Source organism: Arthrobacter sp. NQ7 (assembly GCF_029581595.2).
GTDB lineage: Bacteria > Actinomycetota > Actinomycetes > Actinomycetales > Micrococcaceae > Arthrobacter > Arthrobacter phenanthrenivorans_B.
Map to the genome: position 1 here is coordinate 56,988 of NZ_JARFXU020000015.1, position 50,183 is coordinate 107,170.

At 61.5% G+C, this 50,183-nt stretch carries 35 protein-coding genes and 1 pseudogene (1 of these 36 only partly in view); 16 read left to right on the forward strand and 20 right to left on the reverse strand.

The features are described 5' to 3' along the window. On the reverse strand, window positions 1-665 hold the start of the coding sequence (locus PUN71_RS15565; protein ID WP_277799142.1) for an MFS transporter. The gene continues 691 nt to the left of window position 1, outside the view; 665 of the gene's 1,356 nt are visible here — the first part of the coding sequence; it begins with the start codon at window positions 663-665; the stop codon falls past the left edge of the window. Window positions 666-1,366: 701 nt separating this feature from the next. After that, window positions 1,367-3,364: a hypothetical protein gene (locus PUN71_RS15570; RefSeq protein ID WP_277799143.1), complete on the reverse strand. Its 1,998-nt coding sequence runs from the start codon at window positions 3,362-3,364 to the stop codon at window positions 1,367-1,369. A 776-nt stretch (window positions 3,365-4,140) separates the two neighbouring features. On the opposite strand from PUN71_RS15570, the gene PUN71_RS15575 reads away from it, so the two are divergent. From PUN71_RS15575 to uidA, 4 genes are all read left to right on the forward strand, one after another. Continuing rightward, entirely contained in the window at window positions 4,141-4,764 is a 624-nt protein-coding gene (locus tag PUN71_RS15575) for a TetR/AcrR family transcriptional regulator (RefSeq protein WP_277799144.1), read from the forward strand. Window positions 4,765-5,295: 531 nt separating this feature from the next. Beyond that, on the forward strand, window positions 5,296-6,585 hold the full coding sequence (locus tag PUN71_RS15580) for an MFS transporter (protein WP_277799145.1): 1,290 nt from the start codon (window positions 5,296-5,298) through the stop codon (window positions 6,583-6,585). A 77-nt stretch (window positions 6,586-6,662) separates the two neighbouring features. Further along, window positions 6,663-6,797 carry a hypothetical protein gene (locus PUN71_RS15585; protein WP_277799146.1) on the forward strand — a complete coding sequence of 45 codons (135 nt, stop codon included), beginning with the start codon at window positions 6,663-6,665 and terminating at the stop codon, window positions 6,795-6,797. Between the two features lie 259 nt (window positions 6,798-7,056). Next, window positions 7,057-8,832, forward strand: a complete 1,776-nt coding sequence (gene uidA / locus PUN71_RS15590) for a beta-glucuronidase (protein ID WP_277799148.1) — start codon at window positions 7,057-7,059, stop codon at window positions 8,830-8,832. 720 nt (window positions 8,833-9,552) lie between these two features. Here uidA and PUN71_RS15595 read toward each other — a convergent pair. The 7 genes from PUN71_RS15595 to PUN71_RS15625 form a co-directional block, all read right to left on the reverse strand. Continuing rightward, window positions 9,553-9,756 carry a ferredoxin gene (locus PUN71_RS15595; RefSeq protein WP_277799149.1) on the reverse strand — a complete coding sequence of 68 codons (204 nt, stop codon included), beginning with the start codon at window positions 9,754-9,756 and terminating at the stop codon, window positions 9,553-9,555. Between the two features lie 42 nt (window positions 9,757-9,798). Further along, window positions 9,799-10,971 carry a cytochrome P450 gene (locus tag PUN71_RS15600; RefSeq protein ID WP_277799150.1) on the reverse strand — a complete coding sequence of 391 codons (1,173 nt, stop codon included), beginning with the start codon at window positions 10,969-10,971 and terminating at the stop codon, window positions 9,799-9,801. Between the two features lie 89 nt (window positions 10,972-11,060). Next, on the reverse strand, window positions 11,061-12,242 hold the full coding sequence (locus PUN71_RS15605; protein WP_277799151.1) for an NAD(P)/FAD-dependent oxidoreductase: 1,182 nt from the start codon (window positions 12,240-12,242) through the stop codon (window positions 11,061-11,063). 46 nt (window positions 12,243-12,288) lie between these two features. After that, window positions 12,289-13,338, reverse strand: a complete 1,050-nt coding sequence (locus tag PUN71_RS15610; RefSeq protein ID WP_277799152.1) for an SMP-30/gluconolactonase/LRE family protein — start codon at window positions 13,336-13,338, stop codon at window positions 12,289-12,291. After that, window positions 13,335-15,182 (reverse strand): flavin-containing monooxygenase, encoded by a 1,848-nt coding sequence (locus PUN71_RS15615; RefSeq protein WP_277799153.1) that lies wholly within the window; start codon window positions 15,180-15,182, stop codon window positions 13,335-13,337. Before PUN71_RS15615 ends, PUN71_RS15610 begins: the two co-directional genes overlap by 4 nt. A gap of 61 nt (window positions 15,183-15,243) precedes the next feature. Next, window positions 15,244-16,248, reverse strand: coding sequence for an SDR family NAD(P)-dependent oxidoreductase (locus tag PUN71_RS15620; RefSeq protein WP_277799154.1), 1,005 nt, complete (start codon window positions 16,246-16,248; stop codon window positions 15,244-15,246). 107 nt (window positions 16,249-16,355) lie between these two features. Next, a complete protein-coding gene (locus tag PUN71_RS15625) occupies window positions 16,356-17,813 on the reverse strand; it encodes an MFS transporter (RefSeq protein WP_277799155.1) in 1,458 nt (485 codons plus the stop codon). Window positions 17,814-17,897: 84 nt separating this feature from the next. Between PUN71_RS15625 and PUN71_RS15630 the strand changes: the two genes are divergently transcribed. Continuing rightward, window positions 17,898-18,485 (forward strand): TetR family transcriptional regulator, encoded by a 588-nt coding sequence (locus PUN71_RS15630; RefSeq protein ID WP_277799173.1) that lies wholly within the window; start codon window positions 17,898-17,900, stop codon window positions 18,483-18,485. Here PUN71_RS15630 and PUN71_RS15635 read toward each other — a convergent pair. From PUN71_RS15635 to PUN71_RS15650, 4 genes are all read right to left on the reverse strand, one after another. Beyond that, window positions 18,482-19,597: a diacylglycerol/lipid kinase family protein gene (locus tag PUN71_RS15635; RefSeq protein WP_349361815.1), complete on the reverse strand. Its 1,116-nt coding sequence runs from the start codon at window positions 19,595-19,597 to the stop codon at window positions 18,482-18,484. The two genes, PUN71_RS15630 and PUN71_RS15635, sit on opposite strands and share 4 nt — an antisense overlap. A gap of 60 nt (window positions 19,598-19,657) precedes the next feature. Further along, complete coding sequence (locus PUN71_RS15640; protein ID WP_277799156.1) at window positions 19,658-20,326, reverse strand: response regulator transcription factor; 669 nt, start codon at window positions 20,324-20,326, stop codon at window positions 19,658-19,660. Further along, window positions 20,323-21,600: a sensor histidine kinase gene (locus PUN71_RS15645; protein ID WP_277799157.1), complete on the reverse strand. Its 1,278-nt coding sequence runs from the start codon at window positions 21,598-21,600 to the stop codon at window positions 20,323-20,325. The genes PUN71_RS15640 and PUN71_RS15645 overlap by 4 nt, the downstream gene beginning before the upstream one ends. A gap of 170 nt (window positions 21,601-21,770) precedes the next feature. Continuing rightward, on the reverse strand, window positions 21,771-23,978 hold the full coding sequence (locus tag PUN71_RS15650; RefSeq protein WP_277799158.1) for an MMPL family transporter: 2,208 nt from the start codon (window positions 23,976-23,978) through the stop codon (window positions 21,771-21,773). Window positions 23,979-24,196: 218 nt separating this feature from the next. On the opposite strand from PUN71_RS15650, the pseudogene PUN71_RS23210 reads away from it, so the two are divergent. The 5 genes and pseudogenes from PUN71_RS23210 to PUN71_RS23105 all read left to right on the forward strand — a co-directional run. Then, window positions 24,197-24,319, forward strand: a pseudogene (locus PUN71_RS23210) (IS21-like element helper ATPase IstB); the annotation flags it as partial. A gap of 807 nt (window positions 24,320-25,126) precedes the next feature. Continuing rightward, entirely contained in the window at window positions 25,127-25,348 is a 222-nt protein-coding gene (locus PUN71_RS15655; RefSeq protein ID WP_277799159.1) for a hypothetical protein, read from the forward strand. 410 nt (window positions 25,349-25,758) lie between these two features. Further along, window positions 25,759-27,333 (forward strand): glycoside hydrolase family 1 protein, encoded by a 1,575-nt coding sequence (locus tag PUN71_RS15660; RefSeq protein ID WP_349361816.1) that lies wholly within the window; start codon window positions 25,759-25,761, stop codon window positions 27,331-27,333. Then, window positions 27,330-28,367, forward strand: a complete 1,038-nt coding sequence (locus tag PUN71_RS15665; protein WP_277799160.1) for a Gfo/Idh/MocA family protein — start codon at window positions 27,330-27,332, stop codon at window positions 28,365-28,367. The genes PUN71_RS15660 and PUN71_RS15665 overlap by 4 nt, the downstream gene beginning before the upstream one ends. A gap of 516 nt (window positions 28,368-28,883) precedes the next feature. Next, the gene (locus PUN71_RS23105; protein WP_349361817.1) at window positions 28,884-29,438 is read left to right on the forward strand and encodes a ParB family protein; all 555 of its coding nucleotides are present in this window, start codon (window positions 28,884-28,886) and stop codon (window positions 29,436-29,438) included. Window positions 29,439-30,077: 639 nt separating this feature from the next. Here the strand turns inward: PUN71_RS23105 and PUN71_RS15680 are convergent. The 7 genes from PUN71_RS15680 to PUN71_RS15710 all read right to left on the reverse strand — a co-directional run bounded on the left by PUN71_RS15680 (window position 30,078) and on the right by PUN71_RS15710 (window position 41,867). Next, window positions 30,078-31,067 carry a LacI family DNA-binding transcriptional regulator gene (locus PUN71_RS15680; RefSeq protein WP_277799161.1) on the reverse strand — a complete coding sequence of 330 codons (990 nt, stop codon included), beginning with the start codon at window positions 31,065-31,067 and terminating at the stop codon, window positions 30,078-30,080. Window positions 31,068-31,492: 425 nt separating this feature from the next. After that, window positions 31,493-33,928, reverse strand: coding sequence for a glycoside hydrolase family 2 TIM barrel-domain containing protein (locus tag PUN71_RS15685; protein ID WP_277799162.1), 2,436 nt, complete (start codon window positions 33,926-33,928; stop codon window positions 31,493-31,495). A 199-nt stretch (window positions 33,929-34,127) separates the two neighbouring features. Further along, window positions 34,128-34,982: an ATP-binding cassette domain-containing protein gene (locus tag PUN71_RS15690; protein WP_277799163.1), complete on the reverse strand. Its 855-nt coding sequence runs from the start codon at window positions 34,980-34,982 to the stop codon at window positions 34,128-34,130. Continuing rightward, a complete protein-coding gene (locus PUN71_RS15695; protein WP_277799164.1) occupies window positions 34,979-36,787 on the reverse strand; it encodes a dipeptide/oligopeptide/nickel ABC transporter permease/ATP-binding protein in 1,809 nt (602 codons plus the stop codon). The genes PUN71_RS15690 and PUN71_RS15695 overlap by 4 nt, the downstream gene beginning before the upstream one ends. Beyond that, window positions 36,784-37,725, reverse strand: a complete 942-nt coding sequence (locus PUN71_RS15700; protein ID WP_277799165.1) for an ABC transporter permease — start codon at window positions 37,723-37,725, stop codon at window positions 36,784-36,786. The genes PUN71_RS15695 and PUN71_RS15700 overlap by 4 nt, the downstream gene beginning before the upstream one ends. 59 nt (window positions 37,726-37,784) lie before the next feature. Further along, the gene (locus tag PUN71_RS15705) at window positions 37,785-39,314 is read right to left on the reverse strand and encodes an ABC transporter substrate-binding protein (RefSeq protein WP_283532413.1); all 1,530 of its coding nucleotides are present in this window, start codon (window positions 39,312-39,314) and stop codon (window positions 37,785-37,787) included. Between the two features lie 357 nt (window positions 39,315-39,671). Further along, complete coding sequence (locus PUN71_RS15710; RefSeq protein WP_277799167.1) at window positions 39,672-41,867, reverse strand: hypothetical protein; 2,196 nt, start codon at window positions 41,865-41,867, stop codon at window positions 39,672-39,674. 1,233 nt (window positions 41,868-43,100) lie between these two features. Here PUN71_RS15710 and PUN71_RS15715 point away from each other — a divergent pair. From PUN71_RS15715 to PUN71_RS15740, 6 genes are all read left to right on the forward strand, one after another. Next, complete coding sequence (locus tag PUN71_RS15715; RefSeq protein ID WP_277799168.1) at window positions 43,101-44,465, forward strand: MFS transporter; 1,365 nt, start codon at window positions 43,101-43,103, stop codon at window positions 44,463-44,465. A gap of 219 nt (window positions 44,466-44,684) precedes the next feature. Further along, entirely contained in the window at window positions 44,685-46,979 is a 2,295-nt protein-coding gene (locus PUN71_RS15720; RefSeq protein WP_283532414.1) for a glycoside hydrolase family 3 N-terminal domain-containing protein, read from the forward strand. Between the two features lie 34 nt (window positions 46,980-47,013). After that, the gene (locus PUN71_RS15725; protein WP_277799170.1) at window positions 47,014-48,726 is read left to right on the forward strand and encodes a glycoside hydrolase family 43 protein; all 1,713 of its coding nucleotides are present in this window, start codon (window positions 47,014-47,016) and stop codon (window positions 48,724-48,726) included. Window positions 48,727-48,770: 44 nt separating this feature from the next. Beyond that, window positions 48,771-49,076: a family 1 glycosylhydrolase gene (locus PUN71_RS15730; protein ID WP_277799171.1), complete on the forward strand. Its 306-nt coding sequence runs from the start codon at window positions 48,771-48,773 to the stop codon at window positions 49,074-49,076. Between the two features lie 387 nt (window positions 49,077-49,463). Continuing rightward, complete coding sequence (locus tag PUN71_RS15735) at window positions 49,464-49,718, forward strand: family 1 glycosylhydrolase (RefSeq protein WP_277799176.1); 255 nt, start codon at window positions 49,464-49,466, stop codon at window positions 49,716-49,718. Window positions 49,719-49,899: 181 nt separating this feature from the next. Further along, window positions 49,900-50,183 (forward strand): Gfo/Idh/MocA family oxidoreductase (locus tag PUN71_RS15740; RefSeq protein WP_277799172.1); only part of this gene is annotated, 284 nt, incomplete at its 3' end.

Sequence of the window (50,183 nt, forward strand, 5' to 3'; positions counted from 1 at the left end):
AATGCCAGCAGGACAAGGCCCGCGATTCCTGGAACCAAGAAGATCAGGAGCATGCTTCCCCCGACTGCGTAGGCCATACCGATGCCGACGATGGGTGCGATTTGACCGGTCAAACCCACCAAACCGCTGACTTTTCCACGTTGTTCTTCGGGCAAGCGATCTGCGAGGACATTATAGATGGCCGCAAGCGCAGTTCCCCAGCCCAAGTTGGCTACGACCCAGCCAGCGCAGACCACGACGACGTTAGGTGCCAGCGCGATAACCGCAAGGGCCAGCATGCCCACGAGAGCACCCCCGAGCATGAAGGGACGCCGCCGGCCCAGCCGGCTTTTGGTTCGGTCACTCCAAACCCCCAACAGGGGCCCTGTGAGCACTACGACGGTGGATGCGATACCTGTTGCATACCCCAGGACTTCCTCATGCCCGGGTGCCAGCTGGTTGATGCGGAGAGCCAAGGAATAACTGAGAGGCACGATGAACGCCATCGATATTCCGAAGTTCGCCAAGAGGATGAGAAAAATGTGCAACCGCCGAAGCGGCACAGCGGGCTCCTTGCCCGCAGACCTACCCGCTGTCCCGTCGCCCGGGACGTCGCTGACAGCAGCTGGCTGCGTCAGCACAGCCCCTGCCGCGTCGACAGGTCCCTTATCCGCTTTATCCTGCATTGTTGTTTTCCTTTGAAGTCCGAGGCACACGATGCAGGAACCTCTGTGTCCCCGCTCACATCATGCCGTACGAGAAGTGAACCATAGTGGTAACTTAAAGGCAAGGGCTTTCCCGTCTGTGCGACTACCTTCTTGTACGGCCCTGCCAGTGGGCACCAAGAATGGATTCCACTGCCCGGGGCCGCTTCGGCCTGCATGTCTTGGCGAGGGGCGTTGCCGCCAGACTTTGTGATGCTGCAATTTCTCCCGCTTTCCGTAGCGGGCGCCGCTCGGGCTGATGCCTTTGCTCGTCGTGGGCTTAGCCAGCGTGCCTGCGGCTCCAGCTGATTTCCCTAGATGGCAGGCAGTCAACACGCCCTGGAAGATCCCTTCCCCATCCTCAGCGCCGCTGGCCTCGCTGCGGTCAATCGCTGTCTGGGAGGACCGGGCGCCGCAGAAGGAGGCCTATTTCCGTGCGTTTATGCATGACATTTTCATAGCCTTGAAGCTGCAGTAGAAGGACTGCAAACTCGTCGCTTTGCCTGCTTCCGGAGCCTCCTGAATTCCGGTCCTTCATGCTTCCCCGCTGGGCGGCGGATGCACATCTCCCGTTGCCAAGCTTCAACCGGTAATGACTGACTGACTGGCCTGGATCGAATGTCGCGCCAAGGTGACCCCGAGTCAGGTGCTGGGACTGCGGATGTGGTGAGATGAGTCCCGGATCAGGTGACGACGATGCGGGTTCGTGCGAGGTTCTCGACCCTGGCCCAGAGGCTGTCGGGATTTCCCTTGCCCTGGGCTGTGACACGGGCGGTGACGAAGTAGGTTCCAGGTTCGTTGAAGCGGACTGTGCGGGTGAGGCCGAACTGTTCCGCTGGTGGGACGGTGTCTTCTGCGTCGAAGGTGCCGTCGCCGTCAAGATCCCACTCAATGGCGACGATTTCTCCTGCTCGGGGAGGGGTGTCGGCGGTCAGCCGCAGGATCACTGCATCACCCGGGGATACCTCCGCACGGATCCGGCTGTTCGCGGTGAGTATCGCGACAGGTTGGACGCCGCAGCGTTCGGCAGCCGTGTCCGGCACAATTACTTGTCCGTCTGCGACCTGATAGGAGGTGCTGGCCGCTGGTGCTTCACCGTTTTCGACCCAGGCGACGAGCTGACGAAGCGCTTCGTGGAGGGCACCAATGTAAGGGACGGAGCGGGTTGGGTGTTCTTCTTCCTTTCCACTGTCTCCATGGAGGCCATGGTCGATGTACCAGAGCCGGAACCGGTCATCGATCTGGTCACCCAGGTGTTCGCGGACTTTGGTGGCGTACCAGTCGGCCTGCCAAGGAAAGGCTTCCCGGTCCAGGAGGCAGGCCACGACGATCATCTTGCCCTCGAACTTCCCTGTCTGGAGCACGCCCGATGCGCCCCGCGTGAGAATCGGTCCGACGAGGTACGGGCGCTGAGGGAACTTGGGGGAACCGTCCGGGTTCCGGTACTGGTCCCACACCACGTATTCGGCGGCCGGGACCTGGTGGCGGTGGTAGGTCTGTGCTGCGAGGAAATTGCTGTTGTCGATGGTGACGGTGTCGCCGGCTTGAAGGGCCTCCAGCGGCCGCCCTGCCTCGGGAGTGTCGATGGTTGCTAGGTCGCCCGTCACGTTGCTGAGGGCGATCCGGACACCTGCCGCCGCGCCGGAGGTAACGGACAGTTCGGCATTTTCGCTATTGATGGGGGCGCTGAAGGACAGGCGCACTGCAATAATTTGATCCAGGCGTCCCGCCGCACCCCGGAAAGCCTGGTCGACGCCGCCTCGGGGTCCATGGGTTGTTTGATCCGCCGCCCCCCGGATCAGTTCGGCGACTTCGACATTCCACTGCAGCCGGTCCCGGTGGATCGATGCATCCGGGTCGGCACCAAGGTAGCCCGCCTCGGTCCAGAATTTGTTGAAATAGTCCGGATCGATGGCTGCCAGGCCGCCGTACAGGGCGCTGAAGGCGTGCGAGCCCATGGTGCGGTAGCCAAACCATGACCGCGGGGGGAATCCCATCCTTGTGGCCTCGATAAGAGCATTCTGTTCCTCAGGGCTCAAGTGGGGGAAGGGGTCACCGCCGCCCCCCGCGTCGTAGGCATCGTCAATGATGTCGAACTTTTCACGAAGGACGCGTTGGGCGTGCATCCGGACGGCGAACACGTTGGGGATGGCCATGGGGCTGCCGATGACGTAGGGGACGAAACCGTCCCAGACGCCGGTGGTGTTTTCCGCGCCGCCGATCGTGCGGAACCCGCCGCCGCTGCCGCCGTAGGCATAACCGAATGGCCGGTGGTCGCCGTAGATTCCTACGGCAACCTCCCGGGAGTAGTCGGCCGCAGCGGCGTTTGCCCGGAAAGCATAGATTGTCGGGTCAGCGCCCGGAGCGGCGAAGCCCGGGCCGCCACCGTTGGTCTCGACAAAGTAGGCACCGCTGGCGAAGGAAAAACCAATCTTGTCCTCCCGGCCTGCCGAAGATTGACCCAGATGCTCGCTGTCGGGAACCGGGGTGATGTGCTGGAAAAAGCGGCCTTCATAGTCCTCTGCAGGCGGGAAGTAGACCGAAAATCTCGTTTCTGTTCCCTCGAAGCCGCCGTGGACGTAGCGGTGCCGGACCGGGACGTCGCGCCACTCGTCGATATCCACATAAGGGGAATCAAAATTCAATGACGTGAGTGGCGCCTCAGCTTGGGTTTGCTCCATTGCCATTAATTCCTTCGTATATGGGCCAGCTCAGCCTGCCACCGGTACAGTGCTTTCCGCGGGTCACCCCCGCTCAACTTCGACGTCTGGGAGCGGCGCAGAAAGCCTAAATTAGTAATGCGTTGCGATTTTGATGTTAGCATTTTCTGGCTGCAATCGCTTTCCTGTCCCACGGGCACCGTTATACATGCGACGTCGGCCGACACTGCCCGCCATAAGCGGGAAGTTGTCGAAGGCCGCGCCCGAATTGCCCGGACGCCGTATCTCGAAGAACTTCCGATGCGACTTCTTCCCCCGGCACCTGTTCGTCAACGCCCGGCGAATTCTCTCAAGAAGTCGCTGGACACGACATGGGCGCGTGATGACACGGGAAGCGCTCCTGGCGGAACTGTCGTTCAGTCTCGACACGCGATTTTCGTTTGACATGGGACACCTAAATTGGCGACACCGCGGGTCTCAGGTAGATGTTCAGATCCTTCACAATCATGCGCCGGGTCTGTGCCCCCTCCATGGCGAGCCAGAGGACCGCTCCGTCCTCCGACACGCACTCCACAAGGCCGTGGTCTACCAGCAGGTTTCGACGATAAACGGCCACGAGCTGGCCGCGCAGCCGGGTCCAATCATCAGCGGGGCGCCAGCCGGAAGAGCCCTCCTCCCGGACCGGTGGCTGGCCGGGATGTGTGCTACCGACTCCATACGCAGGGTAGATTTTGAACTTCCAATCGCGATGCTAGTTTGGTGGATGCGAAACTGACGAATCTACGTGAGGACCCTTGATGGCGACCACATCGACGAAGCGACGCGGACCGTACGCCAAGACCGCCGCGCTGCAGGTTAAGATCCTTGAGACATGCTTGGAACTCTTCGGAGAGACCGGATTTCACAACCTGACGATGGCTGATGTGGCGCAGCGGGCGGGGATCAGCCACACCGGGCTGCTTCACCACTTCCCGAGCAAAGAGGTCCTGCTGTCGAGAGTCCTGCAGTTGAAGGACGAGCGAACACGGCAATTCTTTCGGGACCGCGGCGTTGACGTACTGACTTTGCCTGAAGACAGCAGGGAAATTAGGGCACTTCTCCAGGCGGTGGTCGCCAATGACCTCCAGCCGGGGTTGATCGAGTTGAACAGCACCTTGGCCGCAGAGGCAAGCTCGACGGATCACCCGGCGCACGAGTATTACCAGATTCGATACTCGACGGTGATTGGCCTCTACTCTCAAGCGTTTGCCGCTTTGGCGAAACGCGGTGAGCTGAAGACTGATACCGAACCGGGAGACCTGGCAGCCATGTTCGTTGCATTGACCGATGGCCTCCAGATTCAATGGCTGTACGACAGGGACACGGCCAAGCTTGAAAAGCGAGCCAGCCAATTCCTTAGTTCTGTCATATCCGACTTCTAGTCCTTTACAACAGCTTGGAGAAGCCCCCGCGCTGCCGCCCGCCGGCGACATGATCCGCGCCGGACGGCCCAGCGGCTGCCGGGCAGTTAGGGAAGTCAGCACCGTCATAAGGAGCTGGGGACGGATGTCGACCGCGAGCTCCCGGGGCGCCAAGGGCAATAAACGCGCGGGCGGAAAACGACGCGCAACTTGGTGCGAGATCCTGATGTGGGCATGAACTGGTTGCTGCGCACGGAGCTTCCCGCGGGTGTTTTGTTCGGACACAGGAGATGCTCGACCCTGGGACGCTTCCCACGGCGGCGGTACCGGCGCTCCAAGATTCCGGGGTGGCAGATCCCGGCATGGAAGCCAATGTCCGCCGTGGTGACATCACGAAAGCCGGCCTAACCCAGATCTTCATCTCAGGCTGTCAGAACGCTTTCGCGCACAGCTTTGGATAGCGGCCTCGGCTCAGGGATCTCGTCCTGATGCTCCTCTCCGAGCACATCAAAATTAGTGGGTGCTTGCTATTTTCAATGCTAGTCTATCGTTATGCCAAACACCTCCCCAACGGCCGAACCGGCGTCGATCGCACCTGCGGTAGCGGCCGCTGCCCCGGCTCCTGTCGGGCGTGGCACCATCGTGCTGCTCATGACCGCCATTTTCGGAGGCTCCGTGGCCACCATCGTTCCCATGGCCTTCACGCTGGCCCTCCGCCTTGATCAGCTGGCACCGGGAGGAGAAGAACTGCTCGGATATGTTCTTGCCGCAAACGCCATCTCGCAGCTGATCGCCACGCCTTTGACCGGCATCTTGAGCGACCGGACGCGCACTCGGTGGGGCCGACGACGGCCGTACACGGTTGGAGGTTTGGTTTTGGGGATCGCTTCTGTCCCGATCATGATCTACGCCACGACGGTGCCGGCCCTGGCCGCAGGATGGGTTCTCACTTCGCTGGGATTCGGTACGGCGCTGGGATCAGTGGGCAGCTTCCAAGCCGACAGACTGCCTCAACATCAGAGGGGCAAGGTTTCCGGGCTAGCGGGGATGACCATGCAGACAGCGCCTGTTGCTGGTGTACTACTAGCCGGAGCGGTGTCGCAGGATCAGGTGCTTGTCTTCCTTCTGCCGGCCCTCGCGGGTGTGCTTGGACTACTCGCCTTCGTCGTGTTCATCCCGGAGATGGACTCGCGCCATCTGCGACCCCCCAGTCCGCTTTCCACGGGTGCCCTGCTTCGGAGTTTCGGATTCAACCCCCGAAGGTTTCCTGACTTTGCATGGAACTGGCTGGGCCGCTTCATTTTCTTCATCGGAATCTCTTTCACCACCTCGTACACCTCCTTCTTCTACGCCCAGCGCCTGGGCCTTCCGGTGGCCCAGGTAGTGACAGTGGTGGCGACCGTTTCAGGCCTGAGCGTGCTTGGTGCAATGGGCGGTTCCATGACCGGCGGTTGGCTTTCGGACCGGTTCCAACGCCGGCGCCCGTTCATCTTCCTTGGCGCGGCTGTGTACGCTGCAGCCGCTGTAGTGCTCGCCCTGTCGTGGGGCATGCCGATGCTCCTCGTTGGCGGCTTCCTCAATACGTGCGGCATAGCGATGTTCTCAGCAGTGAACCAAGCAATGGTTCTGGACATACTGCCGGACCGTGAGAATCAGGCCGGACGGTTCATGGCCATCACTACGTTTTCCCAGAAAATCCCGAGCGCCCTCGGTCCGGTCGCCGCGCCACTGATCCTGGCCGCAGGTCAACAGGCAAACTACACTTCTCTGTACCTTTCCGCCGCAGGACTTGCACTGGCAGGCGGATTGCTCATCGCGACAAAGGTCCGGGGAGTGCGGTGAAGCTCGCGGAACTGTCCCCCAGCCAGAGCCTGGGCGCGCGGGAACGCCGTGCCAGGATTCCGCACAGGCGGTCAGAAATGGGAGATCAACTCGTCAAGCCTCTCCTTGGCCTCCATACAGCGCTGACCACTCAAGCGGCGGAAGGCTTCCGAAACCTCATCGACGAGGTCGAAGGACGGCTCAACGAGCCACTGCCCCTGCCCGCTGCGTAGCGCGAACCATCGACGCCCTACGGACCTTGGATCGACCTCGGGGCGGGCCAGCCCCGTTGCTTGCCTACGCCCGCTTCGAGCACAAGGTGCTCCCCGAGGCGCGGGAACGGGTTCGAGTCCTGCGGGAAAAGCAGGGCGTCCCCTCGCACGCCACGGGTCCGCCCCTCCGCACCGAGCGGCCTGCGGACAAGGGCCTTGGCATGGAGTGACCCGTCCAATCCCTGTTTACCTTCATCCCTTTTCGAGAAAGTACACACGCATGCTACGCCCCCAAGACACCACAACCCGAGAACGCAAGAACCTTGATGGCGTGTGGGACTTCAAGATCGATCACGACGGAGTCGGCTACACCGATGCATGGTTCGCCGGAGCGCTGCCGGGAGCGCGCCAGATGGCCGTTCCCGGGTCCTTCAACGAGCTGGTAACTACCGCTAAGGAGCGCGAGTTTTTCGGGGACCTCTGGTACAGCACCATGGTCCGCATTCCCCGTGGCTGGGACGGTCAGCGGATCACCCTGTACGTGGAATCAGCCACCCACCGGGCAACCGCATGGGTGGACGGGACAAAGGTCGGTTCCCATGAGGGAGGCTACCTGCCCTTTGAGCTGGACCTGACTGATCACGTCTTGGCAGGGCAGGAGGTCAGGCTGACGCTGGCCGTCAACAACACGCTTTCGTTCCAGTCAATTCCGCCGGGCGTGATTGAAGACAACTGGAAGGGCCGCCAACAGCGATATTTTCACGATTTCTACAACTACTCCGGGATCCACCGCTCCGTTTGGCTGGTCGCCAGTCCCGTGGAGCGGATCGAGGACGTCACCGTCGTTACCGGCCTCGACGGTGACAAGGGCATCGTAACTGTCCGGACTGAAGCGCCTGCCGGTGTCGTGGTCCGTCACCTGCTCGCCGACGCGGAGGGCCAGGAAGTTGGGCGCGCGGACGGGGCTAAAGCCACCCTCTTCGTTCCGGACGTGCACCCCTGGGGCCCTGGTGACGGATATTTGTACCGGCTCACTGTGCAACTTGTCCTCGAGGGCAGTGTGGTCGACGAGTACGTGGTCAAAGTTGGGATCCGGACTGTCGAAGTGCGCGGAACCGAATTCCTTATCAATGGCAAGCCGTTTTACTTCACCGGCTACGGCATGCACGAGGACCACGCCATTGTGGGCAAGCAGCACAACAACGCCCTCATGATGCGCGACGTGGCATGCCTGGAGTGGTCGGGCGCGAACTCGATGCGCAGCTCGCACTACCCCTACAGCGAAGACTTCATGGACTACGCAGACAGCGTCGGCTTGGTGGTCATCGACGAGACGCCAGCCGTTGGACTGAACATGAGCATCGGCGGAGGCATCTTCGGAACCCAGGGCTACACGACCTACTCGCCCGAGACGGTCAACGATGTAACCCAGGCGAACCACGCCGCCGTTATCCGGGACATGATCGCCCGGGACAAGAACCATCCAAGCGTCGTCCTCTGGTCCATTGCCAACGAGCCGGAGTCAGAGACCGAAGCCGGGGAGCGCTATTTCGAGCCGCTGTTCGCCGAGGCACGCGGCGCGGACCCGACGCGCCCGGTCGGCTTCGTCAACATGATGGTCGCAACCCACGGCAAGTGCAGAGTCTCGCAGTTTGCCGACGTGATCATGCTTAACCGCTACTACGGCTGGTACGTCTTCGCCGGCGATCTTGAAATGGCAGAAAAAGCGTGGCGCAAGGAACTGAACGACTGGGCCACCGACGGCAAGCCGATCATCATCACCGAATACGGCACTGACTCGGTCCCCGGCATGCACCAGATGGTGTCGCAGCCGTGGAGCGAGGAATACCAGATCGAGTTCCTTCAAATGACCAGCAAGGTGTTTGACGGCATTGACGCCGTAGTAGGGGAGCAGGTCTGGAACCTGGCCGATTTTGCCACTACCAGCGGCATCACCCGTGTGGGAGGAAACAGGAAGGGGGCCTTCACACGTGACCGCGAACCGAAAGCTGCAGCTCATTGGCTGCGTAGCCGGTGGAAGCGGCTCCGCGAATAGCAGAAGGCCAAAAGCATCTTTCAGCCGGCCCTTTCGTTGACTGGCACAGTCCCTTAAGAGAGGCTGCTTGCAGAGATGCAGCATCGGAGCGGGAACCACTTCGACCGCATGTCATGAACCTGAACTGTGAGGTGGTTCCTGCGGAGCCAGAAGCACTGTGGTCTTGCGTCAGAACTCCAACACCAGCCCGAGAATAGGGAGCAACCCGCATGGTTGGGCCGCGACGGCCAAGACTGCCATTTGCGATAATTCCAGCCGCGCAGGCGTCAGTCTGTCCACCGGGTCACGGGCATTGGCAAGCTCGGGAGGGTGACCAACAAACGCTGAAGTTGGTGGACGATCCCCCGCAGGATCGGCCCAATCCCTTCGCCCAGGCGCTACGTCCCTCCGGTGGGGCCTAAAGGCGAAATGACTGCCCAGGTTGAGCGCAGCCACTAGCATATGGGCTCGCCCCAGGACGGTGAACTGTGGTCATCGCCGCCGATTCCCCTCCAGGCACTCCCGGCTCCACCAACTCTCTGAAAAGCGCACAAGGTGGGCGATCTCGCCAGCTCCACTCCCGCTGGAGAACCCGGAAGCGACCGCGAAAAGCTCGGCCCCGGGATGAGAAGAAGAGAAAGGGCAAACGTTAGCAGGGCCGTCTCCTAACGCTTTAAACTGCGGACGCCCCGGTCAGCCCTACAGGGCTGACCGGGGCGTCCGCAGTTTAAGGTGTGTGGTTCAGTTGTCGGTTGTGACCTGGATGGCCAGCACTGGGCAGACGGCTGCTGCCTGGCGGACTTCGGCTTCACGCTCAGGTGACGGTGTCTCGTCCAACAGGACGGCGATGCCGTCCTCGTCGCGCTGGTCAAACACTGTGCCAGCGGCCGTGACGCATTGCCCTGAGGCTACACATTTGTCCTGTTCCAGAATGACTTTCAGCATTGGGTCTCCTTCTTGTGGGTGTTGTGCTGGGGTTTGTTGTGGCTACCAGGTGACCGGAAGCTCATAAACCCCGTAGACGGAGCCATCGTGCTTAAAGGGCACCTTGTCGAGGGTGGTGGCCAGGCGGAGGGTCGGAATTCTCCGGAAAAGCGTGCCGTAGGCGACTTGAAGCTCCATCCGGGCCAGGGGTTGTCCAAGGCACTGGTGGACTCCGAAGCCGAAGGCAACGTGGTGGCGGGCGTCGCGGCCAAGGTCCAGGGCGTCCGGCTTGGGGAAGGCTTCAGGGTCGCGGTTGCCCAGGTCAGTGGCCATGATGACCCCTTCACCGGCACGGATCGTATGCCCGGAAATCTCGATGTCTTCCAGAGCGACACGTTTGCGCCCATCGTGAGTGATGGTGAGGTAGCGCAGTAGCTCTTCAACTGCCGAGACGACGAGCTTTGGATCTTCCTCCTCCTGGAGCCGCTTGAGCTGGTCTGGGTGTTCCAGCAGGGCCAGTGTTCCGAGCGCGATCATGTTGGCGGTTGTCTCGTGTCCGGCAACCAGAAGCAGGACACCCATCATGGCGGCGTCGTGGCTGCTGAGCTCGTTCTTCTGTGTGCGCTGAGCGAGGTCTGAGAAAATGTCCTCGGCGGGCTGGTTTTTCTTAGTTTCCAGCAGACCGTGCAGGTACCCGACAAGTTCCTCCACTGCTTGCCTGCGTTGCTGGGGGCTTGCCTGGCGATTGATAAGGGCGTTGCTGTTGCGTTGGAAAAAGCTGTGGTCGGCGTAGGGGACACCCAGCAGCTCGCAGATGACAAGGGAGGGCATGGGGAGTGCGAACGCTTGGACAAGGTCGACGGGACCATCGGTCGCGAGCATGTCCTCGATCAGCTGGTCCACGATCTCCTGTACGCGCGGACGCATAGCTTCGACGCGCTTGACCATGAAGGGCGCTGTGACCATTCTGCGCAGGCGCGCGTGTTCTGGGTCGTCCATCAGGATGAAGCTGAACGGGGAGCTGGTGCTGCCGCTGTTGGCCGGGATGGGGTAGCCGGGGCGGGTGACGTCGGCGCTGATGCGCGGGTCGCTAAGGAGGGCGCGCTGCTCGGCATATCGGGTCACAAACCAGGGGGTGCTGCCGTCGGAGAGTTCGACGCGCGTCAGCGGGCCGGCGTCCTGGGCCGCGCTTCCCGCGGGGGGTGGGTCGAAGGGGCAACGCGATTCGCGGGTCATAGGGAACGTCGAGATTAGCTCGGTACGTTCCGCAGCGGGCCGGGAAGTGGTGTTTTGGCTCAAAATAAAGCTCCTATCAAACTTGATGTTTAGAGGGCGGGGGCCATGGTTGTTTGGAGTTCTGCCCTCCTCAGACGGGTTTGTTTTGGCATCCCCCACCCGATAACGCCGATGGGGCGTTCCTGATCCGGGCCGAGGGCTACCGCGACGAAGCGGCCGGTGGCGGGGTCGCCATCGGTGATTCTCAGGCGTGCGTTGGGCGGAATGGAGCCGTGGACCTGGATCCTGACGTTGTGCTGGTCAGTCCAGAAATAGGGAATCGGCGCGTAGGCTTCACCGGCACCCAGGATGTCGGCCGCGACAGCAAGCGCCTGTTCTGCGGCATTGGTCCGGTTTTCCAAACGGACGCTGCCGAGCTGTGGGTGGTCCCAACGCGCGGCGTCGCCGGCTGCCCAGATGCCTGGGGCAGCGCGGCAGAACGAGTCGCAGACGATGCCGTCGTCGAGTTGAAGTCCACTGTGGGCGAGCCAGTCCACTGCCGGGCGTGAACCGATCGCGACGACCACGTCGTCGGCGGACAGAACCTCGCCGCTGTCGAGCGTAACGTGCGCGCCGGTCCGCCCTTGACGGACTCCCGTGATACGCCGGCCACCGATGAGCCGGACACCTGCCTTTTCATGCAGTTCGGCCAGCATCGCTGACGCGGAGTCACCCAACTGGGCCGCCATGGGAGTCGGGGCGGCCCCGACAAGGGTGACGTCCACGCCCAGAACAGCCGCGGTTGCGGCGATCTCAGATCCAAGAACGCCGTTGCCGACGACAACGAGGCGCCGGTCCGTCCGGAGCCGGGCCTTAAGGCGCAAGGCGTCGTCGACGGTGCGCACCACGTGTGCATTCTCAAGCGATTCCTGACCCGGAAGATACCGCGGAGTGACGCCGGGGGCCAGGACAATCGCGTCGGCGCTCAGGACCCGACCTGTGGAGGTGCGGACGGATCGGGCACCGGTTTCGAGGTGTTCGGCACGGTCACCGAGGACCCATTCCGCGTCCAGCCCGTCGAGGGCCTCACGGGAGCGAAGGGTTGTTTTGGAGGGCTCCCATTGGCCCGAAAGCACCTGTTTGGACAGCGGTGGTCGGTCGTAGGGGTCGCGCGACTCGGCGTCGAGCAGGGTCAGGCGTCCGCGGTGTCCTCCGCGGCGCAGGGCTTCGGCCGTGGAGAGCCCGGCCGCGGAGGCACCGACAATCAGTACGTCCTGGTCAATTTCAAACATTGGTCACCTTTCCGTTTCGGGTGCCGGCGGGTGTCGGAGTCCTTGGTCATCCGCCGTTGGACTGTCGTATCCCTTTTGCCAGGGCATCGAATGAGTAGAGGAACCCCCCGTCGCTTCCGCTGACGGTGGCGTAGGCCTCGGTGGTGCCGGGTTTGATGGCGACGTTGGTGGCCGAGCTGAGTCCTGCAGTGCTTTTCACCGGGAAGGTGACGGTTTGGAGGAGTTGGCCGTTGGGGTCGTAAATGAGGATTTCGGGACTGTTGTGCACGCCGACGTACAGGTGGCCTTCCGCGTCGACGGCGATGGAGTCCACTTGGGCCTGTCCCACGGAGGCGTAGATGGCCGGGTGGGCGGTGGCAATGGACTTGCCATCCCGGGACAGCGTGAGGTGGTCGATGCGGTTGCCGGTATTGAGGCTTACCCATAGTGCGGAGTTGTCCGCGGAAAAAGCGATGCCGTTGGGCGATTCCAGCCCATAGGCCAGGGCTTTGGCTTCGACGGTTGTACCATCGACCCGGATGATCCGCCCGGAAGCGTCCCAATACGGTGCTCGTGCTCCCGCAGCGTCGGTGATGTAGAGGTCGCCTGCCGCGTCGAAGGAGATGTCGTCGGGCTGCATGGGGGTTCCGTCAACGGGACCGGCGAAGACTTCCTGCACGTCCTGGCCGTCCGCGGTCATGCTCCGGACCGCGCCACCGCGGAAGTCAGTGACATAGAGCCGCCCGTTTTGCGGGTGGAACTGGGCTGAGGTGAGTGCACTGGTGTCATCTGTGTAGACGGTGCTGACGCTTTTCTTGTCTGTATCGACCCGCAGCACCTTCCCGGCCCCCGGAGGTGCGGTGACGTCCACGAGGTAGAGGTTCCCGTCCGGTCCGAAGGTCGGTCCCTCGAGCAGGGTCATTCCCGCTGCCTGGTGGACGGACGTGACCTGCACGACGCGTTCAGCCATCTGGATGCGGCCCCCGACCTGCGCCCCGTCCTTGGAAACTGCGGCTTTCATCGACGGGGCAGCAGTCCCGCAACCGGCGAGTAGAAGCGCGGCGGTGAAGGCGGCTGCGGGGGCGATGGTGCGCCGTGGTGGCACGAGGCACTTCATCGCCCGGCTCCTGCCTTTTCGCGGAGGGCCTCGTCCAGGCCGAGCGAGAGGACGTCGGCCAGATCGCCTTCCCGCCATTCGCGGAGGAGCCGGTGGAACGTTACGGGGCCGGGACTGTAGGAGGCGCCTGCGATTGAACGGGTTCCTTCACCGTTGTAATAGCCAGGGGTGCATTCGGCCTGGAAGGCCCGGTTGTCGATGGCGGTTTCATGGACCGTACGGACCCATTGTTGCTCGGCCTCTGCGGTGGGCTCGATGAACGGCGCGCCGGCCGCGCGGCCACGCCCGATGACGGCTGCGATGTGTTCGGCCTGTTCCAGGAGGATGTGCGCGAAGTTGACCGAGTTGGCGTTCTGGATTCCGCTGAGGTGGAACAGGTTGGGGAACCCGTGGGAGGAGAACCCGTGCAGGGTGCGGGGGCCGTGTCCCCAGGCTTCGAGCAGGGTTTGGCCATTGCGGCCTGTGACCGGCAGGGTGCCGGACATGACACCGGAAATGCCGACCTCGAATCCGGTGGCGAAGATAACGCAGTCGACTTCGTATTCCGTGTTGCCCACGACGACAGAGGTTTCGGTCATGCGGGTGATGCCGCCGGTGTCCGCGGTGTCGACGAGCGTGACGTTGGACCGGTTGAAGGTTTGCAGGTAGGTGTCGCTGAAGCCGGGGCGTTTGCACATGTAGCGGTACCAGGGCTTAAGGGCTTCGGCGGTTGCAGCGTCCTCAACGATCTCGTCGACGCGCGCGCGGAGCCGGTTCATGGTGCGGAAGTCGTCGATCTCGTCGAGCCGTTCCTGTTCTTCGGGCGGGAGGGTGGTGTCCACGGCACCGGAGAGGATTTTGCGCTGGAGGTTGGTGGTGGCGGTCCAGCCGTCCTGGACCAGGCTTTCGGTAACGGGTTCGCCGGCGAGGACGGCGAGGAAGTTCTCCATTCTTTCCCGCTGCCATCCGGGTTTCAGGCTGGCAGCCCATTGCGGGTCGGTGGGGCGGTTGTCCCGGACGTCGACGGTGGAGGGGGTTCGTTGGAAGACGGTCAGTTCCTGTGCGTCGGCGCCGACGTGGGGGACTACCTGCAGTCCTGTGGCACCGGTTCCGACGACGGCGACCCGTTTGTCCGCGAGGCCGGTAAGGCCGCCGTCGGGGGTTCCGCCTGTGTAGGTGTAGTCCCAGCGGCTGGTGTGGAAGGTGTGGCCGCGGAAGGTTTCGATGCCGGGGATGCCGGGCAGTTTCGGCTGGGTCAGGGTTCCGGAGGAGGTGACGACGAACCGGGCGCGGAACCGGTCTGCGCGGTCGGTTTCAACGATCCATTCGTTTGCCTCGTCGTCCCAGTCGAGCCGGGTGGCGCGGGTTTGGAAGAGGGCGTCCTGGTAGAGGTCGAAGCGCTTGGCGATGGCGATGGCGTGCTGGCGTATTTCTTCGCCGGGGGCGTAGCGCCATTTCGGGACGTAGCCAACCTCTTCAAGGAGCGGGAGGTAGACGTAGGATTCGATGTCGCAGTGGATGCCGGGGTAGCGGTTCCAGTACCAGGTGCCGCCGACGTCGCCTGCTTCGTCCATGAGGCGGACGGAGTCCACGCCCTGTTCGCGTAGACGGGAGGCAGTGAGCAGACCGCCGAAACCTGCGCCGATGACCAGGGCCTCAACCCGGTCGGTTTTGGGCTCGCGTTCGGTACGCGGGGTGTACGGATCTTTGGCGTAGTAGCCGAACTCGCCGGCCGCACGGCGGTACTGCCGTGCCCCGTCGGGGTGGATGCGCCGGTCGCGCTCGTGCCGGTACTTTGCACGCAAGGCATCGACATCGACGCCCTCGGCGGAACCGGGCGAAATTGGGCGGTGATCAGAAGTCATGATGATTTGTTCCTGTAGAGGTAATAAGTTCTTGGTGGCTGTTCGTGGGACTTGTAGTCGGTTACTGGACGGACCAGCCGCCGTCGGAAGCGAGGACGATGCCGTTGATGTTTGCCGAGTCATCGCTGAGGAGCCAGGTGATGGAGGCTGCCATCCTCTCGGCGTCCACGACGGGCGGGATGAGGGCCATGAAAGGGCTGAGGCGTTCACGGGCGAAGGGGGAGGACATCGTCCCTTCGATCCCGGTGGCGGTGGGCCCGGGGGCGACCGCGTTGGTGCGGATGCCGGAAGGTCCGTAGAAGAATGCGGAGCTTTTAGTGATGCCGACGACGGCGTGTTTGGACGCGGTGTAGGCGGTACCGGCGGCGTTGCCACGGAGGGACGCTTCGGAGGCGACGTTGACGATTGACCCGTGGCCTTGGGCGAGCATGGCGGGGATCACGGCGCGGCTGAGGGCGAAGGTGCCGTCCACGTTGACGGAGAAGACCCGGCGCCAGAGTTCGTCCTCTGTTTCGTGCAGGGGCGTCATGCCGTCCATGATTCCGGCGACGTTGGCCAGACCATCGACGCGTCCGCCGATGGCAGAGAGGATGGCCTCACGTCCTTCGACGGAGGTGATATCGGCCGGCACCGGGACAACGGTTTCTTTCGGGGAGGCGGCCTTGAGGTCCTGCAGGCGGGCGGACGCTATGTCAACGGCAATGACGCGGCCGCCCTCGGCGATGATGCGGCGTGCCGTTGCCCGGCCGATGCCTGAACCTGCGCCCGTGACGATGACCGTTTTGCCGGCAAAGCGGCCGTTTGCTGCCGGGGCAGGGGTTTCTTCTGTCTCCTCTGTCGGGATGATGCCGTCGTTCGCTTCCTTCACGAGGGCGTCCACGAGGTCCTGGGGAAATCGTCCCTGCCCGAGTTCGACCAGGGCGCGGAGGCTGAGTTGGCGGGCGGGGCGCAGATCTTCCTCGGTCTGCCCTCCACGGGCGAGTACGCCGCGGAGGATCGCTCCGCCGACGTGGTCGTCGAGCCATTCCTGGATGGTGTTTTTGGAGGTGAGGGGGGTTGTGCCCATGGTGTTTGGCTCCTTTGGTGGTGGTTTTATGTACTTCAGCTTCGCGGTTTCCGGGCTGGCTGTCGTCCGGCAGGGGTTGGAGTTGCCGTCTACTGCATCGGGAGTAGTTACCGGGCCGGGAGGACGCCTTCGGGAAGGGCGGGTTCCTCGTCAAGCACGGGCTTTGGCTTGGGGATGAGGGCGGCCAGGACCGCGCACAGGATGGCCGCGGCAAGCCCAAAGAGAAGGGCGAGTTCGAAGCCCGACTCGGAGGGAACCGAGCCCATTGCAGTTTTGTTCGCGGAGTTCGCCAAGACTGCAGCGATCACGGCTGCGGCGATGCTGGTCCCGAGTGCGCGCATTAGGGTGTTCAGGCCGTTTGCGGCACCGGTCTCATGGATGGGCACTGCCTGCATGATGAGGGTGGGCATGGCTGCGTAGCCGAGGCCGATGCCGACACCGATGACGGTGTTGATACTGAGGACCAGCCACATGTTCAGGTCAAGCAGGACGGCGGCGAGGTAGGCGGCCGAGATGATAACGGACCCGGTGACCAGCAGTGGTTTTGGTCCGACGCGCCGCTCGAGGCGGCCGGCGACGGGGGACATCGCGAGCATGGCGAGGCCGGACGGCATGAGAATCAGGCTCGCGTTGAGCAGTGTCAGACCGAGTCCCCCGGCCGCTTCGGGCATCTGGAGTAACTGGGGGAAGACGATGCTGGAGGAGAACAGGGCGAAGCCCATCGCGATCGATGCGAGGTTGGTCATCAGTACTGGCCCGCGGGCGCTGACTCGCAGATCAACAAGGGGGTTGGTTTGGCGCAGCTCGTACCATCCCCACGCGATAAGCCCGATGACGCCGACACTCAGCCAGGTCAGGGTGGGCGCGCTGGTCCAGCCCCACTCGTTGCCCCGTGACACGGCGAGCAGCAGCCCGGCAAGTCCCATGGCGAGTCCGATCGCGCCGACGACATCGAAGCGGCCGCGAAGGTTGCCGTTGCCTGCACGGACGACCAGAAGGTAGGCGGTCAGGGCAAGTGCTCCCAGGCAGGCTGCGACCCAAAAGAGTACGTGCCAGTCGAAGTGTTCCGTTACCAGTGCACTGATGGGGAGTCCCAGGGCCCCGCCGACCCCTAGGGTTGCGCTCACCAGTGCGATCGCCGAACCGAGGCGCTCCTTAGGCACGGTATCCCGGAGGATTGAGATACCCAGCGGGATCACGCCCATTCCCGTGCCCTGCAGGCCGCGGCCGATGATCAGCGGGACAACGGTGGGGGAGAGTGCTGAGATGACGGAGCCGGTGATGAGCAGGGAGAGCAGCATGACGGCGACGCGGCGTTTGCCGTACATGTCACCAAGTTTTCCTGATACAGGGGTGCAGATGGCGGACACCAGGAGCGTGACTGTGATGACCCAGGCAGTGTCATCCCGACTGGCGTTGAGCAGTTCGGGAAGCTTCGCCTGAATGGGAATAAGGATGGTCTGCATGAACGAAGCACTCATGCCCGCGAACGCCAGCACAGCGATGACAAGATTCGGCCGTGCAGCCTTACGGACGGCTGGCGGTGCGGTGGTAGCTGTGGCCATGGGGCTCCCTAACCGGTGACGAATGGGTGAGATGAAGGCTCTATAGTGATACTGCGTCTCACACTCTATACTAGGTCCGTGAAGATGGGAATACGGGACAGGACCCGGGAGCTGGTCAAAGCAGAACTGGCCGAGGCCATACTCGCGGTGTTCATCGAACGCGGGTACGCGGCAGTGACGGTTGATGACGCCGCCCGGGCAGCCGGGATCTCCCGGGCCACGTTCTTCCGTTACTTCGGTAGCAAAGAGGACGTCGTCGTCGCTTCCGTCGAAAGCGCCAAGATTGACTATTTGGCAGGCATCAACGCGATGCCGGCCGGGCAGCACTCCAGCGGCTGGGGACTATTACGCGCCGCGATCGAACCCGTCGTGCAGGCTGCCACTGAAGAGCCCGAAAGCCTGCGTGCTAGGCTGCGGCTCATTGCCACTGAACCCGCTCTGAAAGCGCGGCTTCGCGAGCGACGGGCGGCGAACACGGACGCGCTTACTGCTGCCCTTTCAAAACACATGGACGATGGCCTCTCGGCCCGCGTGCTGGCCACTGCCGGCCTCGCCGCCGTCGATATCGCCTGGGAGGAATGGACGCCCCGGGAGGATGGCGACTTCCGCGCGATCGTCAATAGCATTTTCGAGCGTCTCGAAACCGCGGGCAAGGACCATCGAAGGCGCTAAACGGGCTGGAGCAAACCCTCACGGACTGTCCTGGGCGCCGCTGGCCTGTATGGCTGTTCGCTTGGCATGGTCGGTGGCTGCCGGACCAGCAGAGTCGCGGAGTATAGGCCTGACCGGAAACCAAGAGCATGGCCAATGACATCGCCATCCACCTGAACGGGTTGCGGCGAATCGGTGCGCATCTCTATCCGCGAGCCCTGAAGGGCTGGCATGAAAGGAGTGGATTGGTGCGTGCCGGAGCGGACAGCCCAGGCAAGCCTTGCCCAGTGAGATAGCTTGCGGGGCAGGAGTACTACGGCGTTCAGCATTTCATCATGAGGATCAGCGTCCGGCATCAGGCTGACGTCCCTTGTAAGCAGCCCACAGTTCCCAAGGATCACACCGTGGGAAGACTCTGTCAGCACAAGTTCGCCGTCCACCCTGACCGTCGTCGTAGCCATCGGCCGGCCGAGCGACCGGATGCCGGAATAAAGGTAGGCCGCCTGACCCATACGGCGCTTCATCTTTTCACTTGCGCCTTGCATGGTTGCCGCGTCGAGTCCTGCACCGGCCATGACCATAAAGGGGTGGCGCTCCAGGTATGAGCCCTGACCGGTTCTGTCTACTTCAAGCCACCCCACGTCCATAGCTTTGTCGTTCCCCTGGCAGACGACGCTGATGGCCGCGCCCCAAGCTGCAGGATTTACCCCGACGTTGCGGGCCAGGAGGTTGCCGGTGCCGGTCGGCAGCAGTGCCATCGGGACGCCGGTTCCCAATAATTCTTCCGCAACCGCTCGGACGGTTCCGTCACCTCCTGCGGCCACCACTACGTCCGTACCTGCGGCCAGAGCTCTTGCGGTTTCCTGCCGTCCACGCGTAGACGCCGTGGTCGGTAACCACCGTGGCCGGCTCCAGCCGTGCCGCAGAAATTCCCGCTCTGCCCACATCTGGAAGTCAGCCATGTCAGTCGGTCGGCGAAACTTCGTTGGGTTGACGACGATCGCAGCCTGGGGCCGTCCGTGGACAGCCGGTTCAGTGCGTTGCTGTGGCCGTAGCTTCAATCGTTGCGGGACGACATCACATTTGTTTGGGTGCATACCAGCATGCTTTCGTGCACGGGGATCCCCGCGCATCGGCTTCCCGGACCGATTCCTGCTACTCCAAATGCTGTAGCTGGGTGAGCAGGCGTTGTATTACCCGCCCGCGGTGACCAGCCCGTTCTGGTAGGCGAAGACGACGAGTTGGGCCCGGTCCCGGGAGTTGGTTTTCATCATGGCCCGGTGAAGGTGCGTTTTGGCCGTGGCCGGACTGATGAAGAGGCGTTCGGCGATCTCTGTGTTGGAAAGCCCTGACCCAACAAGAGCGGTGATTTCCAGCTCCCGTGCAGTGAGTTCATTCAAACCACTCGCGAACGAGTTCGAGTTCACGTGGGGCCTGGCGAGAAACTGGGTGATGAGCGCAGTGGTGGCCACGGGTGACAGGAGCGCTTCGCCGGAGGCTACCGTGCGGATGGCATCGAGGAGGTCGGCGGGATCGACCCCCTTCCCAAGGAAGCCACTTGCTCCGGCTCTGATGGCCTCCACCACGAGTTCGTCGGTCTCAAAGGTGGTTAGAACCAGGATCTTGACGCCGGCGAGGTCTTCGTTTCCGGTGATTCTCCTGGTTGCTTCTATACCGTCCATGTCCGGCATCCGGATGTCCATCAGGACAACGTCGGCGCGTTCACTGAGCGCGTGGTGCACTGCCTCGGCCCCGGTCGAGGCCTCGCCGACAACTTCCATGTCGGGTGCGGATTCGAGGAGCAGTTTGAAGGTCCCCCGCAGGAGGGCCTGGTCATCAACAAGCAGGACGCGGATGGTCATCGGGCATTTCCTTCGGTGGGAGCATGGGTGGCAGGAGGAGCGGCAGGGTGCGCTTCGGCCGGAAAGGATGCCTCGACGTCGAAGCCCCCTGCTTCAGTGGGGCCAGCACGGAATGTCCCGCCTGCCGCCAGCGCGCGTTCGCGCATGCCGATCAGCCCGTGTCCGCCGCCAGCGGCGCGCTGGGTCCGGGGCGCCTGCGAAGGCGCCCCATTTACAACATGGATGGTGAGGCGACGGGGTTTCCAGTCCAGCTCCACGCGAAGAGATCCACCCGGTGAATGCTTCGCTGCATTCGTCATGGCTTCCTGGATGATGCGGTAGGCACCAAGGTCAGCAACGGGGGACAGCGCTTGCTCAGCTCCGTGGCTCACGATTTCGACGGTGTTTCCCACACGCCTGTAGCCTGTCATCAGCGCATCCAGGTCCGCCAGCCCCGGAGTTGGCATCAGGGTTTCATCGCCGCTCTGCCCGCCGCGCCGCGCGGCGTCCCCATCGCTGTCCCGAAGAAGACCGACCGTGGCGCGGACCTCATCAAGTGCTGCTCGCGTATGCCCGCTGATGTTCTTCATGGCGGAAGCGGCGGCCTCAGGATTGGTGTGAATGAGGTAGGCGGCCACCCCTGCCTGCGCATTTACCAGCGTCAGGTTGTGGGCCAGCACGTCATGGAGTTCCCGGGCGATCCTCATGCGTTCTTCGACGACGTTGCGGCGGATCTCTTCCTTCCGCTCGCGCTTCTGGCGGACCGCCCTGAACTGGCGGTGGGCTGCATAGACGCCGGCTGCGGTCGCGACGAGGACGAGATTGACAGTCATCATGTCCGTCGCCAGCAGCGTGAGAGGCTGGAACGCCAAGGCCACCAACAGAAGCACGACGCCCGATGCTACACCGGCTGCCCAACCGACGGCCTGCCGGGAACGCGAGGCGAACGCGTACACGGCAACCATGGTGGCCAGGGGAACGGGCTGGTACGCGGCGACGCTGTTCGGTGTCGGACCGTCGATGGTGTTGTAGGGCAGAACCGCGAGGTGCAGGGTTTCAACGAGCACCGCTGTCAGCAGGACGGCCTTTGGCCAACGTTTGCGCACGGTGAGCGGCAGCCAGGCCAGAAAAGTAAAAACGACCAGCGCTGTACCCGGAAAATTCGGTTGGCCTTGCCGCAGGTAGACGGGCACAAACATGAGGACCAGCAGCAGCGTCGACACGGCCCCACCGCGTAATCGCTCGTTCCTGGCAATGCGGGAGGCAAAGGATACGGGCTCCTCGCCTTCTTTCATAACTGCTCCTCCTGATTGGGTGCCCGGCCCGGGGCTTGTAATCTGTCCCACTGCTCCTATTCTCCCCTTTGTTCTCTTGCATGTGCCTTTGCTCAAGAAGTGTTCCCCGCTGCTTGTTTCATACGGCGGGGAACAATTCAAGGTTGTGCTTGTCGCAGGGAACCGCCGGGTCAGGAGTTCACAAGCCCAGGTTCCCTTTCCACGATTTCCGGTGCCTTATCGAGCGAGTGTCCCTCTATGTCGATATTCGGGATGATTCTGTCCATCCACTTCGGCATCCACCAGGCCGCCTTGCCGAGAAGGGACAGCACAGCCGGCATAAGGATCAGACGAACTACGAAGACGTCCGCCACGACTCCAACCACAAGTCCGAAAGCGATGGACGCTGCAACTGCCATGGTGCTGGACGCGAAGCCGGCGAACACTACGGCCATGATCGTTCCCGCGGCTACGAGCACAGGCGCCGAGCGTGTAAAGCCCTGCACGATTGCTTCCTTTGGGTTCATTCCCTTGGAGTGCATTTCCTGGATCCGGGAAACGAGGAACACCTGATAGTCCATGGCCAGCCCGAAGAGCACACCAACCAGCAGGATCGGAAGCATGCTCAGCATCGGGTCGCCCTGGGGGGCGGCAATAATCGGGTCAAGCCAGCCCCACTGGAACACTGCCACGCTTCCACCAAACGATGCCGCCACGGACAGCAGGAAGCCAAGCGTGGCGACGATCGGAATCAGCAGTGAGCGGAAGATAATGGTCAGGAGCACCAGGGACAGGACAACAATGACGGCAAGATACTGAATCAGTGCCAGGTTGAGTTGGGCGTCTTGGTCAATGTAAATGACCGCCTCGCCTGTCGCGCTCAGCGTGACGCCGGGGGTGTCGTAGTCTTTCCGGATACTGGTGACGAGTTCCTTGGTCAGGTCATCAATCGGTCCCGTCTTAGGTATGACAGTCAGCAAGGCGGCGTTCCCTGAGGCGTTCACCTTGCCAGGAATGACCCGCTGGACACCGGCGAGATTCGCCAGGTCCTGTTCGACGGCCGGTAGTTTCGTATCAACATTGGCTCCCTCGGCCAGGATGACGATAGGGCTTTGGGTACCCCCGAATTCATCCAGAATGAGGTTGTATGCCGCGCGTTCGGTGGAAGCGGGGTCCACTCCTCCGGGCACATTGAACGCAGTCTTTAGGTCCAGCGCGGGCAACGCAACGACGACGAGCATGATGACTCCGGCCACGATGGCCATCAGGGGGCGTTTGACGACCACTTTGGACCAGGAGTTCAGGAAGCTCTTACCCGAGACGGGATCCTTGCTGGTCACCGTGCCTTCAGGGAGCTTACGCTCATGGCGGGGAAGGACGCGGCGTCCCAGCGTTCTCATGACCACGGGCAGCAGTGTCAGGGCAATGAGGACAGCGATGAGAACGGCAAAGGCTGCGGCCATGCCCATTTCCGTGATGAAGCTGATCTTGACGACGCTAAGTCCAACCAGGGCAATGATGACCGTCAGGCCGGCAAAGACAACCGCTGTGCCTGCTGTTCCTGTTGCCCGGGAGACCGCTTCCTGCACTGTTTTTCCGTCACGGAGTTCCGTACGGAACCGGGAGAGAATGAAAAGGCTGTAGTCGATGCCGACCGCCAGTCCCAGCATGGCAGCAAGGATGATGACAGTGTCGCCAACAGGATTAAATGCCCCGTAGGCGAGCACGCCAACAAGGCCGACACCGACGCCGAATGCGGCCAAGAGAAGGTTGAAGCCGGCAGCCACCAAGGACCCGAAGGTCAGCAGCAGGACGACAAACGCCACGAGAACACCGACGATCTCGCCGGGGCCGGGCGCGGGCGCACCCGGATCGACGAGGTTACCCCCAAGCTCGACCCGAAGGTGGTCCGGAGCCTGGTTCTTGAGGTCCAGGGCGGCCTGGTAATCGCCTTCCTTTTCGTCCACGCTGTTCAAGTCGCCGTACGTCAAGGTGGCAACTGCCAGTGACTTGTCCGCGGAAACATACGGTCGGGAGGGATCAAGGGGATCGCTTACCCTCTTGACGCCCGGCAGTTCAGCTGCGCGGTTAATCAAACGATTGATTGCGTCGGCATTGGCAGGGTCTGTGACAGCCTGGCCTTCAGCTGATTGGAACACCAGCTGCAGGGCCTTGGCGGGTTCGCCGCTCCCTGTGGACGGGAACTCCTGTTTGACTCGGTCAAGAGTGCGTGATGCTTCTGTCTCTGAAACCGACTGGGCTGCCGTGCCCGCGCCACCGTTAGCCTTCCCGGCGACCATGGCGCCGGTCAGCACCGCAAAGATCAGTAACCATGCGCCGAGCACGATAAGTCGATGCCGGGAGCAAAGGCGCCCCAGTCGAGAGAGAAAAATAGACATCAGAATGGACCTTTCAAGGAGCGGATGTGCGACTTATCCAGCATCTCCAAAATGGTGCCGCGGATCGTCCGCCATCGGGCTCGAATCCACATACATCAAATGCCGTATCCACGAAGGTGTCAGAGAGCTTCTTGCCGCACGCGTGGCTGTGAAGGTTCGGATGGCCCCCGTAGGACGATTACTTCTGGGCCTACTTCATTACTCGCTAAGCATCTTGTGACCCGCGCCTGTGGTCGTGGATGGTGGAGCGCCGGACCTTCAACGACATCATCGAAACCGGCACGAACTCATATCGGCTCGCACACAGCATCGCCCGGCAAGTGCATCAAGCAACCCATTGAAGCGGCCAGGACGCGGACCATAGACCTTGGCACGTCTAATGCCGGGACACCGCATCGGCCACGGACGCATACCCCTAAGAAACGCTTGCAAAGGAACGGCACGGCCTGGCGTACAGCAGCCGCTGTAGACAAAGCCGAGGCGGGCGGTGGATGCCTCTTTATTTGTATTCCGGAAGCTTAGATAACACCACCGACGAACCACGGGCCAACTGCCCCCGGGCGGTGGCCGGAGAACCTAAGGAGAGCCATGATGAACATGGCCCACAGACCAGGATAATGTCGTTCTTCGTGTCTCAGCTGGGAAACTATTTGCTGATATTGGGACTCTGCACGCTCTTCCTGAGTGCCCGTACCAAAGTCTCCGCAGAGTACTCCAAATTTGGCCTGCAGCGTTCCGTGGAGTTGAAGATTTCGAACGACCGGGATCCAAACCGCGATATCCCGGAACGTTTCTGAAGTCGTGTCGGTCACCCCGCACGGATGCCACGCACTTACATCCTCTTCAATGCTCAGGTCCGTACTACACCAACGGTAGTAGGCCGAAACCACACAACCTGGTGGATGTTTTGCAGCTCAGTAATTGGGACATTTGATCCAGCTTCAACTGGACGCAATCCCCACGAATGACCCGAACGCGTCAGGGGCAAGTCAGTTGATGAAGACTCCCGGCAGAGTTGGAAGGCCCAACAACGGGGTCTAGCAACCTTTGAAGAACAGAACACCCGACAATGCACTCCACGCAGCAACAAGATGCGCTAAACAGATTTGAGAAAATCCATGATTCACAGGTCCCACGAGATCCGCCGCGTGACAACGACCGACGCCTCCAAAGTTGACGATCTTTTAAATACAACAGTGGAAAGACTTATCCCTGACGCCCTCGCCCTCAACCATGGCATCAGGGTGACACGAACCGGACCCGGAGAATATACCGTCGAAACCACCGTCGATGTTGCCTGCGGTCACACCGTGTTTGAACACGATTTGAACGACAGCTATAATCCTGGCGTATCCGAGGGCACTTCATGACCACCGACGGTCAAAAACCTGCCCGGTTTCGACATAGTAGCTGAAATCCAAGGCGCCAACCCCTTCCGACGCTCCTATCGGACATCGGGCCCCCTAAAGGACCAGCCCCAGGCCCGGATCTGGGAGATCCGGGTCGGGCCTCCCGGAGGCTCACTGAACGAAGGCCTCCTGCGCGCGTTATGGAGCTGCGGGAAGTAGAGAATTGACCGAATAACCTGTCCCCATCATCGACATTTCCTTGGGGGACCCTTTGGAACGCATCCTGGCTACAGCCATGCCTGCCCTTCTTGCCGCGCTCCTACTATGCGGCTGCCGCGGCTCGCTGGCCGCCGCGCGCAGCGCCTGCATTTCTCCGCGACCGCGGCGCCATCTCCGAGCCGCACCGCTGCACCCACCCGTACAGCCGAACCATGACCGAGGGGGAATCCCATTCTGGTGACCTCGATGAGGGCGTCCTGTTTCTCAGGGCTCAGTTGGGGGAACGGGTCACCGCTACCACCCCCATCGTAGGCACCATCAATGACCTCGAACTGCCCGCGAAGGACTCCTTCGGCCTCTGTACGGCCGATGAGGACGTTGGGGATGGCCGTGGGGCTGCCCATGCCGTAGGGGACGAAACCGTCTCACGCTGGCAGTCACTGCCCAAAGCCAGATCGAATCTAGTGACGTATTGCTATTTTCATGTTAGCATTTCTGCGGCAACCGCTTTCCGCTCAGCACCGGCATCTACCAGATCGGCACGTACAATGACGAACTTTCCGAACGGCTTCCTCTGGGGAGCCTCCACCGCCCCGCACCAGATTGAGGGCAACAACGTAAACAGCGACTTCTGGGCACGCGAACAGCTACGGACCGGCATGGAACGCAGCGGTGACGCCATCGACAGCTACCACCGCTACGCCGAGGACATGAAACTGCTTGCCGACGCCGGGCTCAATGCTTACCGGTTCGGCATTGAGTGGGCTCGCATCGAGCCGTCACCAGGACACATTTCCACCGCGGAGCTAGCACATTATCGCCGCATGATTGATACCGCCCTTGGTTTAGGGCTGACGCCGGTTATAACGCTTCATCACTTCACCAATCCGCGCTGGTTCGCCGAAGAGGGCGGATGGATGGGGGACCGGGCGATCGAGCGGTTCACTGCTTACATCGAAGCCGTCGTCAGCATCCTGGACGGCGTCGAATGGATCTGCACCATCAATGAGCCCAACATGCTTGCTCTCATGACGACCATGGGTCGGGCTGCCGAGCAGCAAAAGGACAAAAAGTGGCTCAGTCCGACGGTGGAAGGAGAGGCCCGACCCGTAATTCCGGACCCTGATATCGATGTAAGCAAGCGATTGGTGGAGGCGCACCACGCTGCACGCCGCATTCTGCGCGAGCGTACACGGGCAGCAGTGGGATGGACGGTAGCGAACCAGGCTCTCGTCGCGTTGCCCGGCGGGGAAGAAAAGCTCCGCGAAGTGCAGTTCGTGCGGGAAAACATCTTTCTTGAGGCGGCACGCGGGGACGATTTCATCGGCGTCCAGTCGTACTCAAGCCAGAACGTCACGGCCGACGGCATCGTGCCGCACCCCGTTCACCCCGACAACACAATTGTTGGAAACGCCTATCGCCCGGATGCAATCGGCATCGCCGTACGGCACACCTGGGACATAACAGGTGGCGTGCCGATCCTGATCACTGAGAATGGCATCGCCACAGCTGACGATGAACGGCGCATTGCATACACGACGGGCGCCCTGCAGCACCTGTCAGACACGATGAGCGAAGGCATCGACGTCCGCGGCTATCTCCACTGGAGCGCACTGGACAACTACGAATGGGGCCACTGGGAGCCAACTTTCGGTCTCATCGCGGTGGACCGAACAACCTTCGAACGCCGCCCCAAACCAAGCCTCGCATGGCTCGGGAACGTGGCCAAAAACGGTTCCCTGCCGTCCACAACGGAGTCTGTCAGCACGGGGGTCGGTGCTTCATGACGATCGTTCAGGATCGCAGCACCCAGCTGCGCACTCTCCGTTGGGGGATCGTCGGTACCGGCCGGATCTCGGACAGCGTGGTAGCAGACCTCGCAGCCTGCCAAGGTACCGAAATCCGGACCGTGCACAGCAGGGACGCCGGGAAGGCAGCAGACTTCGCAAAAAAGTTCGCCGACGCCGGTTCGACAGACAGCTACGAAGAACTTCTGGCCGACCCCGAACTCGATGTGGTGTACATCGCCACCCCTTTCGCGACCCACTACGCGCTGACCCGGGATGCGTTGCTGGCCGGTAAGCACGTTCTCGTCGAGAAACCGATGGCGGTGACGGCCGGCGAGGTGGAGAAACTCTTTCAGATCGCCCGGGAGCGGAATCTGTTCCTCATGGAGGGCATGTGGATGAAATTCAACCCGGCTTTCATCCTGCTACAGGAACAGATTGCAAGGGACAGGATTGGCGCCCCCCGCAGCCTACGGGCGATGTTTGGCATGCCATTTCCCCAGGACGGCGGCAGCCGGTGGGACGTCAAGCGCAGCGGCAGCACCTTACTGGATCAAGGCATTTACCCCGTGACGCTGGCCCACACGATTTTCGGTGTGCCGGAGTCCGTCTACGCAGCAGGAACGGTACGCAGCGATGGGTTGGATCTCGCCGAGCACTTCACGCTTGAGTACACTGATGGCCGCTTCGCGCAATGCGCATCCTCCAGTCAGGAGTTCGCTGACCTCTCCGGCTCGATAAGTGGAACCAAGGGGTGGATCGTGCTCCCGGGACCGTTCTGGTCAACGACATCAATACAAATTCATGCCGGGTCCTGGCAAACGATCATTCACGCACCCGAGTCAGTTGACCTCGACCGCGAGGGCAACGGCTATGTGCCGATGCTGCGCGCAGTCAACGAAGCCATCACCGCGGGACTAACCGAGCATCCCCTGCATACCGCTGCGGACACAACAGCCGTCTTCCGCACCCTCGACATGATTCGCTCCGCCATCTTAGGTGGGAATTCCACCGTCCCGAAGAATCGAGTATGAACGGCTCGTATAAGGGGCGATCTCTTCTATGGACCACGGTATTCGGTGGATGCGTCCGTCGCTTTTCCATGCCCATCGGCCTCCGAGGGTGAGAACTGGGGATTTGGCTTCGGCTGTGTCGGGCGGTTTCCGGCAACCGGCTGGACCTTCGCAGCAGCTTCGCCGACGGATGTTCCGTGAGCCAGAGTTCGAAGCGGCGGTACCGGACGCGGCCGATGTTTCCGAAGTCGCTGCCTACGTGGTCAATTACCGCAACGGGCGTCCAACGCGCTTAGGTGACGGTGTCCGATAAGCGCAGATGTAGGAACAGCAATCCTGTCTAACAGCCTCCCCACTGCGGAGAAACTCCTGCGTCGGATCGATGCGCACGGCTGTTCCTCTTCCAAGGAACCGGGCCACACGAACTGCAGCTCTGGAATCTCGGAGCGACAAAGCGACTCCGCGCCGGAGCAACCTCCCGCGTTCCCGTTTTAGGTCATTAATCCACATGGAGATTCAATGCAAGGTCAAGTTCGAATGGCAGATGTGGCGGCGGCGGCAGGCGTCTCAGTGGGTACCGTTTCCAACGTTCTCCACCGACCCGACATTGTTACTCGCCGTACCCGTGAGAAGGTGCATCGAGCAATGCGAGACCTGAGATACACATATACTCCGCAGGCCACCCAACAGCCTTCATCGAAGCAGGGGGTGCGACCCTCCAGACCCATCCTTGCGCCGTCAACGGAGGACAAAGGGTCCGGACGTCGTTCAGGGAAACCCACCGCGCATATCAACCCATACTTCACCCCAGCCCAGGCCGCCCAAGTACGTGCAGCATTTCAGGCCGTAGGTCTGCGCGAAGGGTATGCTTCGCTCTCCGATCTCGTGGTGGCTGCGACCCTTGAAGAAGTAAATCGATTGCAGAGGAAATATAACGACGGGCAGAACTGGCAGGCCGTCCCTGCCGGAATGATCCGGCGGGGACGGCCCACTCGCGGCGAACGTGGACCGGGAGAGCTGCCAAGAGGCAACCCTCTGGCAACCTCCGCGGGCGATGGGTATCCGTGTCCGAGAACGACCTTTTCTGCGTGACGACAGGGTCGCAACGTGGATGGCGACGCCATCTCTGACTCCTGATGGAAGCCGCACGTGTCGACGGTGCCGGAGAGTTCCGGAAGTAGGTCTCTATAGGGCCTGACGAAGTCGCAGTTGCCGTCGTGTGAGTCTTGTGTGCCGCCGAGCCGGACAGGCCTCCGCATCCGGACAAACCTCCGACTATAACCGAGCCCAGCAGCGCCCAGCGCCTACTGGAACCATGAGCGGCCGATTGCTCTGTGGCACACGGCGTCGGTAGGTTACCGCTTCGCGAAAAACGTCATTTCCGATCGACAGCAGACGTCGCCCCGGACTGCCCGCCGCCAACTTGGTCTCCCATTGCTAGGTCCGTGCCCCAGCGACACGTTCCTGGCCTCATCGTAGGAGTCGACCCGCAACTGAAGCGCACGAAGGGCAAAAGAATCGGTCAAGACTACCGCCAACTGCCGCTGTACCCACGCCTGGTACGAAACCGGGCCCCAAGTCCGCCGGAATCTGTGCTTCCTAGTCCTTGTGAGGTCGCACCCGCCCTCACGGCCGCTTCACCGTCGTGGTTAAGCCGTCCAAACAGGAGCTGAAAGTCCAAGAAGACTTTGAGCGGTGAACTAAAGACATCCCGCATCGCGGGGTTCCCGATCAGGCGCTCTTGCCTCGGATGAGCCTGAAGTGCTCATGCGTCGCCGGGAGATCATAATCAGCCTCATTTCCGAGACGGGCACCGAGTTCCAACGCAAGAGCGTCGACCAGCCCTTTCAGATCGGTATCAATGGTTGTAAGTGCCGGTGACCACAGCTGCCCGGCCGGCGTTTTGTCGACTCCGACAACGGAAAGCAGTCCCGGGACATCCAATCCGAGTTCTCTGATGCCTGCCAATACCGCCAAGGCAACGTCGTCGTTGTAGCACGCTATTCCGGCGGGTACGGGTCCCCCAAGAATTGTTTGGACGGCCTGAATTCCGCTTTCGACCGAAAGCTCAACCGCTACCTGGCGGGCGTCGGGCAGCCCTTCCCTCCGGCAGATCGCTAGGAGCGCATCAAGCCTTCCGGGCCCGTATGGATCAAACCTCTTATCGGAAAGAGCTGCGAACCATACTGCTTTCGGCCTGTGACTTAGAAGGACACCTGCTTGGAGTTCCGCGATTCCTCCGTCCGGGCTGGTGCGCGGACCGGTCATGGACGGAACGATGATAATTCCCCGACCTTCCAACCAGTCCCGTTCTGTCCGGCTAAGCACGCCAAGATCCACGACCGCCAAGGGCCGCAGGGCCGCGATGGCCGATGCCGTCGCAGCAGGCGTGTCTCCCGCGAAACGGACCACAACGTTTCCGCCTATTTGACGTGTGCGGACCATTACTTGGTCCACCGCGTCCTGGAGATTCCCGCCGAAGCTAGTGTTGGGGACCAACACTACGATGGTTTCGCTCCGACCGCTTTTAAGCATTCGACCAGCAGTGGATGGCTGGTAATCCAGTTCTTGAGCCGCGTCAAAGACTCGTTGTTTAGTTTCTTCCTGGAACCTGGCGCCGTTGCCGTTGAGGATATTGCTGACCGTGGAGCGGGAAACCCCCGCAAGACGTGCCACATCGGCACTCGTGGCCGGACGATGAATCGACCTCGCAATGAGCATCTTGACCGCTCCTTTCGTTGAGTGGCGGGAGCCCGACTGGAACTTGTATTTCCTAGATCTTACTAAACTAGTAACGCGTGTGCCTTGAGGAATTACCGGAGTTGCTTCCTCACATACTCAAGCAGTTCCTGGTAGGCGGCGACCTGCTGGAGTTCAGTTCGGGTGATCACGCTAGATCGTGTTGAAGGGAACGGCCCTGTCGCCGGGATTGGGCAGGTTGGGGTCTGGGGGTGGGACGGCCTGTCCGGACAGGCTCTCATCACCCTTTGAGCCGCCGAAGCTGTAGTCCTGAGACGGCGGCCCCGTCGACGGTCAGCAGCCCCGTATTGGCTCCGTCCACTGCCGCAGGACAGTTTGCGGATTAGCGCCTTATGTTTCCGCGGGACAGGCGTGGGCTGGATTTTCCCCCCAACCCACGCCTCAAATTATTCGCATGTGAGTATGATCACCGTAGGGTCGATGCCCTCGGCCGTGGCTTTAACGGCAATGTCTCCAGGTCCGGTGGCCCGAACGATGGCCAGGGCGCGGCCATCAAAGGTGCAGTGTTCAGCTCCGGTGAAAGACTCGGCGGAGATGGGATTGCCGGCGCCGTAGGCCTGAAGAACCGCCGGCCCTTCAACATCCAGTCTTATCGGACGGTCCGCTCCGGTATGGACTACGCCACTTTCATCGGAAAGGGTGACTCTGATGAAGCCCAGTCCTCCTATGTCGAGGATGTCGTCTTCTGCACGTACCTGGATGGTGAATTGTGGCGTCGCACTACGCAGCGAGCTTCGGGCTTGTTCAGTTCCCTGGACGTAGGATACGGCTGTCAGTTCTCCCGGGGTGAAAAGAACATCAAAATCGGCGCGGAATTTGCGGGTTCCACCAACCATGGCCCGGCCGAGGCTTTCGCCGTCGAGCAGCAACTCCACCTCGTCGGCATTGGCATACACCTCTACGTGCACCTGCCGGCCCTCTGCTCCGTGCCAGCTCCAGCTCGAGACGGTGTCCGACCAGGACCAAGGGGTTGCCATGGCGATTTCCTGCCCGAAGCGTTCGGGTCGTTGGACGGCAATGTACGGTTCGGTCCGGTGGCCGTAAACGATTTCCCTGTAATACGACTGTGGCCGGCGGACGCCGGTGATGTCCAGGTCTCCGCACCAGGCCGTCAGCCCTGGATAGGCTGTCGCGAAGCTTGATGCGCCGGCATTCTCGGCGCGGGTGTATTGTGTGACTCCGATTCCGACTTCTCCAAGGTAATCGAAGCCTGTCCATGTGAAGTCTCCCAAGACATGGGGGTGTTCGAGGACCAGCGGCCAGTTCTTGTCGATTTCGGTCACCCAGGTCTCCGACCCGACAACGATCCGGGCGGGGAACTGTTCGAGTTCGAGCTCGTAGCGGGCTGATCCGTAGTTGAGACCGCCGACATCCAGGACGGAGAAAGACTCTTCCGTCCGGGTCGAGACAAGGGAGGATGCCTGGATCTGATTCATCATGGGACCGAAGTCGCCCATCATCTGGTTGACGCCACCAGAAACCGCAGCCTCCGTGCGCCGCTGCTTCATGCCTTCCAGAACGCTGTCCAACACGGAGACGAACCCGTTGATCCCGTTGGTGACGAACCGGGTGGAGTCCAGTGATCGCACTTTCTCCGCGAGCAGCCGTCCCCAGTGGGCTGCGAACCGGTTTCCTGTTTCTGGAATTTCATTGCCGATGGAGTAGAAGATGACGCTTGGATGGTTGAAGTCCTTGGCCACCATGGCTTCGACATCCTTTTCCCACCACTGGGGGAAATCGTAGGAGTAGTCGTAATCCGATTTGGCTGAAGTCCAGACGTCGAAGGCCTCGTCCATGACCAGCATGCCCAGTCGATCGCATGCGTCCAAGAGGGCGGAGCTGGCTGGGTGGTGGGAGCTGCGGATCGCATTGAAGCCAGCATCTTTCAGAAGCCGGATCTTTCTTTCCTCTGCATCTGCGAATGCCGCGGTCCCAAGCGGTCCGTTATCACCGTGGATGCAAGCTCCACGCAGCTTCACGCCACGTCCGTTAATCCGAAGCCCCTTCCGTGGATCCAGCTGCAGGGTACGGATGCCGAACGTAGTGGAGACCTCATCGGCTGTTTCCTCCGTCCGCAGAGTTACCGTAGCCTCGTACAGGTTTGGAGTTTCGACGTCCCAAAGGTCGGGAGTTTCAACGTACAGCCGCTGACGCACGGTTTCCTGTGCCCGGGGGAGCAGCGTCACAGGCGAGTCAACCCGGGCCACCTCCTGGCCGTTCCGGGTAAGGACTGTAAGGGCGCGGGCGGTCGTCGTGGTGGCACTGAAGTTTTCGGTGATTGTCTCCACCTCGACGACGGCCAAGTCGTCCTCGACATCGGGGGTTGTGACCCGGATGCCGTCCACAGCGACGTGCACCGGATCTTTCACATGGAGATGGACGTTGCGGTAAATACCGGCTCCCGAATACCAGCGAGAGTCGAGATGAGTCCGGCACTCCACGCGGATCTCGTTGTCGGTTCCAAATTCAAGGAACTGGTCAATCCGGACCGTGAAGCGTGAATAGCCGAAGGCGCGCTGGCCCGCCAGCGCGCCGTTGACGAACACGTTGGCGTCCCTGTAGACACCGTCGAATTCAAGAACTACGAGCTTGCCGCTGTGATCAGAGGGAACGTGCAGGGTCCGGCGGTATTCAAATGCACCGCCCGGAAAGTATCCGTTCGTTTCGCCGCGCGGGGCATCGGCACTGCGGGCGGTGGCGATAAGGGCGTCGTGGGGAAGGGCTACTTCACGCCAGTCCGCACCTGTGGTACCCCCAAGTTCCTGGAAGGCCGTTGCCTTTACCCTGTAGGCCCAGCCTTCGTTAAACGGAGTCCGACTCATTTTGGGCCCTCCGGGCCGGAGGAAGGGGAAAACCTGCTCATTATTTAGATCCTGTCCATTGTGCGTGCCACGTGTCACCAGAGTGACATGGTGGAACAAAGTCGAATTAATGTGGGTCCACCACGGATCATGCGCCGTCGCATGCGCGGACGGCATCGGTGACGTCTGTCGTCGTCTGATCTGCGCTGGCTGGGGGCCCTTACGTGACGCCGGCGCTGAGGCCGCTGTCAGCGCTTTCGCGCAGCCTCCTGCGTGCTTCGCGGCGGTCGCGCTGACGGTCGGGGTCGGCTGTCGGTGCTGCAAGCAGCAGGTTCTGCGTGTAGTTGTTGGTGGGATGGGTGGTCACATCACGTGTCGGTCCCGTCTCTACGAGCTCTCCCTTGTACATGACTGCCACCCGATGGCTGATGTGGCGTACTACTGACAGGTCGTGGGTGATGAACAGGTACGAGACACCGGTCTGTTGCTGGAGCTCGATGAAGAGCTCCAGGGCCTTGGCCTGGGTTGTCAGGTCGAGGGCTGATACGGGTTCATCGCAGACGATGAGTCTTGGTTTGAGTGCCAGTGCCCGGGCAATCGCGACGCGCTGCCGCTGTCCGCCGCTGAACTCCCGCGGATACCGCTCGGCCGCGTTCCGGGGCATTCCCACGCGATCCAGCAGATCGGTGACCGAGCGGCGGGCCTCCTGCGGGTCGACGCCTTGGGCGATCAACGGCTCGGAGAGGATGTCGGCGATTTGCAATGCAGGATTCAGTGAAGTGTAGGGGTCCTGGAAAACAACCTGGATGTCACGTGCCAGCGGTCGGCGTTCGCGTCCTGACAAATGCGTGATATCGCGCCCATCGAAATGAATGGACCCTGAGGTTGGCTTCGCCAGGCCCAGTACGGCACGGCCGAGGGTTGTCTTGCCGGACCCGGATTCCCCGACGAGACCCAGGGTCTCGCCGGGGGCGATGGTCAAGGAGATGCCCCGCAGAATCTCCGGAGAGAAGCCGCGCAGCTTCTTGCTGGGATAGCGGAGCTTAAGGTCTGAGACTTTCAGCAGGTCAGTCATTGGTCCTCCATGGGTGCTGCGTGGGCGGGTGTCGGGACGAGGTCGCCGCGCACAGTGTCCTCATCGAGGATCGAGCCGATGAGTGTCTTGGTGTAGGCATGGCTGGGTGCGTGGAAGATTTGGCGGACCTCACCGCTTTCGACGAGCTCCCCGTCGCGCATAACCATTACCCGGTCACACAGGTCGGCGACGACGCCGAAGTTGTGTGTCACCAGGAGTACCCCTATGCCGTACTCGTTCTGGAGGTCCCGGAGCAGGTCAAGGATTTCGGCCTGGACGGTGACGTCCAGTGCGGTGGTGGGTTCATCGGCGATGAGCAATTTAGGCCGGCTGGCTACGGCGCCCGCTATGAGGACGCGCTGCGCCATGCCGCCGGAGATCTGGTGCGGGTATGACCTGAAGGTCCTTTGGGGGTCGACGATTCCTACCCGGTCCAAGAGGCCCAGTATGACCTGTTGTGCTTCCTTGACCGACATCCGGTCCAGCAACGGCTCGACGAGTTGGCTTCCAACGGTGAAGGACGGGTCCAGATTGGCCATGGGCTCCTGGGGGATATAGGAAACGACGCCGGCACGGACTTTGCGCATGGCTTCGCGGTCCTTGCTGAGCAGGGATTCTCCAGCAATTTCCATGATGTCTGCGCTTACCCGCGCCTCCTTGGGCAGCAGCCCCAGAACGGAGAACGCCGTCTGGGTTTTACCCGAACCTGATTCACCGACCAAGCCAACGATTTCGCCGGGTGCGACATCCAGTGAAACTCCCCGCACCACTGCCTTGGCATCGCCATCAGGTTGCGGGTACCGGACCCACAGATTGCGGACCGCGAGCAGCCCTCCCTTTTTGGCGTCAGTCAGGGGAGTGGGCGGCTTATCGAGCGCTTCCTCTGCTGTGACCGCTTCACGCATGGCGCGCTTCTTGGCCACCGCGGTGGGGGCTGCCAGAACATCCCGATAAGCATTGCCCAGGAGGACCAGGCCTCCGGACAGCAGTCCAAGGAAGAGGGCAGGCCAGAGCATCTGCACTGGACGGGTGTAGATGTTAAGGAAGGCGTCGCTGGTCATCGCGCCGAAGCTAGGGGTTGTGGAGGACCCAAAGCCGAGGAAGGCCAGGCCGGCCTGCACCCCGATTGCCGCGCTTGCCATGAAGGCTGAAGCGATGATGACCGGGCCGCGGACCGCGTAAAAGACGTGCCTGGAAAGAATACGCCAGTTTGACAGCCCAGAGACCTTTGCAGCATCGACATACAGTTCGTTCCGGACGGAGACCACAAGATTGCGGACCAGCCGGAAGATGCTGGGCGACAGGAAGAAGCCGAAGACCGCCATCATGCCCTGGTAGGAGGAACCCATGACCGGGTACAGGACCATGACAAGGACGAGCACGGGGAATGTCATCAGCAGGTTGAATACCCATGAAATCACGGCATCGGTTTTGTTTCCGGCGTAGCCGGCGATTAGACCGAGAATGCTGCCGATAACGATGGCCATGCTTGCACCGATGAGTGCGGAGATGAAGGATACCTGCAGCGAGGCAAGTGTGCGTGCCCAGATGTCACGCCCATTTTGGTCTGCTCCGAGCGGCCATTCTGGAGTGCCGGGGGGAACGTTGACGTGGGCGAGGGATGTGAAAGCAGGGTTGTGGGTGCTGAGCACTGGCTCCAACATAGCCAGAAGGGCCAGCGCCACGAGGACGAACAGGGACGCTGCGCCCACCGGCTTTGTGAGGAGACGCCGGAAGGCGCCGGCGCGGCGTTTTGTGGCGGGATCCCCAACGGGAACGATTGCCTCGGGTTCCGGGAGAGTCACGACAGTCTCGCTTTCGGGTTGAGCCATCCGTTGGCGACGTCCACAATCATGTTTACGACGACGACTAGGCCGACGCCGAACAGGGTCACGCCGAGCATCGCCGGCAGATCGCCCTGGATGGTTGCTGTGAACCCATAAGTGCCGTAGCCGGGAAGTGCAAAGATTTTTTCGATGAAGAGCGATGCGCCGAACAGGGTGATGAATTGCAGGGAAAAGGTGGTCAGTGAAGGGCTGGCGGCATTTCTCATTGCGTGCTTAAGAAGGATCTTGCGTTCAGCGACACCCCGGCTGCGGAGGGTGCGGATGTATTCCTTGTTCAACTCATCGATCAATGACCCCCGGATCTGCGCGGCCAGGGCAGCGATACCCCCGATAGATAAAACCACTGCGGGCAGGACTACCGAAGCGAACCACCCCACGGGCGACGTTGAGAAGGGGACGAAGCCGACGGCGGGTACAAGTTTGAGGGTGATGGCAAAGAGGTACACCATCCCGATGCCCAGGATAATTCCGGGAAACACGAATGACAGGGTCGTGATACCCTGCAAAACGGAATCGAGCCAGCCGCCCCTCGCAGCAGATGTAACGCCCAATAAGAGGCTGATAAGAATGGTGATGACACAGGCCAGGACCACGACTGACAGAGTCACCGGAAGCCGGCCGGCCATGGCAGTCGCTACAGGTTCACTGGTGAAGTAGGAACGACCCAAGTCGCCCTGGAGGGCATGTGTCAGCCAGCTCCAGTATTGCTCGAGGATGGGACGGTCCAGGCCAAGCTTGTCCTCAAGAGTGGCCACCTGATCAACGTTGGCACTGGGACCCAAAATGTTTCGGGCCACGGGGATGTTGGCGCCAAAGGTAAGAAAGAACGTGATGGCAGTGACGATGAAGACCAAAAAGATCCCCTCGCCGATGCGTCTTAGCAGGAATGGAAGCACGAAGTTCTCCAAGATGCGGGTGCGGGGGCGTCAAGCCCCCGCACCACTAAGGATTGCTACTACTGGTTGCCGGCTGGCTTGAAGGGTTCGACACCTTGGCCGAACTGGACAGGAGCTGTGAATTCGACGGTCTTCGGCACGACGTAGAAGCTGGCGATATTGCTCACGGGAGCGGCCCATGCCTGGTCCACCAAGTACTCGTTGATTGCCCTGAACGCCTCCGCCTGCCCGGCTTCGGGTGCTGCGTTTGCAGCCGCTTTGAGCTTCTCGAGTTCTGGGGTGGTCAGGTTGAAGGGGTTGAAAATGCCGGAGTTGGACGCGTTGAAGTCTTGCGCGTCCGATCCACTGAAGCCGTTGAACATGAAGAACATGCCGTAACTCCCGCCGAACACTTTCTGGTAGAACTGCTGGAACGGAACCGGCTCCCAGGTAACCCTTACGCCGATGTCCGCCAGAGACTGCTGGACTGCTGATTCATACGCGGTCGTAATGCCCGGGACGCTTGGCATCGTCACATCAAAGCCATCAGAGTAGCCCGCTTCAGCCATAAGTTTCTTGGCCTGCGTGACGTCGTACGGCGTCTTCTTCTCCAGATCCTGGCTGAAAGCAGAACCTTCTCGACTGAAAAGCTGGTTCGTGGCCGTATTCGTTCCGGGGTTGAGGTTCGCAGCGATGGCGTCGCGGTTGACGGACATGTTGATCGCACGCCGGACCCTAACGTCCTTCAATGCAGGGACGATCTTCCCTTCCCGGTCGACGAGCCACAAGGCCGACACGGTGCTTGGCTTGCCCTGCCCCACAGTGAATCGATCCTGCGGGAACTGAGACTGGGCGTCCTTGGACGGAAGTCCGGCGTAATCAAGCTGTCCGGAGAGTACAGCGTTCTGTCCCGCCGTGGGATCCTGGATGATCTGCACATCTACTGTCTCGTAGGGATATGCCCCGGCGTTCCAATACCCCGGGTTCTTGTCCAGCACATAGTGGGACCCGACGGTGGACTTTTCCTTGGACAGGATGTAAGGGCCTGAACCGACAGGCCACAGCTTGGAGTCCTCTGCGGTCAGCGAATTCGGGTCCCCTACAACTGCCCCGGAAAGGTAGGGCAAGAGGGCCGCATCAGGCGATGAGAGGCTGACGACGACGGTGGATTCATCGGTGGCTTCCACTTTGGAGACCGAAGCCACATTTTGCTTTGTTGAGGGGCCGACCCTGGCGGCTTCCAGCGATGCGACTACCGCCTTGGCGTCCACCGGGTTTCCGCTGGTGAACTTCATGCCGCTGCGGATCTTCAGCGTTAGCTGAGTGCGATTATCGCTGTACTGCCACGATTCTGCAATTGCGGGCACCAACTTGCCGTCAACGGAACGGTGCACGATTGTGTCGTACGTGGAGAGAAGAAGGGTTGCATCTCCTCCAGACCAGGCGCCCACCTGGAAGTTCGATGGCGGGGCCGCCAGCGCGAGCCGGAGCGTGTGCGGGGCCTCCTGTCCGGAGGATCCGGACGTGCCGCTCGGTCCCGAACAGGCCGTGAGCGCGAACGTCGCTGCAACTGCAATGGCTGCGGCGCGAGCCAAATGCTTCGTCTTCATGAAGACTTCCTTGTCGATGAGGTGGAGTACGTGTTGGACGGACGAAAGGCAGCAGATGGGCGCTCCGTAGGCCGTCAATACCGCGTGACGGAATGAGTGAAGAGCTCCGGTAACACGCGGTACTAGAAATTTAGGGCACACGTGTTACTAAAGTAAATAGGTGACGCGTGTTACTTTTCTTCCACCTTGTACCCTTCGCAGTGCGGAATCGGGGAAACGCGGAGTCGGTTTATTTAGCAGGGTGCGCTGTTCGCGGCCTGGCCTGGCCTTACAGGGTGCCGAACCCTGCTACCGTCCGGCGTCGACAAAGCAGTTCCCTTGATCATTCAGGAGGGCTGTATGGCTTCCCGGGAGGGGTCAGATCCGGGGTTCAACGGCTTTCGGCCATGGCACAAAGCCCTCAGCCTTTACGTTCCAGTCCTCGGGGAATCCGTTACCGGACTCGTTTTCCGCAGCCAGCAGTGATACGGCCGCGAGGAATGCGCCGTTCCCGGGAAGGTAGAGCGGCAGGATGCCGCCCAGCTGGGGGTTGTGTCCGACGGCGGTGTGCCTGTTCCTTGCCTCGTCCCTGAGCAGGCAATCCATAGCCAGCTCTGGGTTGCCGAGTCGGGCGGCCGTCATGGCCATCACGGGAAAGTCCCAACCCCATGCGCTGGGCCATTCCCAGGAGTTGAGGACGTACCGGAGTGACTTTTCCATCCGTCCGGGGTCGATCAGCGGTGTTGGCGGCACGAGCCCGTAGGCGGCCAAGAAGGAGGGGTGGTCGTCGCATCGGAGGTACGGTTCGGTCGCGACAGCGGCGTAGCGGTCAGCCTGCTGGTGGGGCTGTGCGAGGTTGTCCTGGATTGCGGTCCAGGTATCAATCCGCTCTTGGCCGGTGCGTTCGCGCCACCGCTGCGCTATTTCAAGGCCGAACCACCAGTAAGCAAGTTCAAACGTGGGGTTTTCTGTGGTGGCCGCATCGTAGAACTCTTGGGCCGGCATGATGGGGGCAGGAAGGTGGTACGCGCCGTCGCGTTCCTCGGTGAAGGCCGCCATGAACGTAGCAGTGTCCTCCACCAGCTCGGCATAGGCGTGCGCTAGGGCTTCCCTTTCTTGCGGGCAAGAAGCGTTCCACAGCAGTTCCAGCAGGTAAAGGGGATGGGGCTGCTGCCAGATCAAGAGCGAGCCGATAGGGTCGGGGCTTTCCCGCCCATTCGGTCCTACATGCTTCGGCCAGCGGGCGCCCGGGTACCCCTGCCGCGCAGCAGTTTTCCGCGCCTGCCCCAGGATTGACAGATACCAGGGCATGCTGCGGGCCAATAGTTCCGGCCGGCCCCACGTCGCGAAGTGGGCGGCGTGCAGCAGATGCATCTCAAGATGGAACTTGCCTTGCCAGGAATTGGTGATCAGGCCCGTTTCCTGCGGAGGTGCTACCCCCGCGCAGTTGACGGCCGTGAGGTACTGCGACAATACAGCCCTTCTTTCCAGCTCCTGGGCACGCGGGTCGGCGTTTCCCTGCGCATCGATGGCTGCCCCGGAGGACCAGAATCGTTTCCAGGATTGCGCAGCTGCCTGTCTCAAGGGCTCAAACCCTACGTAATCGGTCGGCCACTCCCGGGGAACGGTTGGGTCGGACGCGAACGCTGCCACGATGTCGAGTGACTCTTTCGCAGACTCGACCCGAAAGTAGTGCGGATGGTCCGTTTGACTGATTCTTGCGTTGTTTGTATCGACGTCGACTCGGTAGCTCGTCGCGTCCAATTGCCGCAGTATGCTGGCGCGTCCGGCTTGTTGTGGCGTCAATACTGACGTATGGCGGTCGGGGGCGTCCCAGTCCGAGGTCTGAAAGAATCCGTCCGAGGCGTAGGGGAATCGTATGGATACGGTGAGCCGCCCGTCGGAAAGGAGGCTTGAACGTACCCGGAAGCCCACCGCCGCGCTGTGCGGCGCCGTTACTGTCTGAACTCTGACAAGTTCGCCTGCGTAGCGAAAGGTGCTTTCAATCAGCCCTGTCCACAGGTTAAGTTCCTGGTGGACCGCTGTTAGTGCATGGGGGTTATTCTCGATGGCCCCACCCGGTGTCTGGCGAAGCTCCAACCCAAGGCGGCCAAGGTCTATACGCTGCGGGTTGGCATGCAGCCATGCTCCCGGTTTGTTCTCATCAGATAATTCACCACGCATGGCTTGTTGCATGTCGTATTTATCAGGATAGGACACCGGGCCCCGGGAGGTCTCGTAGTGCGACATTGCGTCTTCGAGAGTGTAATCCCCGGGATTGGGCATTTCATGCCACCCCCACGAACTCATCGTGGCCGTATTCACCGCAACACCGCCGCCCGCCATGGCCGCCCTTGCATCGTGATAATCCGTGAAAGTTTGCATCCCGGTGATATCGGCACTGAACGCGAAATCCCCGTTGCCAACAGTGAGGACATGCTCTGGATTCGGGGCTGTGATGCGAACTGCATGGCGCGCCACCACTGCCTGGCGGTTGATGCCTGATGCTTTCGGTTGGGCAAGCGACAGCTCTCGCTGCGGGGGGGTTCCCGAGCTGAATGGGGTGTGGGTCAAGGGGTTCTTCTTCCAGGGCATCGTCGGACTGGGCGGGTAGTGGTCAGAGACAAGCGTGTAGTTGAGACCATAGCTTGCGACCGTCTTGGGAAAGCGGCACCGGGGTCCCCGGCCGGCAGGACTGCCGGCGCTCGGGCTGTACTGACAGTAAGGCCGCCGCAGTCGCACGTGACACTAACACAGGTTACCCGGCGACCTTCGCCTCTTGTCAACCTCGCGGCGGAGTTAACGCGAGGTACTCCGACGGTGTGGCATGCACCACAAACGAGGTCTCCTGAGACGCTCACCCGTCCCGGCGTCTTACCGCCATGTTTGAACAGGAAAATGGGTCATCATCGGTTATCGAACTTCCCCTGAGTTCCGGTATGTGCTGAATGCCCATGCGGCTCCCCCAGCGGAAGCCGGCCAAGTCCAGGCCTTCGTTCCTGCATCCGAGTCGTACCGGGAAGGCGCCCTCGAGCGATTCAACGCGGCTGTTCACCCAGCGCCATTCGAAGTGGGGGCGGACGCGCTAGGGCCGGGACAGCGGATAACAATCTCCATAGGTCAGGAAATAGTCAACAGAACCATCGACGTCGTTATGGGTGACAAGTCCTGCCTCTGGATTTGGCCCGATGGGGGAATGGGGCGTCGCCTTATCGACCTTAAGGTCGCCGGAATCAATTCACGGATTGATCAGCCACGCAAGCCGCTCGGCAACGAATTGCCCCTGCCGGACTAGGAGAAACCAATGTCGCTTATAGAGCCGGACATAAGCTTGGATCTTGCTTCAAGGCCCCCGGCGTTGTTGAAGTGCATGTCGACAAGGCCTCTGAAGTGGACCATGCATTGAATCGTGCAATCGCCGCCGTCTCGGAGGCTGCCGAGGTCCACGGAATGGGAATTCTTGTTACAAGTGTAGGGCCCGGCAGTTAGTGTCGTCCGGGCGCGCCCGGACGTGCCTTACGGTCTCGTGTTGCAACGCCACGCCTAGGCTTTGCAACAGCGACTGGCGAAGGCTCGCCGCCTGTGACAGGGGATCCCCGACGAACCATCACCCGATGTCCGCCCCAGCCCCCTACGTGGGTGCTGCCACCAAAGCGCCGGAGGGTTGGAGGGCCCGGCACATCTCAAGAGGCCGCAGTCCATTTATTGCCGCATTGGACCATTGACAGGTATCACGTGTTACTCCTACGCTGTCTCCAAGTGACACGCGATACACCCTAGGATTTTTATGACAAAGGAGTCACCATTGTGACCGACAAGCCCGCGGTGACAGCTGAACAAGCGCCGCCCTCTGTTGCTGCAGCCCAGGTCGGTGGTGCCATGGGCATCGAAGGTACGATACTGACCACGAGTGAAACACCCCCCGTTCCTGAACGAGTAAGCGCTGGCTGGATCTGGCTCTTTGTGCTCGCCATGTTCGGCGCCTACACCGCACTGGTGGCACCGATCGGCATCTCGCTTTCCATCCGGGTGCAGCAGTTGGCCCCCGAGAACGTTGAGGTTCTCGGATATATCATCGGCATCGGCGCCTCGGTCGCGGCGGTCTGGGGCCCTATCTTGGGCATGGTCAGCGACCGGACCAGGTCCCGATTCGGTCGCCGCCGCCCGTACGCCGTCGCCGGTGCCATCATTGGAGTAGCGGCTCTGGGATTTATCGCCTGGGTGCCGAGCATCCCGCTCGTCGTCGTGGGCTGGGTTTTCGTGCAGATAGGTTTCAGCTCGGTCATGGGCTCGTTGATGAACACCCAGGCCGATCGGCTGCCCGAGGAGCAGCGCGGTAAGGTCGCCGGTCTGAGTGGGTTTGTTCAGATGCTCGCCTCGATCTCCGGCGTCGGCATGGCAAGCGCCTTCATCGGCAACAATTTCCTCGTGTTTCTGGTACCCGGTTTCATCGGGCTGATTCTTGTACTGTTATACGCAGTGTTTTCGAAGGAACCAGACAGTCGCAACATCGTCGTGGCCGACAGCATGACGCTGCGGAAGATGCTTCAGTTCATGGTCTTCAATCCTGCCAAGTATCCGGATTTTGCGTGGAACTGGCTGGGACGCCTTATCTTCATGATCGGCGTTACGTTTGCCACCACGTTTACGACTCTCTTTTATGCCTCCCGGCTAAGTACTAACGGCCGGGTGGAAGACATTGGCGCGCTAATCGTTATTCTTTCGCTCATCGGCGTGGTGTCAACAGCCGGAAGCGCACTCGCTGGCGGCATCTTGTCGGACAAACTTAAGCGCCGACGCATTTTCATCCTGTCAGCAGGCATCGCTTACACTATCGGCGCAGTCCTGATGGCCTTCGGAGGAAGCAACGTTGCCGTGCTCATCATCGGCTCGATCTTCGCCAATGTAGGACTCGGCGTCTTTTCCGCCGTCGATCAGGCAATCGTCCTGGACGTGCTGCCCGAATCCGATACGGCTGCTGGCCGGTTCATCGGAATCAACGGATACTCCACCTCCCTGGCACAGGTCATCGCCCCTGTCGCTGCCGCTCCGCTTCTCCTCATCGGCGTCACGGGCGCCGACAAGAATTACGGCGTTCTGCTGCTTGTCGCAGCAGCATGCACTCTCGTTGGGGGCACTATCGTTCTGCTCTTTGTCCGTAAGTCCAGCTGACAACAAGGCGTTCTCGCCAACGGCGATCGCCTGCGTGGCAGCGGGACTCGCCGTTCTTAACAACGCCGTCTGCCTGCCTGCCCACGCCCAGCGGCCACTTCGCCGTTGACTAAAGACTTTCGTATGGTCCTGCGCCCAGTCGAGCCGCTCAGATAAACCACTCAGATCCTGGCGCGACTGCACCGTCTCCTTCTAACCACTTGTAAAGGGAAGATATTCATGACAACCGTTGATACGACCACCTTCGCCTACCGCAATGCGTCCCTCCCTGTGGAAGAACGCGTCGCTGACCTGATGTCCCGCCTGAGCCCTGCACAGAAAGCCGGGCAGCTCTCCCTTTACTTCTACATGGCTGTTGCCATGAACATCCCGGCAGATGTCGACATCGCTTCTCTTCCACCGGAAAGCCAGGCCTTTCTGCGTCAACCGAGCATGGTACAGGACGCGATCCGCAGGGGTGGTGCGGGTTCGGTGTTGTTCGTCACCGATCCCGCTCAGATCAACCAATTGCAGAAGATTGCTGTGGAACAGGCCGAACACGGCATCCCGCTGCTTGTCGGCTTCGACGTCATCCACGGACTGCGCACCATCTTCCCTGTCCCAATTGCCATGGCCGCAACGTGGTCGCCTGACGACATCCAAGCCGCTCAGACCATTGCTGCCCGCGAGGCACGGGCCGTCGGCATCAACTGGACTTTTGCGCCGATGCTGGATATTTCTCGCGATCCCCGCTGGGGCCGCATCATCGAGGGCCCGGGAGAGGACCCGGTCCTCGGTGCCGCGTTTGGCGCGGCGCAGGTGCGCGGATTCCAGGGCGCCATGACCGAACACAATATTCTTGCCGGCCCCAAGCACTTTGCCGGGTACGGCGCCGCCCGCGGCGGCCGCGACTACGACGACGCGGAAGTCTCTGAATCCGAACTGTACAACGTGTACCTGCCCCCGTTCCGCGCCGCGATTGAAGCAGGCGCCGCGAACGTCATGAGCGCCTACATGGACCTCAACGGAGTCCCTGCCTCCGGAAACCGCCGGCTGCTCACAGACGTGCTGCGCGGCGAACTTGGCTTCAAGGGTTTCACAGTCTCTGACGCGAACGCGGTCCGCTCGATGGAGACACAGCATTTCGCCAAGGACCTCACCGACGCAGCAGCCCGTGGCGTGCATGCCGGGCTCGATGTCGAAATGGCCATCTTCGACCCCGCCTACGACCGGATCCCGGACGCCGTTGCGCAGGGCAAGCTCTCTGAAGAGGACCTCAACATAGCTGTGCGAAGGGTACTGGACGCAAAGTTCCGCCTCGGCCTGTTTGAGAACCCCTACGTGGATGTGGACGCAGCGACATCGGCAGTGAACGCGCCGGACAGCCGGGAAGCAGCCCAGCGTGCTGCAGAAAAGACCATGGTGTTGCTGAAGAACGCCGACCGCACTCTGCCGTTAAAAGCTGAGGAATTGTCCTCGGTCGCCGTGATCGGACAACTTGCCGACAGCAAGCGTGACATTCTCGGGCCCTGGGTATTCGACCATGACACCGCCGAAGCCGTAAGTATCTTGGACGGACTCCGGGCCCGGTTGGGGGGTCAGGTGAGGCTCGATCACGCCCCAGGCGCCAGCATTCCCGACCGTGTCTACCCGTCACCGTTCGACCGGATGGACACAACGGTTATTCCTACCCCCGCCGATTACGACGATGACGCTGAAATCGCCCGGGCCGTGGAACTCGCTGCGGCCGCAGACATCGCCATCGTTGTTGTCGGGGAGCGCCAGAACCAGATCGGAGAGAAGGCTTCAACATCCACTCTTGCACTTGGTGGCCGGCAGCTGGAGCAGTTGCAGCGTATTTCCGCGACGGGTACCCCCGTGGTCCTCGCTGTCATGTCCGGCCGTCCCGTGGATCTGCAATGGGCGGACGCGAACATTCCTGCCATCATCCAGGTGTGGTATCCGGGGACTCGCGGCGGCGACGCTGTTGCTTCCGTGCTTCTGGGCGACGTTTCACCCGCTGCGCGGTTGCCGTTCAGCTGGCCCCGGCACGTAGGTCAGGTGCCCATGATCTACGCCCACCACCGCACCTTCGTTCCGCAGGAGCAAGGTGAACGCTACTTCAATGAACCGTCTACCCCGCTGTACCCGTTTGGACATGGACTCTCGTACACCGACTTCGAGTATGCAAACCTTTCAGTCGACCGCGATAACGTGCGCGTCGGCGAGAGCCTCACAGTTTCCGTGGACGTGGCTAACGTCGGTGACCGAGAGGCGGATGAGGTCGTGCAGCTGTACATCCACCAGCGTTACGGCACTTCATCCCGTCCGGTCCGTGAGCTCAAAGCATTCGAACGCGTCACCATAGCTGCCGGAAGCACTGTTCCCGTCCGATTCACGTTGGGGCCGGGCGAGTTGAAGTACTGGAGCGACGCAACGCGTGGCTACGTGCAGGACGCCACCGAATTTGACGTGTGGGTGGGAGGATCCTCGACAGCTGACTTGGCCGGCTCGTTCACAGTCACTGAGAACTGATCTGGTTTCATAAGGAAGGCTGGAAAGGCTATTCATGGATACGCCCATCATTCCCGGGTTCTTCCCTGACCCCTCTGTATGCCGCGGGGAAGACGCCTATTACACAGCGCACTCCAGCTTCGAATACGCTCCGGGCGTGCCGATTTTCCGGAGCACCGACATGGTCACCTGGACCCAGGTAGGCAACGCGCTGACCCGATCGGAGCAGCTGCCTTTCACTGCAGGGGAAGCCCATAGTGGCATCTACGCCCCTACGATCAGGTACCGGAACGGCCGGTATTGGCTGGTGACGACGAATATCGGCCAGGTGCAGCGGGGCCAGCTGATCGTTTCCGCCGGTGATCCTGCCGGGCCGTGGTCGGATCCGGCCTACGTGCCCGGGACGATGGGCATCGACCCGGACCTGTGCTGGGACGAGGATGGACAATGCCGCCTCACGTGGGCCAGCGCAGATCCGAAAGGTCAAGGTCTGGTCACGGCCCGCATCGATCTCGAGCGCGGCGAACTCTTGGAAAAGCCGCAACCGGTGTGGCAAGGCACTGGCCTGGCCGCTCCGGAAGGTCCGCATCTATACCGGATCGAGGGCTGGTGGTACCAGCTCATCGCCGAGGGAGGCACCGAGAGGGGCCACACGGTCGCCATCGCTCGGGCACGCGAGCTGAGTGGCCCGTGGGAGACCCCACCAGTGAATCCGATCCTTACCCACCGCAGCACCGATCTGCCGGTACAGAACGTCGGTCACGGAGACATGCTGCAATCACCCTCCGGCGACTGGTTCATGGTCTACCACGGAGTGCGGCCCCGGGGAATCAGCCCTAAGTTCCACGTCAACGGGCGGGAAACCTTCATCGCGGGCATTGATTGGGAAGACGGGTGGCCAGTCATCCGGCAGGAGGCATTCGACGTCCCAGCCACCGACCACTCCTTTGTGGATAAGTTCGACAGCGACGCGCTCGATCATCGCTGGATTTCGCCGGGTGTGGCCCCATCGGAAATCGCCACCGTTACCAATGACGGGTTGCAAATTTCGAAGGACCAGGCCATCGACGGCGGGTCCGCGCTCGTAGCAGCACGGACCCGGGATGAGGAGTGGACATTCATCGCCCGCCTCGCAACGCGGGGCAGCACCGGCCGGGTGCTGGTGCGGATGGACTTGTCCCTGTGGTACGGGGTCACAGTTACTGATCACTTCCTCGAAGCCACGGTCGCGATAGGGCCGGCAGTTAGTTTGGTGGGCCGGATTCCCCGCAGTGACACCAGGGACATCGAGATTCGGATCAGCGCACTGCCGGCCCCGCCCACACCCCGGGGTTTCCGGGACCAGCCCGACATGATTGAGCTGGCCGGGACGGTTGGGGATGAACACCACGTGTTCGGGCGCTTCGACGGTCGCTACCTCTCCACTGAAGTCGCCGGCGGCTTCACTGGCCGTGTTGTGGGTATGGAAGCGGTGGAAGGAAACGTGCTGATCCGCGAGGTTGGCTACGAAGCCCGGCAAAATTCCGGTGCTGTACCTGGTGCGGGCGGAGCCCGGTACGATTTGGCTGCGACCCCCATCGAGGCTCTGCTGGCGGATCCGGATGCACGCGCGATCATTGACGCCTCCCTGCCCGAGCTTCCTTCCCACCCTTATCTCGAATACATCAAGCCGCTTTCTTTCGACATGCTGGTCGCCGGAGGCGGCGCGATCGACCGGCAGGCAATGCAGCTTCTTCGCTCGCAACTCGCGGCGCTGCAGGCCAACTGATCCATCACAGTTACTCAAGACATCCTTTTCAAAGGCAAAGCCAAATGAGCTTTCCCGCTTCCTTCCTCTGGGGTGCCAGTACGGCACCCCACCAGATTGAGTGCAACAACGTCGACAGTGAGCGGAGGGCCCGCGAACCGCCGATGCCCGGCATGGAGCTCTCCGGTGGCGCGTGCGACAGTTACCACCGGTACAAGGAAGACATGGAGCTCCTGGCCACTGCCGGGCTGAACTCGTACCGGTTCGGAATTGAGTGGGCCCGTATCGAGCCCCCGTCCAGGGCAGTTCTCGCGCGCCGAGCTTGCGCACTACCGTCGCATGATCGACACCGCCCTCGGCCTCGGACTTAAAACTGTGATAACACTCCAAAATGGCAGTTGCCCGCGATGGTTCGCTGAAGAAGGCGGCTGTAACAGCGGCCGCGGTCCCGAGAGGTTCGCAGCATACGTTACAGAAGCCACTACCATTCTCGACGGAGTGGAGTGAGTCGCGACCATCAACGAACCGAACATGACGTCGGTCATGCTCACCAAGATGGACGCCGCCTGGACCGGACAACTGGGCGATTGGCAAAGCCCCACAGTCGCCGGTGACCCCAACAGCGACAAAACGGCGTTCCCAATGCTGACGCCACCGACGGAATACGCTCAGTATTTCATCGACGCCCATCGTGCCGTGCGCGACATCGTCCGCTCTCGGAGCGGCGCAAAAGTTGGCTGGACAGTCGCGAAGCAGGCATTCACCGCCACTCCCGCATCGAGTACACACGTCAGGCGCTCGGACACTTGGAGAAGACCATCGACGACGGCATCGACGTGCAGGGTTACCTGCACTGGTCTCTTCTGGACAACTACGAATGGGGACACTGGCACGCCACGTTCGGCCTGATCGCTGTCGACCACCAGACGTTTGTCCGGAAACCCAAACCCAGCCTGAACTGGCTTGGACAGGTCGCGCGGTTCAACGGACTCACGCCCGCTCCCGTCGCTTAGGAGGTATGCTGATGCGTCCAGAAAATATTGAGGGTCACAGTGTCACCGACTTGGTGGGCCCGGTGCGGTGGGGCATTGCAGGCACGGGCACCATCTCTCAACAGATGACAAAGGACTTTCGCCTGGTTGGCGGCAGCCAGGTCGTGGCTGTCGCTCCCGCAACCAGTCTTCCGCGGGCGCCGTGGGTGATGAGTTCGACATTCCACACCGCTTCGACGGCTACGCCCGAATGCTCGAATCGGTTGATGCCGTGTATATCGGTACACCCCATGCGACACATTTCGATCTTGCGCACCAAGCACTCGAGCGGGGCCGTCACGTTCTTTGCGAGAAGCCGAGGTGGAAGGCCGTCGACTGCGTTGCCATCGTTTTCCTGGTCTCTTTGGTGGGGTTTCGTAAGGGGTGGTCAGGCGGAAGCCGCGGTTTCGAGCGCGACGGCGTTGACGCCGGCGGAGGCGACGGCGT

What these genes read in the sequence shown, in the direction of transcription:
- PUN71_RS15570 (WP_277799143.1), bottom strand. Translation starts at nt 3,364, where the DNA reads ATGGAGCAAACCCAAGCTGAGGCGCCACTCACGTCATTGAATTTTGAT.
- PUN71_RS15575 (WP_277799144.1), top strand. Translation starts at nt 4,141, where the DNA reads ATGGCGACCACATCGACGAAGCGACGCGGACCGTACGCCAAGACCGCC.
- PUN71_RS15580 (WP_277799145.1), top strand. Translation starts at nt 5,296, where the DNA reads ATGCCAAACACCTCCCCAACGGCCGAACCGGCGTCGATCGCACCTGCG.
- PUN71_RS15585 (WP_277799146.1), top strand. Translation starts at nt 6,663, where the DNA reads ATGGGAGATCAACTCGTCAAGCCTCTCCTTGGCCTCCATACAGCGCTG.
- uidA (WP_277799148.1), top strand. Translation starts at nt 7,057, where the DNA reads ATGCTACGCCCCCAAGACACCACAACCCGAGAACGCAAGAACCTTGAT.
- PUN71_RS15595 (WP_277799149.1), bottom strand. Translation starts at nt 9,756, where the DNA reads ATGCTGAAAGTCATTCTGGAACAGGACAAATGTGTAGCCTCAGGGCAA.
- PUN71_RS15600 (WP_277799150.1), bottom strand. Translation starts at nt 10,971, where the DNA reads ATGACCCGCGAATCGCGTTGCCCCTTCGACCCACCCCCCGCGGGAAGC.
- PUN71_RS15605 (WP_277799151.1), bottom strand. Translation starts at nt 12,242, where the DNA reads ATGTTTGAAATTGACCAGGACGTACTGATTGTCGGTGCCTCCGCGGCC.
- PUN71_RS15610 (WP_277799152.1), bottom strand. Translation starts at nt 13,338, where the DNA reads ATGAAGTGCCTCGTGCCACCACGGCGCACCATCGCCCCCGCAGCCGCC.
- PUN71_RS15615 (WP_277799153.1), bottom strand. Translation starts at nt 15,182, where the DNA reads ATGACTTCTGATCACCGCCCAATTTCGCCCGGTTCCGCCGAGGGCGTC.
- PUN71_RS15620 (WP_277799154.1), bottom strand. Translation starts at nt 16,248, where the DNA reads ATGGGCACAACCCCCCTCACCTCCAAAAACACCATCCAGGAATGGCTC.
- PUN71_RS15625 (WP_277799155.1), bottom strand. Translation starts at nt 17,813, where the DNA reads ATGGCCACAGCTACCACCGCACCGCCAGCCGTCCGTAAGGCTGCACGG.
- PUN71_RS15630 (WP_277799173.1), top strand. Translation starts at nt 17,898, where the DNA reads ATGGGAATACGGGACAGGACCCGGGAGCTGGTCAAAGCAGAACTGGCC.
- PUN71_RS15635 (WP_349361815.1), bottom strand. Translation starts at nt 19,597, where the DNA reads ATGCGCGGGGATCCCCGTGCACGAAAGCATGCTGGTATGCACCCAAAC.
- PUN71_RS15640 (WP_277799156.1), bottom strand. Translation starts at nt 20,326, where the DNA reads ATGACCATCCGCGTCCTGCTTGTTGATGACCAGGCCCTCCTGCGGGGG.
- PUN71_RS15645 (WP_277799157.1), bottom strand. Translation starts at nt 21,600, where the DNA reads ATGAAAGAAGGCGAGGAGCCCGTATCCTTTGCCTCCCGCATTGCCAGG.
- PUN71_RS15650 (WP_277799158.1), bottom strand. Translation starts at nt 23,978, where the DNA reads ATGTCTATTTTTCTCTCTCGACTGGGGCGCCTTTGCTCCCGGCATCGA.
- PUN71_RS15660 (WP_349361816.1), top strand. Translation starts at nt 25,759, where the DNA reads ATGACCGAGGGGGAATCCCATTCTGGTGACCTCGATGAGGGCGTCCTG.
- PUN71_RS15665 (WP_277799160.1), top strand. Translation starts at nt 27,330, where the DNA reads ATGACGATCGTTCAGGATCGCAGCACCCAGCTGCGCACTCTCCGTTGG.
- PUN71_RS23105 (WP_349361817.1), top strand. Translation starts at nt 28,884, where the DNA reads ATGGCAGATGTGGCGGCGGCGGCAGGCGTCTCAGTGGGTACCGTTTCC.
- PUN71_RS15680 (WP_277799161.1), bottom strand. Translation starts at nt 31,067, where the DNA reads ATGCTCATTGCGAGGTCGATTCATCGTCCGGCCACGAGTGCCGATGTG.
- PUN71_RS15685 (WP_277799162.1), bottom strand. Translation starts at nt 33,928, where the DNA reads ATGAGTCGGACTCCGTTTAACGAAGGCTGGGCCTACAGGGTAAAGGCA.
- PUN71_RS15690 (WP_277799163.1), bottom strand. Translation starts at nt 34,982, where the DNA reads ATGACTGACCTGCTGAAAGTCTCAGACCTTAAGCTCCGCTATCCCAGC.
- PUN71_RS15705 (WP_283532413.1), bottom strand. Translation starts at nt 39,314, where the DNA reads ATGAAGACGAAGCATTTGGCTCGCGCCGCAGCCATTGCAGTTGCAGCG.
- PUN71_RS15720 (WP_283532414.1), top strand. Translation starts at nt 44,685, where the DNA reads ATGACAACCGTTGATACGACCACCTTCGCCTACCGCAATGCGTCCCTC.
- PUN71_RS15725 (WP_277799170.1), top strand. Translation starts at nt 47,014, where the DNA reads ATGGATACGCCCATCATTCCCGGGTTCTTCCCTGACCCCTCTGTATGC.
- PUN71_RS15730 (WP_277799171.1), top strand. Translation starts at nt 48,771, where the DNA reads ATGAGCTTTCCCGCTTCCTTCCTCTGGGGTGCCAGTACGGCACCCCAC.